The organism is Rhodococcus sp. NPDC003382 (assembly GCF_053589135.1).
This window is the reverse complement of sequence record NZ_JBSFRH010000041.1, coordinates 1-54,206: the sequence shown is the minus strand read 5'-3', so window position 1 is coordinate 54,206 and position 54,206 is coordinate 1. Positions and strand designations below refer to the sequence as shown.

Annotated in this window: 51 protein-coding genes and 1 pseudogene; 19 read left to right on the top strand and 33 right to left on the bottom strand. The window is 68.7% G+C overall.

Annotated elements, in window-relative coordinates; all coding sequences use genetic code 11:
- From ACWDUD_RS23510 to ACWDUD_RS23490, 5 genes are all read right to left on the bottom strand, one after another.
- Positions 1-1,191, bottom strand: a 1,191-nt coding sequence (locus tag ACWDUD_RS23510; protein WP_450110855.1) for an acyl-CoA dehydrogenase family protein, incomplete at its 3' end; no start/stop codon positions are given.
- Complete coding sequence (locus ACWDUD_RS23505; protein WP_450110854.1) at positions 1,188-2,384, bottom strand: acyl-CoA dehydrogenase family protein; 1,197 nt, start codon at positions 2,382-2,384, stop codon at positions 1,188-1,190. The genes ACWDUD_RS23510 and ACWDUD_RS23505, both read right to left, overlap by 4 nt.
- A complete protein-coding gene (locus ACWDUD_RS23500) occupies positions 2,381-3,190 on the bottom strand; it encodes an enoyl-CoA hydratase/isomerase family protein (RefSeq protein WP_450110853.1) in 810 nt (269 codons plus the stop codon). The genes ACWDUD_RS23505 and ACWDUD_RS23500 overlap by 4 nt, the downstream gene beginning before the upstream one ends.
- Entirely contained in the window at positions 3,187-4,140 is a 954-nt protein-coding gene (locus tag ACWDUD_RS23495) for an acyl-CoA dehydrogenase family protein (RefSeq protein ID WP_450110852.1), read from the bottom strand. Before ACWDUD_RS23495 ends, ACWDUD_RS23500 begins: the two co-directional genes overlap by 4 nt.
- The gene (locus tag ACWDUD_RS23490) at positions 4,137-5,309 is read right to left on the bottom strand and encodes an acyl-CoA dehydrogenase family protein (RefSeq protein ID WP_450110851.1); all 1,173 of its coding nucleotides are present in this window, start codon (positions 5,307-5,309) and stop codon (positions 4,137-4,139) included. Before ACWDUD_RS23490 ends, ACWDUD_RS23495 begins: the two co-directional genes overlap by 4 nt.
- A gap of 121 nt (positions 5,310-5,430) precedes the next feature.
- On the opposite strand from ACWDUD_RS23490, the gene ACWDUD_RS23485 reads away from it, so the two are divergent.
- Positions 5,431-6,225 carry a FadR/GntR family transcriptional regulator gene (locus tag ACWDUD_RS23485; RefSeq protein WP_450110850.1) on the top strand — a complete coding sequence of 265 codons (795 nt, stop codon included), beginning with the start codon at positions 5,431-5,433 and terminating at the stop codon, positions 6,223-6,225.
- A gap of 110 nt (positions 6,226-6,335) precedes the next feature.
- Here ACWDUD_RS23485 and ACWDUD_RS23480 read toward each other — a convergent pair whose 3' ends face one another.
- Positions 6,336-8,057 (bottom strand): 2-isopropylmalate synthase, encoded by a 1,722-nt coding sequence (locus tag ACWDUD_RS23480; protein ID WP_450110861.1) that lies wholly within the window; start codon positions 8,055-8,057, stop codon positions 6,336-6,338.
- Between the two features lie 279 nt (positions 8,058-8,336).
- On the opposite strand from ACWDUD_RS23480, the gene ACWDUD_RS23475 reads away from it, so the two are divergent.
- The 11 genes from ACWDUD_RS23475 (at position 8,337) to ACWDUD_RS23425 (ending at position 21,520) form a co-directional block, all read left to right on the top strand.
- On the top strand, positions 8,337-9,008 hold the full coding sequence (locus ACWDUD_RS23475; protein ID WP_450110849.1) for a FadR/GntR family transcriptional regulator: 672 nt from the start codon (positions 8,337-8,339) through the stop codon (positions 9,006-9,008).
- 334 nt (positions 9,009-9,342) lie between these two features.
- The gene (locus ACWDUD_RS23470) at positions 9,343-10,932 is read left to right on the top strand and encodes an SMP-30/gluconolactonase/LRE family protein (RefSeq protein WP_450110848.1); all 1,590 of its coding nucleotides are present in this window, start codon (positions 9,343-9,345) and stop codon (positions 10,930-10,932) included.
- 5 nt (positions 10,933-10,937) lie between these two features.
- Entirely contained in the window at positions 10,938-11,783 is an 846-nt protein-coding gene (locus ACWDUD_RS23465) for an SDR family NAD(P)-dependent oxidoreductase (RefSeq protein WP_450110847.1), read from the top strand.
- Between the two features lie 29 nt (positions 11,784-11,812).
- A complete protein-coding gene (locus ACWDUD_RS23460) occupies positions 11,813-13,192 on the top strand; it encodes an aromatic ring-hydroxylating oxygenase subunit alpha (RefSeq protein ID WP_450110846.1) in 1,380 nt (459 codons plus the stop codon).
- Between the two features lie 32 nt (positions 13,193-13,224).
- On the top strand, positions 13,225-15,051 hold the full coding sequence (locus ACWDUD_RS23455) for a flavin-containing monooxygenase (protein WP_450110845.1): 1,827 nt from the start codon (positions 13,225-13,227) through the stop codon (positions 15,049-15,051).
- A 39-nt stretch (positions 15,052-15,090) separates the two neighbouring features.
- Positions 15,091-16,041, top strand: a complete 951-nt coding sequence (locus ACWDUD_RS23450; protein ID WP_450110844.1) for an SDR family NAD(P)-dependent oxidoreductase — start codon at positions 15,091-15,093, stop codon at positions 16,039-16,041.
- Positions 16,031-17,737, top strand: coding sequence for a thiamine pyrophosphate-binding protein (locus ACWDUD_RS23445; RefSeq protein WP_450110843.1), 1,707 nt, complete (start codon positions 16,031-16,033; stop codon positions 17,735-17,737). Before ACWDUD_RS23450 ends, ACWDUD_RS23445 begins: the two co-directional genes overlap by 11 nt.
- An 81-nt stretch (positions 17,738-17,818) precedes the next feature.
- The gene (locus tag ACWDUD_RS23440) at positions 17,819-19,249 is read left to right on the top strand and encodes an aldehyde dehydrogenase family protein (RefSeq protein WP_450110842.1); all 1,431 of its coding nucleotides are present in this window, start codon (positions 17,819-17,821) and stop codon (positions 19,247-19,249) included.
- 45 nt (positions 19,250-19,294) lie between these two features.
- Entirely contained in the window at positions 19,295-20,122 is an 828-nt protein-coding gene (locus ACWDUD_RS23435; RefSeq protein WP_450110841.1) for a TauD/TfdA dioxygenase family protein, read from the top strand.
- Positions 20,119-20,862 (top strand): SDR family NAD(P)-dependent oxidoreductase, encoded by a 744-nt coding sequence (locus tag ACWDUD_RS23430; RefSeq protein WP_450110840.1) that lies wholly within the window; start codon positions 20,119-20,121, stop codon positions 20,860-20,862. Before ACWDUD_RS23435 ends, ACWDUD_RS23430 begins: the two co-directional genes overlap by 4 nt.
- The gene (locus tag ACWDUD_RS23425) at positions 20,846-21,520 is read left to right on the top strand and encodes a carboxymuconolactone decarboxylase family protein (protein WP_450110839.1); all 675 of its coding nucleotides are present in this window, start codon (positions 20,846-20,848) and stop codon (positions 21,518-21,520) included. Before ACWDUD_RS23430 ends, ACWDUD_RS23425 begins: the two co-directional genes overlap by 17 nt.
- A gap of 34 nt (positions 21,521-21,554) precedes the next feature.
- Here the strand turns inward: ACWDUD_RS23425 and dapA are convergent, their stop codons facing one another.
- Complete coding sequence (dapA, locus tag ACWDUD_RS23420; RefSeq protein WP_450110838.1) at positions 21,555-22,499, bottom strand: 4-hydroxy-tetrahydrodipicolinate synthase; 945 nt, start codon at positions 22,497-22,499, stop codon at positions 21,555-21,557.
- Between the two features lie 70 nt (positions 22,500-22,569).
- On the opposite strand from dapA, the gene ACWDUD_RS23415 reads away from it, so the two are divergent.
- Positions 22,570-23,466, top strand: coding sequence for a LysR family transcriptional regulator (locus ACWDUD_RS23415; protein WP_450110837.1), 897 nt, complete (start codon positions 22,570-22,572; stop codon positions 23,464-23,466).
- A 246-nt stretch (positions 23,467-23,712) separates the two neighbouring features.
- On the top strand, positions 23,713-24,162 hold the full coding sequence (locus ACWDUD_RS23410; protein ID WP_450110836.1) for an SRPBCC family protein: 450 nt from the start codon (positions 23,713-23,715) through the stop codon (positions 24,160-24,162).
- 15 nt (positions 24,163-24,177) lie between these two features.
- On the opposite strand, the gene rlmN is transcribed toward ACWDUD_RS23410, so the two are convergent.
- Positions 24,178-25,287: a 23S rRNA (adenine(2503)-C(2))-methyltransferase RlmN gene (rlmN, locus tag ACWDUD_RS23405; protein WP_197250265.1), complete on the bottom strand. Its 1,110-nt coding sequence runs from the start codon at positions 25,285-25,287 to the stop codon at positions 24,178-24,180.
- Between the two features lie 125 nt (positions 25,288-25,412).
- Here rlmN and ACWDUD_RS23400 point away from each other — a divergent pair, with 125 nt between their 5' ends.
- Positions 25,413-26,267 (top strand): HpcH/HpaI aldolase/citrate lyase family protein, encoded by an 855-nt coding sequence (locus tag ACWDUD_RS23400; RefSeq protein ID WP_450110835.1) that lies wholly within the window; start codon positions 25,413-25,415, stop codon positions 26,265-26,267.
- On the opposite strand, the gene ACWDUD_RS23395 is transcribed toward ACWDUD_RS23400, so the two are convergent.
- The 7 genes from ACWDUD_RS23395 to rpsB all read right to left on the bottom strand — a co-directional run bounded on the left by ACWDUD_RS23395 (position 26,227) and on the right by rpsB (position 31,671).
- Entirely contained in the window at positions 26,227-26,736 is a 510-nt protein-coding gene (locus ACWDUD_RS23395; protein ID WP_450110834.1) for a DUF1990 family protein, read from the bottom strand. The two genes, ACWDUD_RS23400 and ACWDUD_RS23395, sit on opposite strands and share 41 nt — an antisense overlap.
- The gene (locus tag ACWDUD_RS23390; protein ID WP_450110860.1) at positions 26,733-27,428 is read right to left on the bottom strand and encodes a class I SAM-dependent methyltransferase; all 696 of its coding nucleotides are present in this window, start codon (positions 27,426-27,428) and stop codon (positions 26,733-26,735) included. The genes ACWDUD_RS23395 and ACWDUD_RS23390 overlap by 4 nt, the downstream gene beginning before the upstream one ends.
- Before the next feature lie 41 nt (positions 27,429-27,469).
- The gene (locus tag ACWDUD_RS23385; protein ID WP_450110859.1) at positions 27,470-28,336 is read right to left on the bottom strand and encodes a phosphatidate cytidylyltransferase; all 867 of its coding nucleotides are present in this window, start codon (positions 28,334-28,336) and stop codon (positions 27,470-27,472) included.
- Positions 28,337-28,401: 65 nt separating this feature from the next.
- Positions 28,402-28,959 (bottom strand): ribosome recycling factor, encoded by a 558-nt coding sequence (frr, locus tag ACWDUD_RS23380; protein WP_197252861.1) that lies wholly within the window; start codon positions 28,957-28,959, stop codon positions 28,402-28,404.
- Between the two features lie 28 nt (positions 28,960-28,987).
- Positions 28,988-29,716, bottom strand: a complete 729-nt coding sequence (gene pyrH, locus ACWDUD_RS23375; RefSeq protein ID WP_197252862.1) for a UMP kinase — start codon at positions 29,714-29,716, stop codon at positions 28,988-28,990.
- Positions 29,717-29,893: 177 nt separating this feature from the next.
- Positions 29,894-30,718 carry a translation elongation factor Ts gene (gene tsf, locus ACWDUD_RS23370; RefSeq protein WP_420751495.1) on the bottom strand — a complete coding sequence of 275 codons (825 nt, stop codon included), beginning with the start codon at positions 30,716-30,718 and terminating at the stop codon, positions 29,894-29,896.
- 125 nt (positions 30,719-30,843) lie between these two features.
- Complete coding sequence (gene rpsB / locus ACWDUD_RS23365; protein ID WP_197252864.1) at positions 30,844-31,671, bottom strand: 30S ribosomal protein S2; 828 nt, start codon at positions 31,669-31,671, stop codon at positions 30,844-30,846.
- A 313-nt stretch (positions 31,672-31,984) separates the two neighbouring features.
- Here rpsB and ACWDUD_RS23360 point away from each other — a divergent pair, with 313 nt between their 5' ends.
- Positions 31,985-32,482 carry a M23 family metallopeptidase gene (locus ACWDUD_RS23360; protein ID WP_450110833.1) on the top strand — a complete coding sequence of 166 codons (498 nt, stop codon included), beginning with the start codon at positions 31,985-31,987 and terminating at the stop codon, positions 32,480-32,482.
- Between the two features lie 7 nt (positions 32,483-32,489).
- On the opposite strand, the gene ACWDUD_RS23355 is transcribed toward ACWDUD_RS23360, so the two are convergent.
- Together ACWDUD_RS23355 and ACWDUD_RS23350 are read right to left on the bottom strand one after the other, a co-directional pair.
- Positions 32,490-33,935: a nucleotide-binding protein gene (locus ACWDUD_RS23355; protein ID WP_450110858.1), complete on the bottom strand. Its 1,446-nt coding sequence runs from the start codon at positions 33,933-33,935 to the stop codon at positions 32,490-32,492.
- Positions 33,936-34,202: 267 nt separating this feature from the next.
- On the bottom strand, positions 34,203-35,126 hold the full coding sequence (locus tag ACWDUD_RS23350) for a tyrosine recombinase XerC (RefSeq protein ID WP_248673517.1): 924 nt from the start codon (positions 35,124-35,126) through the stop codon (positions 34,203-34,205).
- A gap of 119 nt (positions 35,127-35,245) precedes the next feature.
- On the opposite strand from ACWDUD_RS23350, the gene ACWDUD_RS23345 reads away from it, so the two are divergent.
- Positions 35,246-36,424, top strand: coding sequence for a multidrug effflux MFS transporter (locus tag ACWDUD_RS23345; RefSeq protein ID WP_450110857.1), 1,179 nt, complete (start codon positions 35,246-35,248; stop codon positions 36,422-36,424).
- A 4-nt stretch (positions 36,425-36,428) separates the two neighbouring features.
- On the opposite strand, the gene ACWDUD_RS23340 is transcribed toward ACWDUD_RS23345, so the two are convergent.
- From ACWDUD_RS23340 to ACWDUD_RS23325, 4 genes are read right to left on the bottom strand one after another with little or no spacing between them, the layout of a single operon-like run.
- A complete protein-coding gene (locus tag ACWDUD_RS23340; protein WP_450110832.1) occupies positions 36,429-37,211 on the bottom strand; it encodes a siderophore-interacting protein in 783 nt (260 codons plus the stop codon).
- 40 nt (positions 37,212-37,251) lie between these two features.
- Positions 37,252-38,406 carry a DNA-processing protein DprA gene (gene dprA, locus ACWDUD_RS23335; RefSeq protein WP_450110831.1) on the bottom strand — a complete coding sequence of 385 codons (1,155 nt, stop codon included), beginning with the start codon at positions 38,404-38,406 and terminating at the stop codon, positions 37,252-37,254.
- Complete coding sequence (locus tag ACWDUD_RS23330) at positions 38,403-39,911, bottom strand: YifB family Mg chelatase-like AAA ATPase (RefSeq protein ID WP_450110830.1); 1,509 nt, start codon at positions 39,909-39,911, stop codon at positions 38,403-38,405. The genes dprA and ACWDUD_RS23330 overlap by 4 nt, the downstream gene beginning before the upstream one ends.
- On the bottom strand, positions 39,911-40,267 hold the full coding sequence (locus tag ACWDUD_RS23325) for a YraN family protein (RefSeq protein ID WP_450110829.1): 357 nt from the start codon (positions 40,265-40,267) through the stop codon (positions 39,911-39,913). Before ACWDUD_RS23325 ends, ACWDUD_RS23330 begins: the two co-directional genes overlap by 1 nt.
- 202 nt (positions 40,268-40,469) lie before the next feature.
- On the opposite strand from ACWDUD_RS23325, the pseudogene ACWDUD_RS23320 reads away from it, so the two are divergent.
- Positions 40,470-40,703: pseudogene (locus ACWDUD_RS23320) on the top strand (nitroreductase/quinone reductase family protein); the annotation flags it as partial.
- Between the two features lie 92 nt (positions 40,704-40,795).
- Here the strand turns inward: ACWDUD_RS23320 and ACWDUD_RS23315 are convergent.
- The 6 genes from ACWDUD_RS23315 to ACWDUD_RS23290 form a co-directional block, all read right to left on the bottom strand.
- The gene (locus ACWDUD_RS23315) at positions 40,796-41,110 is read right to left on the bottom strand and encodes a DUF2469 domain-containing protein (protein WP_068160521.1); all 315 of its coding nucleotides are present in this window, start codon (positions 41,108-41,110) and stop codon (positions 40,796-40,798) included.
- Between the two features lie 37 nt (positions 41,111-41,147).
- Entirely contained in the window at positions 41,148-41,846 is a 699-nt protein-coding gene (locus ACWDUD_RS23310) for a ribonuclease HII (RefSeq protein WP_450110828.1), read from the bottom strand.
- A 2-nt stretch (positions 41,847-41,848) separates the two neighbouring features.
- Positions 41,849-42,586 (bottom strand): signal peptidase I, encoded by a 738-nt coding sequence (gene lepB / locus ACWDUD_RS23305; protein WP_450110856.1) that lies wholly within the window; start codon positions 42,584-42,586, stop codon positions 41,849-41,851.
- A gap of 199 nt (positions 42,587-42,785) precedes the next feature.
- A complete protein-coding gene (gene rplS / locus ACWDUD_RS23300; protein ID WP_197251248.1) occupies positions 42,786-43,127 on the bottom strand; it encodes a 50S ribosomal protein L19 in 342 nt (113 codons plus the stop codon).
- Between the two features lie 84 nt (positions 43,128-43,211).
- Positions 43,212-44,117, bottom strand: coding sequence for a hypothetical protein (locus ACWDUD_RS23295; protein ID WP_197251247.1), 906 nt, complete (start codon positions 44,115-44,117; stop codon positions 43,212-43,214).
- An 86-nt stretch (positions 44,118-44,203) separates the two neighbouring features.
- Positions 44,204-46,567, bottom strand: a complete 2,364-nt coding sequence (locus ACWDUD_RS23290) for a Tex family protein (RefSeq protein ID WP_450110827.1) — start codon at positions 46,565-46,567, stop codon at positions 44,204-44,206.
- Between the two features lie 109 nt (positions 46,568-46,676).
- Here ACWDUD_RS23290 and ACWDUD_RS23285 point away from each other — a divergent pair, with 109 nt between their 5' ends.
- On the top strand, positions 46,677-47,669 hold the full coding sequence (locus tag ACWDUD_RS23285) for a hypothetical protein (protein WP_450110826.1): 993 nt from the start codon (positions 46,677-46,679) through the stop codon (positions 47,667-47,669).
- A 93-nt stretch (positions 47,670-47,762) separates the two neighbouring features.
- Here the strand turns inward: ACWDUD_RS23285 and trmD are convergent, their stop codons facing one another.
- The 6 genes from trmD to ACWDUD_RS23255 all read right to left on the bottom strand — a co-directional run.
- Positions 47,763-48,476: a tRNA (guanosine(37)-N1)-methyltransferase TrmD gene (trmD, locus tag ACWDUD_RS23280; protein WP_450110825.1), complete on the bottom strand. Its 714-nt coding sequence runs from the start codon at positions 48,474-48,476 to the stop codon at positions 47,763-47,765.
- Positions 48,477-48,480: 4 nt separating this feature from the next.
- Positions 48,481-49,101 carry a ribosome maturation factor RimM gene (rimM, locus tag ACWDUD_RS23275; RefSeq protein WP_450110824.1) on the bottom strand — a complete coding sequence of 207 codons (621 nt, stop codon included), beginning with the start codon at positions 49,099-49,101 and terminating at the stop codon, positions 48,481-48,483.
- Positions 49,102-49,111: 10 nt separating this feature from the next.
- Complete coding sequence (locus ACWDUD_RS23270; RefSeq protein ID WP_068160502.1) at positions 49,112-49,354, bottom strand: RNA-binding protein; 243 nt, start codon at positions 49,352-49,354, stop codon at positions 49,112-49,114.
- Positions 49,354-49,809 (bottom strand): 30S ribosomal protein S16, encoded by a 456-nt coding sequence (rpsP, locus tag ACWDUD_RS23265; protein WP_197256133.1) that lies wholly within the window; start codon positions 49,807-49,809, stop codon positions 49,354-49,356. The genes ACWDUD_RS23270 and rpsP overlap by 1 nt, the downstream gene beginning before the upstream one ends.
- Positions 49,810-50,019: 210 nt before the next feature.
- Positions 50,020-51,606: a signal recognition particle protein gene (gene ffh / locus ACWDUD_RS23260; RefSeq protein WP_197256135.1), complete on the bottom strand. Its 1,587-nt coding sequence runs from the start codon at positions 51,604-51,606 to the stop codon at positions 50,020-50,022.
- A gap of 96 nt (positions 51,607-51,702) precedes the next feature.
- Positions 51,703-54,206, bottom strand: a 2,504-nt coding sequence (locus ACWDUD_RS23255) for a [protein-PII] uridylyltransferase (RefSeq protein ID WP_450110823.1), incomplete at its 5' end; no start/stop codon positions are given.

Genomic DNA, 54,206 nt, shown 5'->3' with positions numbered 1-54,206 from the left:
ACGAGGATGTCGATGCGTCCGAAGGTCGCGTAGGCGGCGTCGACGAGTCCTTCGATCTCGTCCCAGTGGCCCATGTGGCAGGCATAGGCGAGGGCAGGACCGCCACAACGGCACACCGGGCGCGTAGCGCCGCGCAAGCCGACGGCGGTGCTCGGTGGGCGATCCGAACAGCGACCGGTTCAGCGTCGCGCGTTTGAGGTACACGTGGATGCCGCTCTCCCACGTGTAGCCCATGCCGCCGTGCAGTTGCATGGCCTTGCCCGCGATGTCGACGGCCGCGGCGCACACGTGCGATTTCGCCATGGAAACCGCTACCCCTGCGTCCGGTGCGTCCTGCGCGACGTTCCGCACCGCGGCGTCGACGAGGCGCCGGGACACGCTGATCGAGACGAGCATGTCGGCACACGCGTGCTTGACGGCCTGGAACGAGCCGATCTTTCGTCCGAACTGCTCGCGTACCCCGACATACGCGACGGTGGTGTCGAGCATGGCTTCGGCGAGGCCGAGGCTGTCGCACGCGACCGCGACGCCAGCCCGGTCGGCCAAATGACGCAGGGCCGACGCACCGTCACGGAATGCGTGAACGGCGTCGGCGGCGACCACGGCCCCGTCCGCGACCACCCGGCCGAAGGAACGGGTGGCATCGAGCACCGGTTGGTCCGTGACCGCGACACCACCGGCGCCGGGATCCACGTCGACGAGGACGACGGTGCCGTCGGGTCTCGTCGCCGGCACGAGCAGCCGGTCGGCGCCGGGCGCGTCGAGCACGAACGAGGCCTCCCCGCGCAGCACCGGCCCCTCCACGCCGGAGTCGAGGCGGAACGGAGTCACCCCGAGAGTCCCGCCGCGGAGCACGACGACCGGGACGGTCGCACCTGCAACGGCCTCGCGCAGCAGCCGGTCCCGCGCCGGACCGGGGGCGACGAGTCCGAGGGCCGGCACCGCGAGGGCAGTGACGGCGGGAAGCGGTCCCCGGGCTGCGGCCCGTCCGTATTCGTGGAGGACGACGGCCGTCTCGGCGAATCCTGCTCCGGCACCGCCGAATTCCTCGCCTGCCTCGAGTCCGAGCCATCCCGAGTCGGCGACGCGACTCCAGGACGGCGCACTGTCCGGGTCCGCTGCGGCGAGCACGCTTCGTGCGACGGCTCCGAGTTCGTCGTGGAACTCGGTGAGATCGAGGGTGCCGGTCATGTCGCGCTCCTCGGTTCGTGCGGCAGGCCCAGTGCGCGTTCACCGATGATGGTGCGCTGGATCTCGCTGGTCCCGCCGGGGATCGTCCATTCCCACGAGCCGATGAAATCGAGAACCCACGGTCCCGATTCCCAACTGCTCGACAGCGGTTTGCGCAATTCGGTCTGGGCGGCGAGACCCGCGACCTCGGCACCGAAATCCGTTGTGCGCTGGAGCAGTTCGCTGTAGTACAGCTTGACGATGGACGCGTCCGCGGGACCGGGCCGATCGTCGGCGACGAAATCGGCGCACAGCGCGCGCAGTCCGGTGATCTCGGTTTCGAGTGCGGCCAGCCGGTCGGCGACGACCGGGTCGTCGAGCGGTACGGACCCGTCGGACCGGGGTCGTGCGCACAGTTCGACGAGCCGGCGGAATCCGCCGGTCCCGAGCCGTTCCGCGAGTTCGAGCATCGTCATGCCGCGCTCGGCACCGAGGGTTTCCTGCGCGACCTTCCATCCCTCGTTCTCCGGCCCGACGCGGTTGGCCTCGGGCACCACGACGCCGTCGAGGAAGATCTCGCAGAAGTGCGATTCGCCGGTGGCCTGCCGGATCGGCCGGACCTCGACCCCGGGGGTGCGCATGTCCATCAGGAAATAGGAGATGCCGCGGCGTTTCGGCGCGTCGGGGTCGGTGCGGGCCAGCAGCAGGCACCAGTCCGCGTGCAACGCGCCGCTGGCCCACAGTTTCTGCCCGTCGACGATGTAGGTGTCGCCGTCCCTACGGGCCGTCGTCGCGAGTGCTGCCATGTCGGATCCGGCACCGGGTTCGGAGAAGCCCTGGCACCAGATCTCGCCGTCGAGGATCGCGGGCAGGTGACGTCGGCGTTGTTCGTCGGTGCCGGCGGCGAGCAGCGTGGAGGCCGCGTGGTGGATGGAGACGAACGGCAGCACGAGCCGCGGAGCGTCGTGGGCGGCCAGTTCCTGGTAGAGGATCACCTGTTCGGCGACGGACATGCCGCCGCCCCATTCCTTCGGCCAGTGCGGCACGGCGTATCCGGCGTCGCGCAGTTCCCGGAACCATGTTTTCTGGAAGGCGACGAACTCGTCGTCGGAGGCACCGGTCTGCACCGCACGCCAATCGGCGGGGACGTGATCGCGGCACCACGCGCATACCTCGGTGCGGAACTCGTCGAGCGCGGGCGGTGCCGGGCTCATCTCGCGGGCTCCTTCCTCCTGCCGGTCTGCCGGTCGGTGTTCTCGCGCAACGCCAGGAGACGGTCCCGATGCTCCGGCGTCTGCATCGTGTGGACCTCGGCGGCGAAGCCGGCCTGCATCGGCCCCGCCAGCGCCTGGGACAGGTACATGTTGACGACCCGCTTGGTGCCCTGCAAGGCCTGCGACGGCTGCGCGGCGAGCCGGGCTGCGAGGCGCCGGGCCTCGGGAAGCAGGTCGTCGGGTGCGGTGACGCGGCTGGCGAGTCCGAGTTCGACGGCGGTGGCCGCGGGGATGCGGTCACCGGTGAACAGGTATTCGCGCGACCGCAGGATCGGGGTGAGCAGCGGCCAGAAGGCTGCGCCGCCGTCCCCGGCGACCAACCCGACCGCGACGTGCGGGTCGGCCAGGTATGCGCGCTCGGACATGAGCACGATGTCGCACAGCACGGCGATGCTGGCCCCGAGCCCGACCGCGGGACCGTTGACGGCGGCGATCACCGGCAGCGGGAATCGCAGCAGTTCCTCGATGATCTCGGCGCCCTCCCGGATGCTCTCGTCGCGCGCGACCGGGTCGTCGAGGAACGATGTGATCCAGTCGAGGTCGCCGCCGGCGCTGAACGCCCGGCCCGCACCGGTGAGCACGACGACGGCGGCGTCCCGGTCCGCCGCGAGCCGGCGCCACACGTTCGCCAGCGCCCAGTGCAGCTCCTTGTTCACGGCGTTGAGTTCGTCGGGGCGGTTGACGGTGACGATCCGGACGGGTCCGTCGGATTCGACGGTGAGCACGTCGGGGAGGTTGCCGTTCACAGTAGCGCCTCCTCGGCGGTCGGACTGAACAGGCCGGTCAGGCCGCGCCGGCCGACGGTGCGGGTCAGGGCGTCGAGTGTGCCGGACGGGCCCCACGGGATGCGCCGCAGGGGGATGCTGTAGCGGGAGATCCACGACACCGTCGTCTCGTCGCAGAAGCCACCGGCCCCGTGCAGTTGGTGGGCGATGCGGAACACGACCTGTGCTGCCTCGACGGCCGCGAGCCGCAACGCGAGCGCGTCGTCGAGTGCCTCGGCGTTGCCTGCCTGGACGCTCCACAGCGTGTACTTGGCGAGCACATCGAGCCCGCTGCGTTCGACCTCGGCCTCGGTGAGCTGGAACTGCACGCCCTGCAGACGTGCGAGCGGCGCACCGAACTGTTCCCGAAGCAGGACGTGGGACCGCGTGAGATCCATTGCCCGATCGAGCATTCCGAGCAGCGTCCAGCACGGCAGGGTCAGCGCGAGGGCGAGATCGCCGAGGCCGTCGTCGTCGATCGACTGCAGATCGAGTTGCGCCGCGAACGCGGACATGCGGGGCGGCGTGCTCGGCGGGCGCGCGATCGTACGGCTGCGCTGTCCGTCGAGTGCGACTGCGGCCCAACGCAGATCGAGGTTCGCGATGGGTGCCTTGGGATCGGAATCGGCGACGACGACGAGTCCGTCGACGTCGAGATCCGCCGGGCGGGACAGGCGTTCGGCGACCGGATAGGGCACCGCCCAGTAGCCGACGCTGCGGCACAGCGCGGCGGCCGCCTCGAGTTCGTCGGCGTCGCCACGCGGATCGAGATCCCACGCGCCGAGCTCGGCGAGGACGGGCGCGACGATGTCCTGCCGGAGCGCCGGGTCGTCCTCGACTCGCCGGACGAGTTCGTCACCGCCGGCCGCTTCGAGTGCCCGCAGCGCCTCCTTCCCGTAGTCCGTTGCTTCCGGGCTCAATTCGATGTTCATGATGCCGCCAGGAGGGCTCGGGCGAGAAGAATGCGCTGCATCTCGATGCTGCCCGACGCGACGGTCGCCGCCTGGGAGTACCGCCAGTGGTCCTCCACCGCCCGGCGGAACCACAGGGCCGTCGCATTGTCGAATTCTTCCGCGCTGTCGTCGGGGGGTGTTGCGTACACGGCGATCTCGGTGAGCACCTCGGCGCTGCCCTGATCGAGGGTGGTGACCGCGATCCGGTAGGCCGCGGCGTCGCCGGGGTGGACGGTGCCGGTCTCCTGCAGTGACACCACGCGATACGCGAGCAGCCGCGCGCGCCGGCAGTGGGTGAGCATGCGCGCCCAGCGAGCCTTCAGTTCGGCGGGAACGTCGTCCCAGCGGTCGCCGAGCACCGAGGGCGCGGCCTGCAGCAGCCGCTCACAGCGCGCATACCGGGCGATTCCGACCCGCTCGTAGGACAGGACCTCCTGCACGACGGACCAGCCGTTGTCGACCTCGCCGAGCACGTCGGCCTCGGTGACGCGCACGTCGTCGAAGAAGACCTCGTTGAGGTGGTGCGGTCCGAGCATGGACCGGATGGGCCGCACCTCGATTCCCGGTGCGGACATGGGAACGAGAAAGACCGTGAGCCCCTGCTGTTTCCGCTCCCCGGTCGACGTTCGGGCCAGCAGGAAACACCATTGCGCCATGGTCGCGTAGGACGTCCAGATCTTCTGGCCCGAAATCAGCCAGCCGTCGCCGTCTCGGCGGGCCGCGGTGCGTAGCGACGCGAGATCGGAGCCGGCCTCGGGTTCACTGAAGCCCTGACACCAGATCACCTCGCCGCGCGCGATGGGCGGCAGGTGTCTTTCCTGCTGGTGGGGGGTTCCGTGCCGCATGATGGTGGGCCCGACCCAGTTCACGCCCATGTACTGCGCGCCTCGCGGTTCGTGATGTGCCCACATCTCCTCGCGGACGACGGTCTGTTCCCAGATCGTGGCTCCACGGCCGCCGAACTCCTCCGGCCAGGCCGCGCACAGCAGTCCGCGTTCGGCGAGGAGCCGGCAGAATGCTTGCGCCGCTTCGAGATCGGCGGGATCGTCGGTGAACGCTCCGAGGAAGTGCTCGGGGACGTGATCCTGCACCAGCCTGCGAAGTTCGAGCCGCAGCTCCGGAGCTTCTCCACCCATCGTGAAGTCCATGAGCGGACACTACGTCAATCCTAATAAGGATAGCAATGCTTGAGGTTATAAGACTGTCAATAATTGGAAGTATGACTCGACCTACGGATAGACTGACGCGCATGGATGAAAGGCGCACTTCGTGACGACCCCGCGGCGCGGCCGAGTTCCCCAGCGGCGCATCGCGGAAACGGTCGCAGCCGAGCTTCGCGACCACATCCTCTCGGACGACAACTATCGCCTCCCCACCCAGGACCAGCTGGTCAAGGACTTCGGCGTCAGCTACCCCTCGATCCGGGAGGCACTGCGCATCCTCGAGACCGAGGGCCTGGTCACGGTGCGTCGCGGCAACGTCGGCGGCGCCGAGGTGCACCGGCCGGACGAGTTCTCCGCCGCCTACCACCTGGGCCTGGCACTCCAGGGCGCTCGCGTCACCCTCGGCGATCTCGCCGCCGGCCTGCAGAAACTCGAACCGATGTGCGCGGCCGAACTGGCCCGCCGCCCCGACCGCGCCGAGGTGATCGTTCCCACCCTCGAAGCCAACGTGAACGCGTGCGCCGAGGTGGTCGACGACGGCGTCGCGTTCACCCGGATCGCACGCGAATTCCACGATCTGGTGGTCTCGTTCACGCCGAACGTCACCATGCGGTACGTCGTCAGCAGCCTGGTGGCGCTGTGGTCCGCGCAGGAGATGGCCTGGGCCGAGGTGCTCACCCGCCGCGGCGAGTACCCGTCCGAGGAGGACGCCCGCGAGGCGGTCCGGATCCATCGCCGGATCGTCGACGAGATCGCGGCCGGTCGCGACAGTGAGGCCGAACGCATCGCCCGCGCCCACCTGGCCGCGACCCAGGCAATTCTTCTCGATCGCTTCGACGACGGCGTCGTGAACGCGTCGTCCGCGATGGCCCGGCAGGCGGGTCAGCGCCCCCGGATCTAGGGCGATCACCCGGACGGTGCTCAGGGCACCGTCGCCGACCTTCTTCCGACCCCGACGGGGGCCGACGGCGACAACGCCGTCGACCCACGCGTCATCCCTGAGGCCACGACCTACGCGGATGCCGGAACTGTCGGCTCATCGCGCTGTTGTGGTCGCCGGATTCCGTCGCGTGCAGCGCGAATGATCGCCTGAAGACTCGAGGTGAGCACGGAGCGGTGTCGTCCAGCGGCCCAACCCATGCCCTCGCGGCTGCGGAATTCGACCAGAGTGAAGGCGTCGGTGCCGTTCCCGGTACCGATGCTGCTCTGATGGAGGCCGAGCACTTCGATATGGATGTCGTGCCGGGCCAGCGCGGCGGTCAATGCTTCGACAGGGCCCATACCCTCGTGCACGCTGCGGCTTTCGGTGTCGCCGATACCCAACGTGATCGTAGTGACGGTGTCGGTCGCGTCGAAGCCGAGCAGCGCCGGGGCGCCGGGTACGTCCGTCTGCGTGAGGTACGCGGCTTCGAAGATTCCCCACAGCTCGACCGGAGTAATTTCGCCGCCGGTGGCGTCGGTGTGTTGTTGCACGTGGCGAGCGAACTCGATCTGGAGCCGGCGCGGCAGTTCGATGCCGTACTCACTTTCGAGCAGGTAGGCGATCCCCCCTTTGCCGGACTGTGAGTTGACCCGGATCACGGCGTCGTAGCTACGGCCGATGTCGGCGGGGTCGATCGGCAGATACGGCACCCGCCACTCGATCTCGGACTCGCGCCGCCCCTCGGCGGCGGCGCGAGCCTGATGCTCCGCGAAACCCTTCTTGATCGCGTCTTGGTGGGTACCGCTGAAGGCGGTGTGCACTAGGTCTCCGACGTACGGATGCCGCGGGTGGATCTCGATGCGATTGCAGTACTCGACGGTGCGGCGGATCTCGTCGATGTCGGAGAAGTCGATCATCGGGTCGATGCCCTGCGCGTGCAGGTTCAGAGCGAGGGTCGCGATGTCGACATTGCCGGTGCGCTCCCCGTTCCCGAACACGCAACCCTCGACCCGCTGAGCGCCTGCGAGTATGGCGAGTTCAGCGCAGGCGATGCCGGTGCCTCGATCGTTGTGGGGATGCACGGACAGGATCACCGCTTCGCGACGGGCGAGGTTCTTGTGCATGTATTCGATCTGGTCGGCATACACATTCGGGGTTGCGATCTCCACCGTCGCCGGAAGATTCACGACCACCGGCCGCTCGGAGGTCGCGTCCCACAGCTCGGTCATCGCATCGCACACTTCGAGCGCATAGTCGGGTTCGGTGAGGTTGAAGACCTCGGGCGAGAACTCGAAGCGCACATGCGGCAGGTCACCGGCCAATTCCAGCACGTCTCGCCCGCCGGCCAGGATCAGTTCCTTCAGCGCTGTACGGTCGCGGTCGAGGACGACGTCACGCCAGACCGGGGCGGTGGCGGTGTACATGTGGATGACGACCTCGTTGCCGATGCCGCGGATCGATTCCACCGTCCGCTCGATCAGGTCACGACGGGCGGGTGTGAAGACCACGATGGTGACGTCGGACGGGGCGACGTCGGTCGTGGCGACCAGGCGTACGAAGTCGAAATCCGTTTGCGAGGCGGACGGATAGCCGACTTCGATCTCCTTGTAGCCCATCGCAACCATCAACTCGAAGAAGCGGCGCTTGCGCTCGGGGTCCATCGGCTCGGCCAGCGCCTGGTTGCCGTCACGCAGATCCACCGGCACCCACAACGGCGCCGCGGTCAGCCGATTCATCGGCCACTGCCGCTGTCGCTGTGTCAGGGGCACCGCGACACGGGAGTAGACGTCGCAGTATCGGTGCGAGGGCATGCGGGAGTGCCGTTGCCTGTTCCAGCCGGGGGCATCGGCGGGGATCGGGCCGGCAGGAGTGGAGATACGGGAGAACGTGCTGGTGCTCATCCGGAAGAGGTCCTTCGTCGATCGTCGTGGACAGGGACCGGCGCATGTTCGACTCCACGACGGGGAGCCGGTCCGGCTAAGCCCCGCCGTGGCAGCGAAGGAGAAGGAATGCGAAGGAACGCATGTCCGGAACACTAACACAACTCCTCAGACAAGTAGAGGAGCCAAGGGCTCTGCGATGATGGGAGCATGACCCTTGTCCGTCGCGAACCTCTCGCCGATCAGGCCGCCGATGTGCTGCTCGAACGCATCCGCTCCGGAGAATGGCCCCTCGGCGCGAAGTTGCCCGGCGAGACGACGCTGGCCCCGCAACTCGGTGTCGGCCGCTCCACCGTCCGCGAAGCGATTCGGCAACTCGCCGGCCGCGGCATCCTCGCCACCCGGCAAGGCGCCGGCGTGTTCGTCGTCGCCCTCGACGCCCCCGAGGACTGGACACGGACCGTTGCTCGAGCCGACATCCTCGCCGTCATCGAGGCCCGCGTCGCGATCGAGGTCGAAGCCGCAGCCCTGGCTGCCGAACGCCGCACCGCCGTCGAACTCCGCACACTGAAGAAGGCACTACAGAAGCGCGAAACCCACCGCACCACAATCGAAGAGCACGTCGACACGGACATCGTCTTCCACCGCGGCATCGTCATCGCTTCCCACAATCCGATCCTTCTCGACCTGTTCGACAGCTTCACCCCCCGCAACCGCCAGGCCATGATCGAGATGCTCCGCACCCGCGGCACATTCGGGGACGACGCCGACCACGCCACCCACGAACGCGTCTACGACGCCATCGCACGCCGAGACCGGGCGACCGCCGCCGCGATCACGCGCGACCACTTGACCTCACTCACAACGAAACTCGTTCGGTAGCAGAGCACCGAAACCCCGTCGGTTTCCGAGCGTGCCCGATCAACTCGAAGTCACCGCGGCACGTGGGACATTTCGAGCTCGCCCCTCCCCCGGCGCGACCGAATTCGGCGACCCGCGCACCGCGACACTCGCGCACAGGTCTTGAGCCATCCTTATAAGGATAGCAATACTTGTAAAGCTCACCGTTTCATGTCTACACTCGCCTCGATGAAAGTGGCCTGCGTCACTCGATCCGGGATACGCAGCGCACCGTCGCGACAACACTCACACGAAATGCACCACCGAGTTCGGCACTTCAGAGAATCAGATTCTCGTCACGGGAGGGGACCCGATCTTGACAGCAGGGGCGCGCTACACCGGAACATCGACAAGGCTCGTCGACGGATGGGCACTGGAACGACTCACGCCGCCGAGCCGACTGTTCGGCGCGAACGGTCTCCGTAGCGGCCCGGACGGCCGTATCTACGTCGCACAGGTCGCAGGCAGCCAGATCAGCGCATTCGACCCCGTTACCGGCGCGCTCGAAACGATCAGCCCCAAGGGCAGCGACATCGTCGCCCCCGACGACGTCGCGTTCGACAGCCACGGCGACATGTACATCACCGAGTACTACGACGGGCGCGTCAGCATCCGCGGCGCCGACGGCAGCACCCGTCTGCTGCGCGACGACCTGCCCGGCGCCAACGGCATCACGATCCACCAGGACCGGCTGTTCGTGAACGAGTGCCGGGTCGGTGGCCGCCTCATGGAACTGAACCCGGCCGGCGGCGCCCCCAAGGTTCTCCTCGACGAACTCCCGATGCCCAACGGCATGGAGGTCGGTCCGGACGGCAAGCTCTACTACCCGCTGCTCGGCACGAACGACATCTGGCGCATCGATCCCGACGGTGGCGAGCCCGAACGCGTCGCCGGCGACCTCGGCGTCCCGGACGCGGTCAAGTTCGACTCCGACGGTTTCATCGTCTCCACCCAGGTTGCCTCCGGCCAGGTGCTGCGGATCAACCCGCGCAACGGCGACCGCACGGTCCTGGCCCAGCTGAATCCCGGACTCGACAACCTCACCTTCCTCGGCGACCGGCTGTTCGTGTCGAGCTTCACCGGCAAGGTGACCGAGATCCTCGCCGGCGGCGAGACCCGCGAAGCCCTGTCGGACGGCTTGACCTGGCCACTGGACCTGACCGTCGGACCCGACGGCACCGTCTATATCGCCGACGGCACCTTCCTGCTCGCGCTCGAGCCGGGCGGCGGAACCCGCACTCTCGGAATGCTGTTCAGCCCCGGCTGGCCCGGCTACATCCGCGGCGTGACCGCCGTCGGCAACGGCGAATTCATCGTCACCGGCGACGGCATCGTCTCCCGATACAACCCGGCTGCCGCCGAGAGCGAGGTCCTCGCCGACGGACTCGAAGCGCTCTACGGAGTGGCGGTGTCCCACAGTGGAACCGTCGTCGCCGCCGACCTCGGCGCCGGCAAGGTCTACGCCGTCGCGTCCGGTGAAGCCCGGGTGGTCGCCGACGGGCTGGCCGAGCCGATCGGCGTCGCGTTCGCGTCGAACGGCACGGCCCTGGTCTCCGAAGCCGGGGCCGGACGGATCCTCTCGATCACCGCCTCCGGTGTCGACACCCTGATCGACGGCCTCGAACGACCGGAGGGCATCGTCGTACACGACGGCACGCTGTTCATCGTCGACGTCGACGCGAAAACCCTGATCGGCGTCGATCTCGAAACCAAGGCTCAGCAAGTCATCGCGCGAAACCTCCCGGTCGGCGCGCCCGAGGGTGTGACACCGAAGCCGCTGCTCGGCCTGCCCCCGTTCTCCGGGCCGCAAGGTCCGTTCGCGGGTATCGCCGCCGGACCGGACGGCACCCTCTACGTGTCGGCCGACGCCGAAGGCAGCGTCCTGGCGATCCGCAAGGTCCGGTGAGTGCCGTGAGCAACGAATTCGTCGGACTCGACGGGCGCATCGTCGTCGTCTCCGGTGCCGCCGGTGGCGGCATCGGGACCTCGGTCACCCGGATGGTCGCGCAGGCCGGCGCCACCGTGATCGCGGTGAGCCGGTCCGAGGACAATCTCAACAAGCACATCGAACCGCTTGTCGCCGAAGGGCTCCGAGTGGTTCCCCTCGCAGCGGACGCATCGACCGACGAGGGCATCGCCTCGGTGATCGAGACCGCACGCAGCACCGAGGGCGACCTGTACGGGCTCGTCAACGTCGCCGGGGGCGCGGCACCCGCCACGTGGATGCCGGCGACCCGCGTCACCCGCGAGGACTGGCGTGCGCTGTTCACCCAGAACCTCGAAACGATGTTCTTCATGAGCCAGGCCGTCGCCGCAGAGATCAAGTCTCACGGCAGCCCCGGTTCGATCGTCTCGATCTCGTCGATCAGCGGCATGAACACCGCACCGTTCCACATCGGATACGGCACCGCGAAGGCCGCCCTGGTGGCCGCGACTCGCACGATGGCCGTGGAACTGGCCGTCGACGGCATCCGCGTCAACGCCATCGCTCCCGGCGTGACCGCGACACCGGCGTCCGGCACCTACGTCGACGAGGACCCCGAACGCGACCGGCGCGCCATCGCGATGGGCCGCCGCGGCAGACCCGAGGAACAGGCCGGGGCGATCCTGTTCCTGCTCTCGGACCTGTCGAGCTACATCACCGGGCAGACGCTCCTCGTCGACGGCGGCCTGAATCTCAAGTGGACGCACATGGGCGCCGACCACACGTCGCTCTTCCTCAAAGACGAAACGTTCCGCGCCGCCATCACCCGCTGACACGCACGTTGCACCAGGAGAAGGCTCACATGACCGACACAGTCGACAACATCCAGGAAACCTCCGAAGCAGCAGAACCACTCTCGACGCCCCTAACGATCGGTGTCGAGGCGTACCTGTCCGAGGACTACGCCCGCGCCGAAGGCGACCGACTGTGGGCGAAGGTGTGGCAGCAGGTGGGCCGCGTCGAGGAACTCGTCAAGGTCGGCGATTTCCTCACCTACGACATCCTCGACGACTCGATCATCGTCGTGCGTACCGGCGCCGAGACCCTCCGCGCCTACCACAACGTGTGCTCGCACCGCGGACGCAAGCTCGTCGACACCCCGGACGGCGCCCACGAGGCGCGCGGCTGCGCCAGGCAGTTCGTGTGCGGATTTCACGGCTGGCGTTACGACCTCGACGGCAACAACACGTTCGCGGCCGAGCGGGACGACTGGAAGGGCACGCTCACCGACGAGCGGTCGCGACTGGTCGACGTCAAGGTCGACACGTGGGGCGGCTGGATCTGGATCAACATGGATCCCGACTGTGAACCTCTGCGCGACTACCTGGAACCGGCGGCGTCGCTGCTCGATCCGTTCCAGCTTCACAACATGCGCTACCGCTGGCGCAAATGGCTCGTGTTCGACTGCAACTGGAAGGTCGCGCTCGAAGCCTTCATGGAGACATACCACGTGCCGTACACCCACCCGGAGTTCATGAACTTCGGCAATTTCCTCGGGTGGTCGCGGGCGCAGGGCAAGCACAGCAACATCGGCTACGACGCCCCCAAGGGCATGGACGAGCAGCAGGCGAAGCTGCGCGTGGGCAACGGCCCCGACGCCCGGAAGGCCACGATCGAGCTCCAGAACTTCACGTGGGAGAACGCGAACACCAACACCACCCGCACCCTCGTCGACGCCGCACAGCGGCTGCTCGACGAACTCCCCGAGGGCACTCCCCCGGACCAGGTGCTGCGGCACTGGCTCGATTCGGCACGCCGCGACGACGCGGCGCGCGGGGTGATCTGGCCGACGGTCGACCCCCAGATCGTCGCGAAGAGCGGAACCGCCTGGCAAGTCTTCCCGAACTTCCAGATCGGGCACGCGGTCAACAACATGCTCTGCTACAGCGCACGCCCCTACGGCTACGACCCGAACAAGTGCATCTTCGAAGCCGCTGTGTACGAACTGTTTCCGGCCGGCGAGGAACCGGAGACCGAGTGGGAGTACACCCCCGCCGACGATCCGGGGTGGCGCACGGTGCTGCCACAGGACTTCTCCAACATGGCCGCCGTCCAGCAGGGCATGAAGACCCGCGGCTTCTCGGGCCCGAAACCCAACCCTTATCGCGAGCGCAGCGTCGTCAACCTGCACCACAATCTCGCCACCTACATGGGCACCGGCGCACCCCGCGACCTCGCCTGACCACCGATTTCCCACCAACCGAGGACATTCACATGGAACCCTGCGCCCCTTCGCAGACGCCCGAGGTCGATCAGGAAGCACTGCACCGGAAGTATCTCCTCGAGCGCGACAAGCGCCTTCGCTCCGACGGCCAGCAGCAATATCTCGAGGCAGACGGCGAGTTCGAAGAGTTCTACACGGGAGACCCGCATCTCCCGGTCGAGCCCCGCGAGCCGATCGTCGGGGAGATCGAAGTGGTGATCCTCGGCGGCGGGTTCAGCGGCCTGATCGCCGCCCACCGGCTGAAGGAAGCCGGCGTCGAGGACTTCAGGATCATCGAACTCGGCGGCGACTTCGGTGGCGTCTGGTACTGGAACCGCTATCCGGGCATCCAGATCGATTCGGACGCTTACTGTTATCTTCCTCTGCTCGAGGAAACCGGCTACATGCCGAAGGAGAAGTTCTCCAAGGGCGACGAGTGCTTCGAGCACGCTCAGCGCATCGGAAACCACTTCGGGTTCTATGAGCACGCGATCTTCCACACCCTGATCCGGTCGCTGGAATGGGACGAGGAGATCAGGCGATGGCGGATCGGCACCAATCGCGGCGACGAGATCGCCGCCCGATTCATCGTGATGTGCCAGGGCCCGTACAACCGCCCGAAACTCCCCGGGATCCCCGGCATCAAGGACTTCAAGGGGCACACCTTCCACACCGCCCGCTGGGACTACGAGTACACCGGCGGCGACCTGCACGGTGGACTCGACAGGATCGGCGACAAGCGGATAGCCGTCATCGGCACGGGTTCCAGTGCAGTCCAAGCAATTCCGCACCTGGCCCGCGGAGCCAAGCACCTCACGGTCTTCCAGCGGACTCCGTCGTACATCTTCGAACGTGCCAACTACCCGACCGATCCGGAATGGGTGAAGAGCCTGAAGCCGGGCTGGCGGGCGGAGCGGCAGCGCAACTTCCACAACGCCGCGTTCGCGTTCTACAACCCGGGCGAGCCCGACCTCATCTGCGACGGCTGGACCGAGGTCGCACGCAATCTGGCCGCGAAGCTCAACGAGACCAGCGGATGGGCCGCCCTCGCCGACCCCGTCAAGTTTCTCGAACTCAAGGAGGTCGAGGACTACAAGGCGATGGAGCGGTTGCGTCAGCGAGTCGAATCGATCGTCGAGGACCCGGAAACGGCGGAGAAACTGAAGCCGTACTACCGCAACATGTGCAAACGGCCGGTCTTCAACGACGAATACCTGCCCACCTTCAACCGGCCGAACGTAACCCTGATCGACGTCTCCGAGACCAAGGGGGTCGAGCGGATCACCGAGAAGGGCATCATCGCGAACGGTGTCGAGCACGAATTCGACTGCATCGTCTTCGCCAGCGGATTCGAGATCACCACGGCCCTCGAGCGCCAGTTCGCCATCGCACCGTTCACCGGACGCCAGGGAACGTCGCTCTACGACCACTGGGGCAAGGGCTTCCGCACACTGCACGGGATCATGGCGCACGGCTTCCCGAACCACTTCGCAACCGGATTCGTCCAGGGCGGCGTCACCGCGGCCACGACGCTGATGTTCGAGCAGCAGGCCGACCACATCGCGTACATCATCAAACAGGCGCAGACCCGTGGTGTCACGCTCGTCGAGCCGACCGCGGAAGCCGAGGAGGGATGGGTCCAGACCATCCGTCAGTACTCGGTCGACAACAGCAAGTTCACGATGGAATGCACTCCCGGCTACTACAACAGCGAGGGCGAACCGAACGGACGGTCCTTCCTCGGCGATCCGTTCTGGGGCGGCTTCTACGAACTCACCGAACTGCTCGAGAACTGGCGTAGTACAGGTGAGCTGGAAGGCCTGGTGTTCGAGAAATGACCGGCCGACTCGACAGACCCGCCGTGAGAGGAGCGTGCGGTGCCTGATCTGCGATTCGACGGCCGCGTCGCGGTGGTCACCGGCGCCGGCCGGGGGCTGGGGCGTGCGTACGCACTGTTGCTCGCGTCGCTGGGCGCGAAGGTGGTCGTCAACGACACCGGTGCGGCGATCAGCGGTGAGCGCACCGACAACCGTCCCGCCGACGACGTCGTGCGCGAGATCGTCGCAGCCGGAGGCGAAGCCGTCGCCTCCACCGACACGGTCGCGACGGCCGAGGGCGGCAAGGCGATCGTCGATGCGGCCGTCGATCGGTACGGCCGCATCGACGTCCTGATTCACAACGCGGGCAACAACCGGTACGCGCCGCTCGCGGAGATGAGCTACGAGGACTTCGACGCCGTGCTCGACGTGCACCTGCGCGGTGCGTTCCACGTCGTACGCCCGGCGTTCCCGCTGATGTGCGAGGCCGGTTACGGGCGGATCGTGCTGACGTCGTCGATCGGCGGCCTGTACGGCAACCATCGGGTCGCCAACTACGCCGCTTCGAAGGCCGGCATCATCGGGATGTCCAACGTCGCCGCGATCGAAGGCGCCGAGCGCGGCGTCAAGTCCAACGTCATCGTGCCGGCGGCCCTCACGCGGCTGGCCGAGGGCCTGGACACCTCGCAGTATCCGCCGATGGATCCAGAGCTGGCGGCGCCCGCCGTCGGCTGGCTCGCCCACGAATCCTGCTCGATCACAGGAGAAATGCTCGTTTCGATCGCGGGCCGGATCGCCCGGGCATTCGTCGCCGAGACACCCGGCGTGTACCGGCCGTCGTGGACGATCGAGGAGGTCGGCGAGCAGATCGACACGATCCGCGACACGGGTGATCCGTGGATCCTGCCGACCCTGTCCGGTCACGTCGACCACATCGTCAGAAGCTTTGCGACCGCCTCCGGCGTCGATGCCGGCGCAGGCGTACGGAAGGGAAACACGTATGTCGGTTAAGGTCTACGAACGCATCCTGGACCTGTTCGAAGCCGAAGGTATCAACACCATCTTCGGGATCCCGGACCCGAATTTCGTCCACCTGTTCCACACCGCCGAGGAGCGCGGCTGGAACGTCGTGGCCCCACACCACGAGGAGTCCGCAGGCTTCATGGCCGAAGCCGTCTCCCGCATGACCGGCAAGGCCGCGGTGTGCATCGGCACGCTCGGCCCCGGCATCGCGAACCTGGCCGGCGCCATCATGTGCGCCAAGGTCGAGAACTCCCCCGTGATCTTCCTCGGCGGGCAGCGCGCCCGCATCACCGAACAACGGGTGCGCCGGGGACGCATCCAGTTCGTGCAGCAGGAAGCGCTGATCGAGAACTCCGTGAAGTACAGCGCCAGCATCGAATACGCCGACCAGACCGACGAAGTCATCCGCGAGGGGCTGCGCAAGGCGCTGTCGGGCACACCCGGTCCGGTGTACATCGAGTACCCGTCGCACATCATCCAGGAAGAGCTCGACGTTCCGCCTGTCCTGCCGCCCGAACGGTATCGGCTGGTGGGCCAGACCGCGGGCGCGGACCGCATCACCGAGGCAGCCGAGCTGATCAGAGCCGCGAAGCAGCCGGTGCTGCTCGTCGGGCACGGCGTGCACACCGCCCGCGCCGGTGAGTCCGTGCGCCGCCTCGCGGACCTGATGGCGTGCCCGGTGATCCAGACGTCCGGCGGCACGTCGTACATCGAGGGGCTCGAGGACCGCACCTTCCCGTACGGGTTCTCGCCGTCGGCGATCGAGGCCGTCGTCGAATCGGACCTGTGCCTGGCGATCGGAACCGAACTCGGTGAGCCGGTGCACTTCGGCCGCGGACGGCACTGGCTCGCGAACGAGGCGAACCGCAAGTGGCTCTATGTCGAGCAGGATCCGGCCGCGATCGGCGTGAACCGGCCCATCGACGTCCCTCTCGTCGGTGACCTGCGGGCGGTGGTCCCGCAGCTCGTCGACGCGCTGAAGGACACCCCGCGCACCGCGACGCCCGAGCTGGCCCGCTGGATCAGGGAGGACGCCGAGCGCCTCGCCGAGCTGGCCGAGACGGCGCCGTCCGGGCGGACCCCGGTGCATCCGGCGCGCCTGATCGTCGAGGCCACCAAGGACTTCCCGAAGGACGGCATCATGGTCCGCGACGGCGGCGCCACCACGATCTTCGGCTGGACGTACTCGCAGGCCAAACCGCACGACGTGATGTGGAACCAGAACTTCGGGCACCTGGGCACCGGCCTGCCGTACGCGGTCGGCGCGGGTGTCGCCGACGGCGGCAAGCGGCCGATGATGCTCATCACCGGCGACTCGTCGTTCCAGTTCCACATCGCAGAGCTGGAAACCGCAGCGCGACTGAACCTTCCGCTGGTGTGTGTCGTCGCGGTCGACTACGCGTGGGGCCTCGAGGTCGGCGTGTACAAGCGCACCTACGGGCACGGCTCGCTCGAGACCGGCGTGCACTGGAGCACCGAGACCCGCTTCGACAAGGTCGCCGAGGGTTTCGGCTGCTACGGCGAATACGTCGAGAAGGACGAGGACATCGCGCCCGCGATCAAACGGGCCTACGCCAGCGGCAAACCCGGTGTCATCCACGTGGTCGTCGATCCGAAGGCCAACTCCGAGGAGATGCCGAGCTACGACGAGTTCCGCACCTGGTACGCCGAAGGGCAACAGTGACAACTGTTCCGAACCACTGCACCCCGAACCCGCACACCCCGAACCACAGTGCCGAAACGACAACGGAAGGACCCGTCGGCCATGCGTGAGTACGACAAGTTCTACATCGGCGGGCAGTGGGTCGCGCCCGCCGGCACCTCCCGGATCGACGTCGTCGACCCCGCGACCGAGCAGGTCGCCGGATCGGTGCCGGCCGGCACCGCCGCCGACGTCGACAAGGCCGTCGCGGCCGCGCGGCGAGCATTCCCGTCCTGGTCGGCCACCGGTCGCGACGACCGGATCGCCGTGCTGAAGCGGATCCTCGAGGTCTTCACCCGCCGGGTTCCCGATCTGGCGGCCGCGCTCACGCAGGAGATGGGCGCCCCGGCCGCACTCGCCGAGGGCTTCCAGATGAATCTCGGTCTCGGCCACCTGACCACCGCGATCGAGGTCCTCGAGAACTTCACCTTCGAGGAGCAGCGCGGAGCCACCCGGATCGTGAAGGAACCGATCGGGGTCTGCGCCCTGATCACGCCGTGGAACTGGCCGCTCAACCAGATCGCGGTCAAGGTCTTCCCCGCGCTGGCGACCGGCTGCACGATGGTTCTCAAGCCGTCCGAGCAGTCGCCGTTCACGGGGCAGATCTTCGCGGAGATCATCGACGAGGCGGGCATACCGGAGGGCGTGTTCAATCTGGTGCAGGGCGACGGACCCGGTGTGGGACGGGCACTGTCGGGCCACCCCGACGTCGATCTGGTCTCCTTCACGGGATCGACCCGGGCAGGCATCGACATCGCGATCAACGCGGCGCCCGGCGTCACGCGCGTGACCCAGGAACTCGGCGGCAAGGGCCCGAACATCATCCTCGACGACGCCGACTTCGCCGAGAACGTCGGCAAGGGCGTGGGCACTATGATGCTCAACTCCGGTCAGACGTGCAGCGCCCCGTCGCGCATGCTCGTTCCCGCCGAGCGCATGGCCGAGGCCATCGAGGTCGCGCGGGCCGCTGCCGACCAGGTCACGGTCGGAGATCCGAACGGCGACTTCGTAATCGGTCCGGTCGTGTCGAAGGCGCAGTTCGACAAGATCCAGAACCTGATCCGCACGGGCATCGACGAGGGCGCCACGCTCGTCGCCGGAGGTCCGGGCCGGCCGGACGGGCTCGAGGTCGGCTTCTACGTCAAGCCGACGGTGTTCGCAGACGTGAAGAACGACATGACGATCGCCCGCGAGGAGATCTTCGGCCCCGTCCTGACGATCATCGGGTACGACAGCATCGACCACGCCGTCGAGATCGCCAACGACACCGAGTACGGGCTCTCCGCGTTCGTCGCCGGCGCCGACCCGGAACTGGCCCGCTCGGTCGCGCGGCGGCTGCGGGCGGGATCCGTTGCCATCAACGACGCCTTCGACTTCTACGCCCCGTTCGGCGGTTTCAAGAAGAGCGGCACCGGTCGCGAGTGGGGCGAATTCGGCTTCCACGACTACCTCGAAGTCAAGGCGATCCTCGGCTACGAGCCCCAGCAGGCCTGATACCGCCGGGCACGGCAACCCGGCGGCCCACGAGTGAGGACATCCATGCCCACCCTTGCCACGAAGAAACTCGCCGACACCATCGGCGTGGAGGTACTCGACGTCGACGTCGAGCGTCTGCTCACCGACGAGACCGTACCCGGTGCACTGCTCGACCTGCTCGAGCAGCACAGTGTGCTGCTGTTCCGGCAGTTGCACATCGACGACGACGCGCAGGTGAGGTTCTGCCGGCGCCTCGGCGAGCTCGCGTTGTTCCCGAAGTACCGGATCCCCGAGATCATGGAGATCAGCTTCGAACCCGACAACCCGAACAGGGAGTACTTCGCGAGCAACGACTACTGGCACATCGACGGGGCTCTCGACGAGATTCCGGCCAAGGCGTCGGTGCTCTCCGCCCGGGTCACCGCAGCGGAGGGCGGCGAAACCGAGTTCGCGAGCACCTACGCGGCCTACGACGCGCTGACCGACGAGGAGAAGGAGCGCTTCGCGACGCTGCGCGTGGTGCACACGTTCGAAGCCATCCAGCGTCTGACCTACCCGGATCCGACTCCGGAACAGATCCAGGAGTGGGCCTCGCGCGCGGTGCGGGAACTGCCCTTGGTGTGGGAGCACGATTCGGGGCGTCGTTCGCTGGTGTTCGGTGCGACCGCCTCGCACATCGTCGGCCTCGACGTCGACGAAGGGCGCAAGCTGCTCGCCGATCTCGAATCACGTGCCACTGCAGACGATCTGGTGTATCGGCACGAGTGGTCCGAAGGGGACATGGTCATCTGGGACAACACCGGGCTCGTGCATCGGGCGTGCCCGTTCGATCGGGGGAAGCCTCGGCGGATGCACCGATCGACGCTGCTGGGTACGGAGGCGATCAGTTGAGCGGGCGGACAGCGATCGTCACGGGCGGCGGATCCGGCATCGGCGAAGCGATCGCGCGACGCCTCGCCGCCGACGGCGACACCGTCGCGATCTTCGATCTCGATGCCGCCTCGGCCGACGCAGTGGCGGCCGGCATCGAGGACGACGGAGGCAAAGCGTCGGGGCTGCGCGTCGACGTCACCGACCGCGGAGCGATCGAGGCGGGGGTCGACGAGGTCCGCGCCCGCCTCGGCCGGCCTACGATCCTGGTCAACAACGCCGGGCTCAGCCTGGATTCGCCGTTCCTCGACATCACCCCGGAACTGTGGGCGCGTTCGATCGCGATCAACCTGACCGGCACGTTCGACTGCTGCCAGGTCGTGCTGCCGGACATGATCGCGGAGGGCTGGGGGCGCATCGTCAACATCTCGTCGTCGAGCGTGCACAGCGGCTCCCCGGGTCTGGCCGGGTACGTGTCCGCGAAGTCCGGAGTGGTGGGACTGACCAAGGTTCTGGCGCTCGAATTCGGCAGGCACGGCATCACCGTCAACACGATCCCACCCGGGTTCATCGATACCCCGATGCTGCGCCGAACCGTCGAGAAGGGGTTCGTCGACCTGGACGCCCAGACCGCGAGAACCCCGGTCGGGCGGATCGGCCGGCCGGCCGATGTCGCTGCGGCCTGCGCGTTCCTCGTCGGCGAGGAGGCCGGATACATCACGGGCCAGGTGTTCGGAGTCAACGGTGGCCGCAACACCTGACGAACCGGTGTGCCTTTCCGGCGGTCCTGACCGCCACAAAGACACACCGGCCGGAACCCCGCGCATTCCCCCTGCCGCTGCAGCGGACTGGGCTCCCGAATTCGCGCAGTACGTCCGGGCGTTCCGCTCGTCCGTCGCGAGCGCCCCGACCGAGGAGGGACGTGCCTCCGGCTCGAATCTGCTCGGCACGCTCGCCCGCCATCCCGGCCTGGCCACCGCGTTCCTCGGCTTCAACAATCACCTGTTGCGCGGGACATCCCTCTCACCCCGGTGGCGTGAGCTGCTCGTGCTGCGGGTCGCGCACCGTCGCAGCTCGGACTACGAGTGGGCTCAGCACGTGCTGCTGGCCCGCAAGGCCGGGATCACCGAGGCCGAAATCTCCCTGGTTGCGGACGATAGCGGTGCGGAGCCCCTCATCCCGCTGGAACGGTCGATGCTCGCAGCGGTCGACGAACTGCTCGACGACGGCGCGATCGGCAGCCGGACGTGGGCGATCCTGTCCGCAGAGCTCGACGAACATCAGCTGATGGATCTCGTCTTCACCGTCGGCGCCTACTCGACGCTGGCAATGGCGTTGCGCTCGTTCGGGATCGAGCCCGAGGACGAACTGCTCCCCCACCTGCCGTCCGCAACCGACGGCGGGGGCGTGCCCCGCTGATCCGCCGTGTTCATCCTGGTACCGCGCCGCCGACCTACCTGCTCCCCTGCCCTGTTTTCCGAGCGAATGTATCGCTCAGTCGATTGAAGGAGACGAACGGTACATTCGCTCGGAAACGGTGGATCGCTGCGGTGTCCTCGAACGGCAGCAGCGGCAGTCGGACGCACGGCGTGGAAATCCTTCCCTGCGCGTGGAGCACCGCCTTGATGACGGTCGGGTTGGGGCCGGACATGAGCGCCGATACGGGACCGACGAGCCGGTTGCCCAGGTCCCGCGCCTGCTCGACCCGCCCGGCGCGCCACAGCCGGAACAGGTCGGCGAATTCGGCCGCGTAGACGTTGGCGCTCGCCGCGATCGCTCCCGCTGCCCCCATCGCGAACAACGGTGAAACCAGGGTGTCTTCACCGGCGAGAACCGAGAACGAATCCGGACCCTCGGCGAGCAGGCGCGCGGTATCGGTGTCGACCGCACCGACGGCCTGTTTGATGCCGACGATCCGCGGATGTTCCGCCAGCTGCACGATCGACTCGCAGCCGAGTTGCTGCCCGGTGCGATAGGGCACGTTGTACAGGACGATCGGCACCGGGCTGCGGTCGGCGACGTGCTCGAAGTGCGCGACGACTCCGGCCTCGGTCGGGCGCGTGTAGTACGGCACCACCACCAGCGCGGCTGTGACATCGGGCTGCTCCCCCAGCTCGTCGAGGGCGCGCACGGTGCCGGCCGTGTCGTTGGTTCCGGCGCCGACGAGCAGCGGTACCCGCCGCTCGCGGCACACCGCGGCGCAGATCCGCACCACCTCGCGGCGTTCCTGCGGACTCAGCGACGCCGCCTCGGCCGTGGTGCCCAGTGCGACGAGACCGGCGGCGCCGTCGTCGAGCACGATGTGCGCGAGGCGCTCCAGATCCGCGAGGGCGATCTCGCCGGTGTCGGTGAACGGGGTGACGAGCGGGACGAGGATTCCCGTGGGGTGGTAGGTCATGTGCCCAGCCTCGGCCCACAAAGGCTGTAGGTCCAGTTACTCTTCATGACGCAATACGTAAGCTGAACTGATGCTCGATATCCGCAAACTCCGTCTGCTGCGCGAACTCGCCCACCGCGGCACCATCGCGGCGGTCGCGGAAGCGCTGTCCTACACCCCGTCGGCGGTGTCGCAGCAACTGTCCGCCCTCGAACGCGAAGCCGGCCGTCCGCTGCTGATCCGCACCGGTCGTCGCGTGCGCCTGACCGCGGCGGGAACGGTTCTCGTCGAGCACACCGAGGTGATCCTGGCCGACCTGGAACGGGCGTCGGCCGCACTCGCGGCGAGCGAGACCGGGCTGACCGGATCGGTTCGCCTCGGCGCGTTCCCGACCGCGCTGCGGACGATCGTGCTCCCCGCTCTGATCGAGCTGCGGCGCACCGAGCCGGGACTGGAACCGACGCTCACCGAGGTCGACCCCGCCGATGTGCCGGATCTGCTCCGCGGAGATCACCTGGACATCGCGCTCGTCCACGAATACGACAACGTGCCGTCCACGATGGGCGCGGGGATCGAACTCGAACCGCTGCTCGACGAAGCCGTGTACCTCGCGTCACAGACCGCTCCGGAGGTGCCCGCGGACGCCGCGATCGCCAGCCACGCCACGAGCCGCTGGATCGTCGGCAACCCCGGCACGCTCTGCCACACCATGGCGGTGCGCAGCTGCCGGAACCACGGTTTCGAACCTCGGGTGGCCCATCGCATCGACGACTTCGCCGGTGTGCTGCAACTGGTTGCGGCCGGCGCCGGGGTCGCGCTCGTTCCGCAACTCGCCGTGACCGACGTGCCCGAGGGCGTGACTCTCACCGCTCTACCGATCGGCCGGCGGACCCGTATCGCGTACCGCGCCGGTAGCCGGTCACAGCCGATCCTCGCCGCGGTCGCATCCGAATTGCACCGCGCTGCACAGCCTTTCCAAGAGGAATAGAAGAGTCGGAAACGTCTCGGATCCGCATATTGCTGGAATGAAACAACTTTCGAGTTACAGATCCGGTATCGACAACTGCGCCAACGGATCAGAACGTTCCCGGCATTCCGCTCGAACCCGACGCCATCACTACTCGAATTCTCTTTGCACCTTTGCGATTTCGACAGCTAACCATCGGGGACACCTGGGGTACAACGGCGTAGGATTTTGCGCGAATCAACTGTCATCACTCGGGAAGTGATCATCATGCCGACTACCGAAGAATCCGTCGTCATCTCCCGCCCCGTCTCGGAAGTGTGGGACTTCCTCATGAATCCGCACAATTGGCCTTCCTGGGACTCGTCGAACCTCGAATGCGAGCAAATCACCGACGGTGGGGTCGGCGTGGGTACCCGCTGGCGCGGGGCCAACCGCATCCTGGGCAAGCGATTCGACTGGGAGAACGAGTTCACCGAGTACGAACCGCACAAGCGGGCCGTCACGAAGTCCGTGGGCGGCAAGCTGAACTTCGCCACGATATCGAAATTCGAGGAAACCGACGGCGGCACCCGATTCACCTATCGCACGGAGTCCGAAAGCGGACTCGGAGGGATCTTCGGCAAGCTGGCCGACCCCCTCGTGAACACCGCCTACTCGCGCATGGTGCGGGCGAACCTGGACAACCTGGCCGATCTGCTCACCGCACAGTCCGAGTGAGCCGGGCGGATCGAGTCAGCCCTCCGCCGCGAGCTGACCGCAGGCCGCCGCGATCTCCTGACCGCGGGTGTCGCGCACGGTGCACGAGACGCCCTGCGCCTGCACGCGCCGCACGAACTCGCGCTCGACGTCCTTGGGGCTGGCATCCCACTTGCTGCCCGGAGTCGGGTTGAGCGGGATCAGGTTCACGTGCACGAGCGGGCCGAGTGCCTTGTGCAGCTTCTTGCCGAGCATGTCGGCGCGCCACGGCTGGTCGTTGACGTCCCGGATCAGGGCGTACTCGATCGACACCCGGCGACCGGTCTTGTCCGCGTAGTACCGCGCCGCGTCGAGCACCTCGGAGACCGACCAGCGGTTGTTGACCGGCACGAGCGTGTCGCGCAGTTCGTCGTCGGGGGTGTGCAGCGAGACGGCGAGCGTGACGTGCAGGCCCTCGTCGGCGAGTCGGCGGATCGCCGGGGCCAGACCGACCGTCGACACGGTCACCGACCGCTGCGACAGCCCGAGGCCCTCCGGCGCCGGGGAGGTGATGCGGCGAACCGCGGCGACGACCCGCTTGTAGTTCGCGAGCGGCTCCCCCATTCCCATGAACACCACGTTCGACAGCCGGCCCGGTCCCCCGGCGACGTCGCCGTCGCGCAGGGCCGCCGCCGCGGCCCGGACCTGATCGACGATCTCCGCCGTGGACAGGTTGCGGTTCAGGCCACCCTGCCCGGTCGCGCAGAACGGGCACGCCATGCCGCAGCCGGCCTGGCTGGAGATGCACAACGTCGCCCGGTCCGGGTAGCGCATGAGCACGCTCTCGAGCAGCGTGCCGTCGCCCGCCCGCCACAGCGTCTTGCGTGTTTCCCCGCCGTCGCACGCGATGTGCTTGACGGCGGTCAGCAGCGGCGGGAACAACGCCTCACCGACCTTCTCCCGCATCGCGGCGGGCAGATCGGTCATCTTCTCCGGATCCGCCTCGAGCCGCCCGTAGTACTGGCGGGCGAGCTGGTCTGCGCGGAATGCGGGCAGCCCGAGTTCGCGCACCGCCTCACGCCGCTGCTCGGAGTCGAGGTCGGCGAGGTGACGCGGGGGCATACCGCGCTTGGGCGCGTCGAAAACCAGGGGCAGGGAAGAAGCCATAATCACCGATTATCCCATGATGCGGGCGGTGCCCCGGTGTGCGATCGGTAACGGCGACTGTGCCCGGTCGGCTCCGGTGCCCCAAACCGCGAGACTGGCGCCCGAAACCGCGAGACCATCTAAGAATGTCCACCCGGATCCGCCCCGAACTCGCCCGCTCGTGGCTGCTCGTGCCCGGGAACGCACCGGACCGTTTCGACCCGGCCGCGATCTCCCCCGCCGATGCGGTCGTGCTCGACCTCGAGGACGCCGTGCCGGCCGCCGACAAACCCGGCGCACGTGCCGGAGTCGTCGACTGGTTCCGCGGCGGCGGCGAAGCCTGGGTACGGATCAACGACGCCACCACCCCCTACTGGGCCGAGGACCTGGACGCGGTGGCCGGGCTTCCCGGCCTGGAAGGCGTAATGCTCGCGAAGACCGAGAGCGGTCAACAGGTCGACGCGACCGCCGACCGACTGCCGGAGAACACCCTGATCCTCGTGCTGATCGAGTCCGCGATGGGGCTCGAGGCGGCACCGGAGATCGCGCGGGCCGACGGAACGTTCCGGCTCGTGTTCGGCAGCGGCGACTACCGCCGCGACACCGGTGTCGGCGACTCGCCGCTCGCCCTCACGTATCCGCGGTCGCGGCTGGTCATCGCGAGCCGGGCCGCGCGCCTGGCGGGACCGATCGACGGCCCGTCCCTCACCGACGACCCCGCCACGCTCACCCAGGAGGCGGAGCTGACCCGGTCGATGGGGATGACCGGGAAGCTGTGCATGACACCGGAGCGGGCCGCCTACGCGAATGCGGCGCTGAGTCCGAGCCCGGACGACGTGACCTGGGCGCACGAGGTGATCGACCGGCTCGGCGAGGACGGCAGCCGGGTCCAGGACGGCAGCGACCTGCCGAGGCTGGCGAAGGCGAAGAAGATCACGAGGCTGGCGCGCGCCTTCGGCATCAAGAACAATCGTCGAGGGAACGGAGGTAACGGTCGGTGATGCGCCGTTGAGCCCGCCGGGCGACGGGAGCGCCCGCACGCGCCCACCACATCGCCGGCCGGGAGAACGCCTTGATCGTCAGGAGGACTGTGTCGTCGTCCCGCCACTCCACCCCGAAGTACTCCTCGCCCCGGACCGGATGGCCGGGAAGGGTGCCGTAGGCGAAACCCCGACGACGCGGTTCGTTCACGACGTACACGACCTCGCACGGTGCGGTGATGCCGACGGGACCCCATCCGACCCGCACGCTCATCCGCGCGCCGGGCACCGCGGTGGCCGAGTCCGCCCGGAACCCCGCACCGGCGCGACGCTGCAACTGCCATCCGAGCAGCCGGTCGGCTGCTCGGTGGAACGCCTCTTCGCCCGAACCGATGACGCGGGAGCGCACCGCGTGGTCGTAACCGTCCGGGAGAGTTCCCGCGGTCGCCCCGATCTCCGGATAGGTCGGCCGGTCGCCACGCGCCGTCACAGTTCCAGGCCCCGTGGTTTGCGACGGATGTGCAGCCGGTAGCGGACGGTCAGGCCGGTGCCCGGTGTTTCGCGGGCCGCCCGCTGCGCGATGCGTGGCGAGAATTCGATACCGAGGACGCGTTCGAGGCTCGCCCGGTCGGGAAATGCCCACTCGGTGTCGATGCGTCGCAGGTCGAAGCCCTGAGCCGCAAAGAAAGCCTCGACCGCGGGGGGATCGTAGTGCGGCAGGTCCTCGCGCATCCACCGTCCGTAGGGGTGCGCGGTCGCATCGAGGTCCACGACGGCCAGGGCCCCACCGGGACGGAGCACACGCAGGGCCTCGGTGATGCCGGCTCCGCAGCCGGGCCCGAAGAAGTACGCGGTGCGTGCGTGCACGAGGTCGACGCTGCTGTCCGGGAGCGGCAGTCGCTCCGCGTCGCCGCGCAGCACGGTGATCGTCTCGTCGGCGGCCGTGCGCCGGCGGGCGAGTTCGACGAGCGGCGGATGCGGTTCGACACCGGCGACCGTGCGCGCCTCCTGCGCGAACATCGGCAGGTGGAACCCGCTGCCGCATCCGACGTCGACGACGTCGGCTCCGGCCCAGTCGACGGCCTCCCGCAGCGCCGCGTACACGGCGCCACGGGTGTCCTGCGCGCGGTTCTCCTCCTCGTAGACCGCGGGCCAGTGCCAGATGTTGGGGCTGGCGATCACCCCGCTCTCCCGCACCGCGCGCCCGGCCCGTTGCACGGTCACTACACGAAGGCCGCGAGGACCAGCCAGGTGACGAAGGCGGACGGCAGGATCGAGTCCAGCCGGTCCATGATTCCGCCGTGGCCGGGAAGGAGGGTGCCCATGTCCTTGATGCCGAGATCGCGTTTGACCTGCGACTCGATGAGGTCGCCGGCGGTCGCGCACAGCACGAGCAGCAGTCCGAGCAGGACGCCGACCCACCACGCGGCGTCCAGCATCAACGTCACGGTGAGCACACCCGCGACGACGCACGCGATCAGCGAGCCGGCGAAGCCCTCCCAGGACTTCTTCGGGCTGATCGCCGGGGCCATCGGGTGCTTGCCGAACAGCACGCCGGCGGCGTAGCCACCGATGTCGGAGGACACGCACACGATCATGAGGCAGAACACTCGTTGCGCGCCCTGGTCCTGGAGCACCATCAGCGTCGCGAACGACGCGAGCAGGGGCAGCCACGCTGCCGTGAAGACGGTGACCGCGGTGTCGCGCAGATAGTTCTGCGGCTGCGCGGAGAGACCCCGCTGGAAAAGCCGCCAGAGCATGGAGACGACGACGGTGCCGGCGAACGCCGCCAGCACGCCCGTGGTGCCGTAGGGCCAGCCGAGCCAGATCATCGCCTGCCCGCCGACCAGCAGCGGGATCGGCGGGACGCGGACGTCGGCCTCGCGCAGTCGCTTGGTGACCTCCCACGTGGCGATCCCGATCGCGCACGCGACGACCGCGAGCCACGCGGTCGGCGCGAAGAGCAGGATGCCGATGACAAGGGCACCGAGGGCGGCGCCCACGCCGATCGCGGCCGGCAGATTTCGGCCGGCCTTGGATGCCTTCTTCGGTGCGGCCGCTTGTTCCGCAGCCGGAGCAGCGGGTGTGATTCCGTTGTCGTCACCGGAATCGAGTGGAAGCTGCGGGCCGGACGGCCCGTCGGCTCGACCCACTGTCAGACCTCCATCAATTCGGCTTCCTTGTGCTTGACCAGCTCGTCGATCTGCGCCACGTACTTGGCGGTGGTCTTGTCGAGGTCCTTCTCCGCGCGGTTCACCTCGTCCTCGCCGGCTTCGCCGTCCTTCTGGATGCGGTTGAGCTCGTCCATGGCCTTGCGGCGGACGTTGCGCACCGAGACCTTCGCGTCCTCACCCTTGGCCTTGGCCTGCTTGACCAGTTCGCGGCGGCGTTCCTCGGTCAGCTGCGGAACCGAGATGCGGATGATGTTGCCGTCGTTGGTGGGGTTCACGCCGAGGTCCGAGTTGCGGATCGCGGTCTCGATCGCGCCCAGCTGCGATGCCTCGTAGGGCTTGACGATCACCATGCGCGCCTCGGGCACGTTGATGCTGGCGATCTGGGTGATCGGCGTGGGCGCACCGTAGTAGTCGACGACGATGCGGTTGAACATGCCGGGGTTGGCCCGACCGGTGCGGATGCCACCGAGGTCGTCCTTGGCCACCGTGACGGCCTTCTCCATCTTCTCCTCGGCCTCGAAGAGGGCTTCATCGATCACGGCAGTTCCTCCATGTTCCGTTGTCCAATCATGACCGTACGAGTGTTCCGATCTTCTCACCGGCGACGGCGCGGGCGATATTGCCCTTGGTCAGCAGGTTGAAGACCATGATCGGCATGTCGTTGTCCATGCACAGGCTGAAGGCGGTCGCGTCGGCGACCTTGAGGCCCTTCTCGATGACCTCGCGGTGGGTGATCTCGGTGAACAGCGTCGCGTCGGTGTCGACGCGCGGGTCGGCGGAGTAGACACCGTCGACGGCCTTGGCCATGAGCACGACCTCGGCGCCGATCTCGAGGGCGCGCTGCGCCGCGGTGGTGTCGGTGGAGAAGTAGGGCATGCCCATGCCGGCGCCGAAGATCACGACGCGGCCCTTCTCGAGGTGGCGGCGGGCACGCAGCGGCAGGTACGGCTCGGCGACCTGTCCCATGGTGATCGCCGTCTGAACGCGGGTGTCGATGCCTTCCTTCTCCAGGAAGTCCTGCAGTGCAAGGGAATTCATGACCGTGCCGAGCATGCCCATGTAGTCGGAGCGGGCGCGCTCGAGGCCACGCTGCTGCAGTTCCGCACCGCGGAAGAAGTTGCCGCCACCAATCACGACCGCAACCTCGACACCGCTGCGGACGACCTCTGCGATCTGCTGCGCGACCGTCGTCACGACGTCCGGATCGAGTCCGACCTTCCCGCCGCCGAACATCTCGCCACCGAGTTTGAGGAGCACCCGGCGGAAACCGGGCCGTTCGTGGGCGTGGTCGGACATGGCTCTCCTCTGGTTGAGACGGATCGCGGATCGCGCAGGATCGGCCCTTTCATCCTGCCTCATCACCACCGTGGGGCCGAGACCGGGGCGTGAGGGGTCACGACCGTGTCGTGCCGGGCCGTGACGCGCCTCGACCCCGCGCGGCACGAGGCCGGCGGGGTCGAGGAACAGGTGGGTCTAGCTGGCGCCGACCTCGAAGCGAACGAAGCTGGACACCGTGGCGCCGGCCTCGTCGAGGATCGCCTTGACGGTCTTCTTCGAGTCCGTCACGGACGGCTGCTCGAGGAGCACGACGTCCTTGAAGAAGCCGTTGACGCGGCCTTCGACGATCTTCGGCAGAGCAGCCTCCGGCTTGCCCTCGGCCTTGGCGGTCTCCTCGGCGATGCGACGCTCGTTGGCGACGATCTCCTCGGGAACCTCGTCACGAGTCGTGTACTTCGCCTTGAGGGCCGCGACCTGCATTGCAGCGGCGCGAGCAGCCTCGGCGGCAGCGTCGCCCTCGCCCGAGTAGGCGACGAGAACGCCGACGGCCGGCGGCAGGTCGGTGGCGCGCTTGTGCAGGTAGACGGCAACCGGGCCGTCGAGGACGGCAACGCGACGCAGCTCGAGCTTCTCGCCGATCTTGGCCGAAAGCTCCTCGACCAGCGTGGCGACGGTCTTGCCGTCGACCTCGAGGGCCTTGAGGGTCTCGAGGTCCGCCGGGCGGGCCTCGGCGGCCGCGGTGACGATCTTGTCCGCGAGACCCTGGAACTCGTCGTTCTTCGCGACGAAGTCGGTCTCCGAGTTGAGCTCGATCAGAACGCCGTCCTTGGCGACGACCAGGCCCTCGGCCGTGGAGCGCTCGGCGCGCTTGCCCACGTCCTTGGCGCCCTTGATGCGCAGCTGCTCGACGGCCTTGTCGAAGTCGCCGTCGTTGTCGGCGAGAGCGTTCTTGCAGTCCAGCATTCCGGAGCCGGTGAGCTCACGGAGACGCTTGACGTCGGCGGCGGTGTAGTTCGCCATGGGAAGCGAGCCTCCTGTGTGTGAAGGAAAAGTTCATCGGGTGCGGGCGACGCCGCGCGGGCGGCCCGCAGTGCAACGGCCCCGACCAGAAGCTCGCGATCGAGCGGTCGGGGCCGTGCAACGGATCAGGCCTCGGGGGCTGCGTCCGAGGCGGGTGCCTCGGTCTCGGCGGCCGGGGTGGCCTGCGCGAGCAGCTCCTGCTCCCACTCGGCGAGCGGCTCACCGGCGCCGGCCTCGGGCTTGGCATCCTTGTCGGCGCTCTGGCCGGCACGGGCCTGCACGCCCTCGGCGACGGCGGACGCGACGACCTTGGTCAGCAGCGCCGCGGAACGGATCGCGTCGTCGTTGCCCGGGATCGGGTAGTCGACGAGGTCCGGGTCGCAGTTGGTGTCGAGGATCGCGATGACCGGGATGTTCAGCTTGCGAGCCTCACCGACGGCGATGTGCTCCTTGTTGGTGTCGACGACCCAGATGGCCGACGGAACCTTGGCCATGTCCCGGATGCCGCCGAGCGTGCGCTCCAGCTTGGTCTTCTCACGCGTGAGCATGAGGATTTCCTTCTTGGTGCGACCCTCGAAGCCACCGGTCTGCTCCATCGACTCCAGCTCCTTCAGGCGCTGCAGGCGCTTGTGGACGGTGGAGAAGTTGGTGAGCATGCCGCCGAGCCAGCGCTGGTTCACGTAGGGCATCCCGACACGGGTCGCCTCTTCCGCGATGGACTCCTGGGCCTGCTTCTTGGTGCCGACGAACAGGACCGTGCCGCCGTGGGCGACGGTCTCCTTGACGAACTCGTACGCCTTGTCGATGTAGGTCAGCGTCTGCTGCAGGTCGATGATGTAGATGCCGTTGCGGTCGGTGAAGATGAACCGCTTCATCTTCGGGTTCCAGCGACGGGTCTGGTGGCCGAAGTGTGCGCCGCTGTCGAGCAGCTGCTTCATGGTAACGACAGCCATAGCTGTGTTCTGCCTTTCGTTTCGGTTGCTGCGGGCACGCTGCCCGCCCTGGCGTCCGCATGCCCACCGAACCCTTGCGGGACCAGCCGATGGCCATGTTCCGATGTGCCCGACAACTTGCAGCACGATCGGCGCGCGGACGCGCGAAGTCGATCTGCGTACGCAGACCGCCCGACAAGTGTACGGCTTCTGCCCGCCGCACCGTAAACCGCCCGGTGAGCGCCGTGCGGTGGGGCTGTGGACCGAGCCCGAGTTGTCCACAATCGCGGGAAGCGGTCTGTTGCGCTCTCCCCCGGCGTATCACTGTCGACGGATGAGAATCGTCACGGCGCTCGCCGTCTCGTCCGTCCTCTGGTTCACGGCAGCACCGGGGTGCGTCCCGGCCGCGCACGGTGCGTCGCCGGACTACGACTGGCCGCTGCAGCCGCGCCCCTCGGTGACCCGGCCGTTCGATCCGCCCGAACACGACTGGCTTCCGGGACATCGCGGCGTCGACCTGTCGGGATCGATCGGGCAGGTGGTCCGGTCCGCCGCGGCCGGCACGGTCGTGTTCGCCGGGGTCGTCGGCGGAAAGCCGGTGGTGTCGATCGACCACGAGGGCGGTCTGCGCACCACCTACGAACCGGTCACCGCGAGCGTGACGCCGGGCCGGCGCATCGCGCGCGGCGAACCGATCGGCACCCTCGAACCCGGGCACGAAGGTTGCCCCGTCGCGGCGTGCCTGCACTGGGGTCTGCGCCGCGACCGCTCCGACTACCTCGACCCGTTACCGCTGGTCCGGCCCACCGTCATCCGACTCGAACCGGTGTGACACCCGCTCACCACCGCACGGCGTGCCGGCCCGACACGGGCGGAAAGTCGTCGGCGACCATCGCCGCGAGTTCCACGAACGCCCGTCGCGTCGCCGGGCGCAGCAGCTCGAGGTCGAGTTCGGCGCCCTCGGCGAGGTGCTCGTCGAACGGCACCACCTGCACCGCCCGGCAACGCGCCAGGAAATGCGCGGTCAGGGCATCCATGTCGATGTTCGACGCGCCCGGCCGGGCCGCGCTGATCACGACGACGGTGCGGGCTACGAGTTCCTCGAACCCGTGGTGTTCGAGCCAGTCCAGGGTCGCCGCGGCGCTACGGGCACCGTCGATCGCGGGCGAGCTGACCAGCACCAGCGCGTTCGCCAGGTCGAGCACCCCGCGCATCGCCGAGTGCATGATGCCGGTGCCGCAGTCCGTGAGGATGATGTTGTAGTAGACCTGCAGGATTTCGACGACCTGCCGATAGTCCGACTCACTGAACGCCTCCGACACGGCCGGGTCGCGTTCGCCGGCCAGCACCTCGAGCCGGCTCGCCGCCTGCGACGTGTGGGCCCGCACATCCGAATAGCGCTCGATGTTCGGTGCGGCCGCGAGCAGATCCCGGACGGTCGAGTGCGTCTGCTGCGGCACCCGCTGGGCCAACGTTCCGAAATCGGGATTGGCGTCGACGGCGATCACGCAGTCCCCGCGTAGCGAGGCGAACGTCGATCCGAGCCCGACGGTCGTCGTCGTCTTTCCGACGCCGCCCTTGAGCGAGAGCACCGCGATGCGGTAGTCGCCGCCGATGGGTTGACGGATCCGGTCGATCATCTCCTGCCGGTGGGATTCGCCGGTGGACTCGCCGGGGTTGAGGATGCCTCCGGTCAGCCGGTGCACACTGCGCCGCCAGCCACCCGACGGGGACCGGCGGGAGCGTTTGACGAGCACGCCCGATTCCAAGTCGAGGCTCGACGGCTGGTGATCGGGCATCGGCGGCGGTGGCGTGGGTTCGGCAGCCGGTGCGGGCGGGAGTTCCGGGGCCTGCGGCTGTCGCGCGACCTCGGATTCGGGCTGGAGCGTCGGGGTCGGGTCCGCCGGCGCCGCGGGCTGCGGCCGGTGTTCGGTCGGCGGTGGCGTCACCCTCGGCTCCGCCGGAACCGACATGCGAGGTTCGACCGGCGGCGCGGAGGACGGTACCTGCCGGGCCGGTGGTTGCGGGACCGGCGGCTGCTCGACCTGCGGCACCTGCTCGACGGCCGGGTGTGCGACCGGCGGCTGCTCGACGGCCGACGCCGGCAGCGGCATGTGCCAGGACATCTGCGGATTCGGGTGCGGATTCGGGTAGGGCGCGGGCTCCGGGATCGGACCCGGCACCGGCTCTGCGGGGACGGGTGCGGGCGAGGGCGCCGGAACCGGCGAGGACGGCGACAGCGGTGCGCCGAACGGAACGGACGCGATCGGCGTCGACGGGACCATCGGTGAGTCTGCGGTGCCCGGAGCTGCCGGGACCTGGGGTTCCGGCTGCACGGTCGGTGGCGACTGGACCTCCTGCGGAGCCTGGTCGTCGTGCGAAGACCGGCCCGAGCGCAGGAACCCGCGCCGGGCGGGTGTGGCTACCGGTTCCGGCGGCTCCCCCTGAAGCCAGGCCGGCAGAGCATGCGTCGACTCGTCGCTTTTCACTGATTCCCCCCGGATCGAATACGCGGGGACGCTACCAAATCCGTCCGACGCCGTCGGAGCGGATCAGGCGCGGGGATGCGCCTGTTCGTGGGCGGCTCGCAGCCGCGCGACCGACACGTGTGTGTAGAGCTGTGTCGTCGCCAGGCTCGAATGGCCGAGGACCTCCTGGACGACCCGCAGATCGGCGCCGCCCTCGAGCAGATGGGTTGCCGCGCTGTGCCGCAGCCCGTGCGGTGCCAGATCCGGGGCCCCCGGTACCGCGGCCACGGCGTCGTGGACCACGGTGCGCACCTGACGCTGGTCGATCCGTCCCCCCCGTTTGCCCAGCAGGAACGCCGGGCCGGACGACGGGCGCACGAGTTCCGGCCGCCCGTGCCGCAGCCACTCGTCGATCGCGGCTGCGGCGGGAACCCCGTAGGGCACGACCCGTTCCTTGTTGCCCTTGCCGAGCACCCGCAACACGTTCCGTTCCGCGTCGACGTCGTCGACGTCGAGTCCGCACAGTTCCCCTACCCGGATCCCCGTCGCGTACAGCAGTTCCACGATCAGGCGGTCGCGGATTGCCACCGGGTCCCGTTCGACGGCACCGGATTCCGCGGCGTCCATGAGTTCGAGGGCCTGATCGGTCCGCAGCACCGCGGGCAGGGTGCGATGCGCGCGCGGAGAGACGAGCCGCGCCGCCGGGTCGTGATCGAGGCGGGACGTCCGCACGAGCCACGCCGTGAAGGTGCGGGCGGTCGAGGTGCGCCGGGCGAGGGTCGTGCGGGCGGCACCGGCGGCGACCTGTGCGGCGAGCCAGGCTCGCAGCACGTCGAGGCTCAGGTCGGTGATGCGCGCACCGGGATGCGTGGCTTCGAGGTGTTCGAGCAGGGAGCGGACGTCGGTGGTGTAGGCGCGGACCGTGTGTGCGGAGCGACCGCCCTGCAGCGCGAGGTGTTCGGCGAATTCCTCGAGGTGCACGGCGAGCGGGGCCGGGAGGTCGGTCATGACGCCACGGTGGTCGGCGGAGTCGGCGCGCGCAAGTTCCCGCGCCGTGGAACGGGGGCCGCGGCGGGCGGACGACCGACCACTAGGGTTAGTTCGTGAGTAAAACAATTCCTCTGCCGATGCTGTTCGCACTGGCGCTGCTGTCGGCGATCGCGCCGCTCGCCACGGATATGTATCTGCCCGGCCTGCCGATCATGTCGGAGAGCCTGGGCACCACGACCGTCGGAGTTCAGCTCACCCTGACGACGTTCATGGCCGGGCTCGGCGCGGGACAGTTGATCGTCGGACCGCTGTCCGACAGCTGGGGACGCCGGCGGCTGTTGCTCGCCGGCACCGTGGTGCTCGCACTGAGCAGCGTGCTGTGCGCGACGGCTCCGACGATCGAGGTGCTGGTGGGGGCCCGATTGATCCAGGGATTCAGCGGTGGCATCGGCATCGTGCTCGCGCGTGCGGTCATCGCCGACCGCGCGAGGGGCAACTCCGCGGCGAGACTGTTCGGCATCATGATGATCATCGGTGGTGTGGCACCGATCGTCGCGCCGCTGCTCGGTGGCGCCTTGCTCGGCCCGATCGGGTGGCGCGGCATCTTCTGGGTGCTGGCGGCCGTGGCCGTGGTGATGACGCTCGGTGTGCTCGTGTTCGTCCCCGAATCGCTGCCGCCGGAAAAGCGTCACGGCGGAGGATTGAGCGCACTCGCCCGGAACTTCGGCTATGTCGTCCGCAACCGCCGGTTCGTCGGCTACGCCGCCACGTTCGCGTTGGGTTTCGGCGCGATGTTCGCCTACATCTCGGCGTCGGCGTTCGTCACCCAGGATCTGCTGGGACTGTCGCCGGGCCAGTTCTCGATGGTCTTCGCGGCCAACTCGATCGGACTGGTCGGCGCCAACGTCGTCAACACGCGCCTGATCGGGCGAATCGAGGTCCGCGCACTGCTGCGGTTCGGCGTGACCGTGCACTTCGCAGCCGGGATCGCGCTGCTGCTCGCGGCGATGTTCGCGGGTACCGAACGCTGGGTGATCCTGCCGCTGCTGTGGGTGTGTGTCACGAGCCTCGGTTTCGTCATGGGCAACGCGACAGCGCTGGGACAGGGCCAGGTTCCCTCGGCCGCCGGCACCGGTTCGGCGCTCATGGGCGCATGCCAGTTCGGCCTCGCGGCCGTCGTGTCCCCGCTGGTGGGGTTGGGCGGCGAGGACACCGCGGTGCCGATGGCCCTGGCGATCGTGGTGTGCGGGGGGCTCGCGCTCACCGCGCTGCTGACGCTGACACGCGAGCCCCACGACCGCACCGTCGAGGAGTGAAACCTCAGACTGCTTCGCTCGCAGCCAGTTCACGCTTCCATTCGCGGAACGTCTCCTCGGTCCGGCCGCGCTTCCAGTAGCCGGAGATCGACGCGCGGGCCGCGGGCACGCCGCGTTCCTTGCGGATGTACGGGCGCAGATGGTGCATCACGGTCTCGGCCTCGCCGTGCACGAATGCGTGCACCTCACCGGGCAGCCACTGTGCACCGGTCACCGCGGCGACCAGCGGCGCGTTCGCTCCCGCACGGTCCTCGCCGACGGATCCCGCGTCGATCCCGCGGTGCAGCCAGGTGATCTCGACACCGGCCGGAGCGGTCAACGGGATCTCGTCGTCGGCACCGGCGACCTCGATGAACACCCGTCCGGTCGCGTCGGGCGCGAGGGATTCGAGTGCGGCCGCGATCGCGGGGATCGCGGTTTCGTCGCCGGCGAGCAGGTGCCAGTCCGCGTCCGGGTCGGGACGGTAGGCGCCGCCCGGTCCCCGGACGACGACGGTGTCACCCGGTTGCGCCGACACGGCCCAGGGTCCGGCGACGCCCTGATCTCCGTGGACGACGAAGTCGATCGCGATCTCGCGACGCTCGGTGTCGACGGACCGCACCGTGTAGGTGCGCACGACGGGACCGTCCGGGGATTCGAGTTCGATCTTCACGTAGGAGTCGGTGAAGACGCTCGGTTCGAACTGCGCGAATCCCGGACCGCCGAAGTACACGCGGGTCAGATGGTCGGAAAGTCGTTCGGTCCGCACCACGGTCAGTTCCGTCGATTTCGGTGCCTTTCGGGCCACCTGCCACCTCCATTAATCAGGGTTACCTAACTCGACGACCCTACATGCCGACGGTCTCGTCCGGTGCTGCTCCGCGACGCGACCAGCCCGTGTCGTCGCGCGAGACCAATCCGGCCATCTCGAGCATCGGCAACGCCGCACGGACCCGGTCGACGTCCAGACCGGCCGACTCGGACAGTTCCGCGACACTGCTCGGTCCGACCGCGGGAAACGCCTCGTACACCAGTTCCATGTCACCGGAAAGGCCGTCCAGCGCACGGTGCCACGACGCGTCCCCGTCGTCGGCGACACCGATCGGACCGGCCGCCTCGACCACCTCGCGGGCATTCCCCACCAGCGTCGCCTCCCCCTCCCGGATCATCCGATGGCAACCCTGCGAGGCCGCCGACGTGACCGGGCCCGGCACCGCCAGCACCGGGCGCCCGAGCCGCCGCGCCCACGACGCGGTGTTCCGGGCTCCGCTGCGCCAACCGGCTTCGACGACCACGACCGCGCTGCTCGCCCCCGCGACCAACCGGTTGCGCGCCAGGAACCGGTATCGGGCCGGTGTGGTGCCGGGCGGATACTCGCTGATCACCGCCCCCTGCTCGGCGATCCGGCGCAGCATCACCGTGTGCGCGGACGGATACGCCCGGTCCACGCCACACGCGAGCACCGCGACGGTCGTGCCGCCGACGCCGAGCGCCGCGCGATGCGCCGCGGCATCGACACCGAACGCCGCGCCCGACACCACAGTCCAGCCGTCGACCGCGAGATCACCGGCGATCTCGGCGGTGACGTGTTCTCCGTAACCGCTCGCCGCGCGCGTGCCGACGACCGCGACCGCGCGTTCGAACAGTTCGTCGAGCGGCCGATTGCCCAGCACCCACAACGCCAACGGGACGGTGTCGGAATCGGCGCCGCCGGTGAGGGCGTCGAACGACAGGAATTGCCACGCAGGCCATTCCGCGTCGTCCGGTGTGACGAGCCGTCCGCCGAGCCGGGCCACCATCTCGAGATCTGCGGCGGCGGTGTCCAGGTGCGCCCGCGCCCGGGTGCGACGGGAGATCCCCGCCCCGCGCGTGCCGTCGCGCACCGCGTCGGCGATCGTTTCGGGTCCGTGCTGCGCGATCGCATCCGCGAGGCGTCGCGACGCTCCCTGCGCCACCGTCGACAGATAGGCCCACGCGAGGCGGCGCGGGTCCTGCGCGCTCATGCGACTCCCCTGTCCCGGAAGTCGAGTGCCGCCGCGACCTCCGTCTCCCCCGGTCTGTCGAGTCCGGCGAGATCCCCGACCGTCCAGGCAACTCTGATTGCCCGGTCTGCCCCGCGCGCGGTGATCGCACCCTTCCGCAGCGCCCATTCGACGGGTTTGAGCGCGGCCGGTGACAAGCGGAATTTCTGTCGCAGCGCCGGTCCGGGAACCTCAGCGTTGGTGGACCAGCCGAACTCCGACCATCTCTCGGCGGCGGCCGCTCGAGCCCGCGCGACGCGGGCGCGGACCTCCTCGGTGCTCTCCCCCGTATCGCCCATCAACGCGCTCGTCGCGACGGATTCCATCCGCACCCGTAGATCGACGCGATCGAGCAGCGGCCCGGACAGCTTGCCCAGATAGCGGCGACGCGCGGTCGGGGCGCACACGCAATCGGCATCGCGCGGCGGTGCACACGGGCACGGATTCGCGGCGAGGATCAGCTGGAATCTCGCCGGATAACGGGCGACTCCGTCGCGACGCGCGATCCGCACCTCCCCGTCCTCGAGTGGGGTGCGGAGCGCTTCGAGTGTCTTGAGTCCCATCTCGGCGACCTCGTCGAGGAACAGCACGCCGCGGTGTGCCCGGCTCACCGCGCCGGGTTTCGCCATGCCGGTGCCGCCACCGATGAGAGAGCTGACCGATGCGGTGTGGTGCGGAGCGATGAACGGCGGATCCAGGACCAGGGGCCGATCCGGGCTGAGCGTGCCGGCGACCGAGTGGATCGCGGTGACCTCGAGGGCATGCTCCTCCGACAGAATCGGCAAGATGCCCGGAAGGCGTTGAGCCAACATGGTTTTCCCGATGCCCGGTGGCCCGGTGAGCATGAGGTGATGTGCTCCCGCGGCGGCGACCTCGATGGCGCGCCGCGCCTCGAGTTGCCCGACCACCTCGCTCAGATCCGCCCGTACCGGGCGTTCCGGCACCGGGTTCGCGTCGGGACGATGCAGCGGCCCGTCCCCGCGCAGCCACAGCACGACCTCGGTGAGGGTGTCGGCGCCGAACACGTCGATGCCGTTCACCAGTCCCGCCTCGGCCATCGTCGCCGTGGGTACGACGATGCGCGCCCATCCGGCGCGGGCGGCCGCCAGGACCGCGGGCAACACCCCGCGGACCGGACGGATCCGTCCGTCCAGGGCCAGTTCCCCGATCAGGATCGTCCTCGTCAGTGCTTCCAGCGGAAGCGCTTTCGCCGCGTTGAGCACGGCACAGGCTAGTGCGACGTCGTACACGCTGCCGACCTTCGGTAGCGTCGCGGGCGACAGTGCCAGCACCACTTTCGAATCCGGCCACTCCCCACCGGAATTCGTCACGGCCGCGCGCACCCGATCGCGCGATTCCTGTAGGGCCGCATCCGGCAGTCCGACCATCTTGACGCCGGGCAGACCCCGGCCGATGTCGGCTTCGATTTCCACGACCTGGCCGTCGACACCGGTGACGGCGACCGAGAATGCTCGTCCCAGTGCCATCACAGCACCTGCTTCAGGTGCGTGATCTTCGCCTCCCCGGGTTCACTGACCAAAACGGTGACGACGTCGACGCGGATGCGGCGCCACCGCGTCTCCTGCTCGGCCAGCCACAGGCCGGCGAGGCGCCGCATCCGGTCGGCCTTCTCCGGTGTCACCGCCTCGGCGGGGCTGCCGTAGCCGAGGCCCGTGCGCGTCTTGACCTCGACGAACACGAGCACCGCCCCGTCCCGGGCGATGAGGTCCAGTTCGCCGTAACGGCAGCGCCAATTGCGTTCGAGCACCACCATTCCGGCGGATTCGAGAAATTCGGCGGCCAGATCCTCCCCGCGCGCCCCCAACTGTTGATTGCGTCCCATCCGTGCTCCTCCCCTACGTGACCTCCACTGTGCGGAAGCAGGGGGCGACGCAGAACCCGGGAAACCGAATTCGGCGGAATCTGTGGATGAATCACCCGCCTGTGGACAACCCTGTCCCCGGAGCACCGTGGGCGCGGAATCTGTCGGATGCGGCGTGTATGGACGCCCGGAGATTTCCGGGCGGACGACCTACGATCGGCACATGAGCGGTCTCCCCCGGTCGATGCAGAACTTCCGGCGGCGTTGCGACGACTGGATGCACAAGCATGTTGCGAATCCGGTCGCCGTGCGCCTTCCTCAGCAGACGCTTCTCGAAACCGTCGGTCGACGCAGCGGCGCGGTGCGGCGAACGCCTGTCGGCGGCTGCATCGTCGGCGACGAGTTCTGGATGGTGTCGAACCACGGGACCAGCTCCGACTACGTACGCAATCTGCTCGCCCGGCCCGACGATCGACGCGGTGAGTGCGAATCGCTCACGCTACAGCGTGGGCGGATTCCGAATCGCGTCGTGGATCGGAACGAGCGCCGTCAGCCCAGCTTGTCGGGCAGCCGCAGTTCCGGCTTGTCCAGCTCCTCGATGTTGACGTCCTTGAACGTGATGACTCGGACGTGCTTGACGAAGCGAGCGGGGCGGTACATGTCCCACACCCACGCATCCGACATGCGCACTTCGAAATAGACTTCGCCACCGACGTTCTGCGGGATCAGCTCGACGGCGTTCGCCAGGTAGAAGCGACGCTCGGTCTCCACCACGTAGGCGAACTGACCGACGATGTCCCGGTACTCCCGGTAAAGCGAGAGTTCCATCTCGGTTTCGTACTTCTCGAGATCCTCGGCACTCATCGGTCTCGGTGTCCTCCCGTTCTGGTGTGTCCTGCCATCATCCCGCATCCGCCTCGTCGGAATCGAATCCCCGGGCATTCTCCCGCGCGCCGACGACCGCCCGGACGTTCGCCCAGGACCGACGATGTTCGCGGCTCGGCCCCAGTTCGCGCAACGCAGCCATGTGGAAGGCGGTGCCGTAGCCCTTGTGGACGGCGAATCCGTAGCCGGGCAGTTCGTCGTCGAGTTCGACCATCATCCGGTCACGGGTGACCTTCGCGAGGACACTCGCCGCAGCGATGCAGGCCGCGGCGCCGTCCCCACCGATCACCGGCAGCGACGCCGCCGGGAGGCCCGGCACCCGGAAACCGTCGGTGAGGACGTACCCGAGCGGGGTCGCCAGTCCCGCGACCGCGCGGCGCATACCCTCGATGTTCGCGACGTGCACGCCGATGGCGTCGACCTCCGCCGCGGGAACCACGACGACGCTGGACGCCACCGCACGACGCTGGATGATCGGGAACAGTTCCTCGCGCGCCTTCTCGGTGAGCTTCTTCGAGTCGTCGAGCCGCGCGAGCGACGGGTGCGGTTTCGGTCCGAGGACGCAGGCCGCGATGACCAGCGGGCCGGCGCACGCGCCGCGACCGGCCTCGTCGACGCCGGCGACGGGTCCGAGACCGCAGCGGGTCAGCGTCGATTCCATCGTCCACAGGCCCGAGGACCGGCGGACGACGGGGCGAGGTGGCCAACCGTTCACGATTACTGGATCTCCGGTGAGTCGATCATGCCCCAGCGACCGGGCGGCAGCACGATCATGCGGGCCTTGCCGATCACATTGTCCAACGGAATGGTGCCCTGGTTCTCGTCTCCGACGTGCCAGCGCGAATCCGCCGAGTTGCTGCGGTTGTCGCCCATGACCCACACGTGGCCTTCGGGAACGGTGACCGGGCCGAAGCAGCGGCCGGACTTCATCTCGGTCTCGCAGGTGAGCACGCCCGGGGTGAACGGGAAGTCCATCTTGACGTACGGCTCGTCGAGCGGCTTGCCGTCGACGAGGACCCGACCCTGGTCGTCGCAGCATTCGACGGTCTGTCCGCCGACGGCGATGACACGCTTGACGAGGTCGTTCTCGTCCGGCGGGACGAGGCCGACCAGCGAACCGACCTCCTGGACACCGCGGATCACGACGTTGTCGGAGCGCGTCGACTTGTATCCGGTGGACCACGAATCCGGGCCCTTGAAGACGATGACGTCGCCGGGCCGCGGGTCCCCGAACCGGTAGCTGATCTTCTCGACGACGATGCGGTCGCCGGTACACCCCTCGCAGCCGTGCAGTGTCGGTTCCATCGACTCCGAGGGAATCAGGTAGACCCGCGCGATGAATGTCTGGAGAAGGAAACTCAGGACGAGTGCGACGACGATCAGCAGTGGCAGTTCTCGCCAGAACGACTTCTGCTTCTTGGTTTCCCCCGAATCCTTCCGCTCTCGGGAACCGATGCTCTGTCGATCTCCGGATCCCCGCTGGGCGAGGCGGTCCTGCGACTCCGGCGCGGCCGGATCCTGCGGTGTTTCTGCCACCGGATCAGACTAGCGTCTGGGCTTCACTCGACTGCGCGGACACCACACACGCCACGAAGCCCGGTCCGGGAATGTCCGGACCGGGCTTCGTGTGAACCGTGGGATCAGGCGTGAGCGCTCAGCGCTTTTCCTTGATCTTGGCGGCCTTGCCGCGCAGGTCGCGCAGGTAGTACAGCTTGGCGCGACGCACGTCACCGCGGGTGACGACCTCGATCTTGGCGAGGTTGGGGCTGTGGACCGGGAAGGTCCGCTCGACGCCGACGCCGAACGACACCTTGCGAACGGTGAAGGTCTCGCGGACACCGCCGCCCTGACGCCGGATCACGACGCCCTTGAAGACCTGCACGCGCTCCTTCGAGCCCTCGATAACCTTGACGTGCACGTTCAGCGTGTCACCGGGACGGAACTCCGGGATGTCGTCGCGCAGGGACTTGGCGTCCAGAAAGTCCAGGGTGTTCATCGGTTGTTCATCCTCTTGTTCGCTCGAGCAGAGGAACCGAGCGGCGGCCGCCTTCGGGCGGGGCTCGACTGGTTCGTACCCAGGTCAGGTAGGCGTGCCCGATCCGGGCAACCCGTCAATTGTGCCAGATGCAACGCCGGTCGATGAAATCGGTGGGGGCGCTGCGTGCACGGTGCGGTCGAGTTCGGCTTCCGCGGCGACCCGCGAATGCTCCACACTGTCCCGCACGGTGTCGAGCGTGGGCTGCCCGGCGACGAGGTCCTGCACGAAGATCTTCGCCCGGATCATCGGCCGGCGGTAGCGGCGTTCACGGGCGATCGAGCGGCGCATCTTGCGAGCCCTGCCCTGATACCGCCACCGCGCCCACGGAGCTCCCGGCCGCGACAGGCGGATCGCGCCGACGAGCAGCAACGGCAGGAAGAACAGCCCGATCAGCCCCGTCCAGATCTTGCCCTTGAGCAGCACGATCGCCGCGAGCGCCAGGTTGATCAGCGCCGATGCGATGATGCCCGCGCGGACACCCCACGAGGTGCTTTCGTTGAAATCGGTGACGTCGGCCAGCTCCAACGGCTGCACGCCGAGCAACACCAGACCGGTCACGGCCAATGCGACGAACACTGCGTCGACCGAGACCCGTCCCTCCTCCTCCCAGTAGACGTCGTTCAGGTAGAAGATCAGCGCGAACTCGTCGAGGGTCAGGGCGGTGCCGATCCCGAAGAACGTCGCCAGCGCGGCACCGGTGACCTGGCTCCCGTTCTCGTAGACGGCGATGAGCGCACCGCCGGAGATCACCATGGTGACCACACCGAAAACGACGTGGTGCACGTGCTGACCACCCGGCGTGACGTTCCCGGGCCACCAGCGCACCTGGGCGCGGATCAGTCGCACGCTGAGCCGGATGAACAGGAACGCAGCGAGGAACCCCAGGAGGAAGAAGAGCAGGGGCAGCCGCCCTCTGTCGATGATCTCGTGCCGGAGCCAATCGCTCATGGCGCCACCACCGTCGACCGCATGGCTCCAAGCATGTCAGGCCGGGGCCGCGCCGGTGACCCGACACGAACCCCGGCCCGCCACTTTTACTTCCCGAATCCGGCGCGGCGCAGTGCGTCGGCCATCGACCCGGAAGCGGGCGCCGAGTCGGACCGGCGATCCCGCGATCCCTGCCGTCCCCCGCTCTGCCGGCCGCCGGCCGGGTTCCCACCGCCCTGCCGCGGGTTGCGGCGCTGCTGACCGCCGGGGCGGGCTCCGCCGCGCGCGGACGGGGCCGCACCGCCGTTGCCGTCGCCGGCGGGGATCTCGTCGTCGAGGCGCAACGTGAGGCTGATGCGCTGACGCGGCACGTCCACGTCGAGCACCTTGACCTTGACGACCTCACCGGACTTGACGACGTCGTGCGGGTCCTTGACGAAGCTGCGCGACATCGCCGACACGTGCACCAGGCCGTCCTGGTGGACGCCGACGTCGACGAAGGCACCGAACGCGGCGACGTTGGTGACCACGCCCTCGAGCACCATGCCCGGCTTCAGATCGGCGACCTTCTCGATGCCGGCCGCGAAGGTCGCGGTCTTGAACTCCGGCCGCGGGTCGCGGCCGGGCTTCTCGAGTTCGGCGATGATGTCGGTGACGGTCGGCAGACCGAATCGGTCGTCGACGAACTCGGCGGGCCGCACCGCGCGCAGCGCAGTGGTGTTGCCGATCAGTTCCCGCACGGTGCTGCCGGTGCGGTCGACGATGCGCCGCACCACCGGGTAGGCCTCGGGGTGCACCGCGGAACTGTCGAGCGGGTCGTCGCCGTTGGGGATGCGCAGGAAGCCCGCGCACTGCTCGAACGCCTTCGGGCCGAGCCGCGCCACGTCCTTGAGCGCAGTGCGGGTGCGGAACGGGCCGTTCTGGTCGCGGTGCGCGACGATGCTCTCGGCGAGGGACCCCGAGATGCCCGACACACGCGCGAGCAGCGGCACCGAGGCGGTGTTCACGTCCACACCGACGGCGTTCACCGCGTCCTCGACGACCGCGCCGAGCGAACGCGCCAGCAGGGTCTCGGACACGTCGTGCTGGTACTGGCCGACGCCGATCGACTTCGGGTCGATCTTGACGAGTTCGGCGAGCGGGTCCTGCAGCCGCCGGGCGATGGACACCGCACCCCGGATGGACACGTCCAGGTCGGGCAGTTCCTGCGAGGCGTAGGCGGACGCCGAGTACACGGAGGCGCCGGCCTCGGACACGACGATCTTCGTCAGGTTCGTCGCACCGGACTTCGCGATCAGCTCGGTGGCGAGGGCGTCCGTCTCGCGGGACGCGGTCCCGTTGCCGATCGCGACGAGTTCGACGCCGTGCTTCGCGACCAGACCCGCGAGCGTCGCGAGCGCCTGATCCCACTTGTTGTGCGGCTGGTGCGGGTAGATCGTCGCATGGTCGACGACCTTGCCGGTGGCGTCGACGACCGCGACCTTCGTGCCGGTCCGGAAACCGGGGTCCAGGCCCATCGTCGGCCGGGTACCCGCAGGTGCGGCGAGCAGCAGGTCGCGCAGGTTCGCGGCGAACACGTCGACGGCGTCCTGCTCGGCGGACTGCCGCAGCCGCATCCTCGTGTCGAGACCGAGGGAGACGAGCAGTTTGGTGCGCCACGCCCAGCGCACGGTGTCGAGCAGCCACTTGTCGGCGGCGCGGCCCTGGTCGGCGATGCCGAACCGGGCGGCGATGCGGCCCTCGAAGTAGGTGCGCTCCCCCGGCTGCGGCTCGTCGCTGTCCGGTTCGAGGGTGAGACTCAGCACCTCTTCCTTCTCGCCGCGCAACACCGCGAGGATGCGATGCGACGGCAGATCCGTGAACGGCTCGGAGAATTCGAAGTAGTCGGCGAACTTCGCGCCCTCGGTCTCCTTGCCCGGGCGCACGGCCGAGACCAGCCGGCCACGCGACCACATCGCCTCGCGCAGTTCCCCCACCAGGTCGGCGTCCTCGGCGAACCGTTCGACGAGGATGGCGCGGGCACCGTCGAGTTGTTCGGCCGTGTACTGCGCGGGATCGGTCGTCGGATCCCCGATGAGCGCGTCGGCGACCGGTTCGTGCCCCGCTTCCCGCGCGATCTGCGCCTTGGTGCGCCGCTTGGGTTTGAACGGCAGGTAGATGTCCTCGAGCCGCGCCTTGGTGTCGGCGAGCATGATCTGTCCGCGCAGGTGGTCGTCGAGCTTGCCCTGGCCCTCGATCGATTCGAGGATCGCTGCGCGCCGCTCGTCGAGTTCGCGCAGATAGCGCAACCGTTCGTCGAGCTGCCGAAGCTGGGCGTCGTCGAGGGCTCCGGTCACTTCCTTGCGGTACCGGGCGATGAACGGCACCGTGGCTCCGCCGTCGAGCAGGTCGACCGCTGCGGCCACCTGATTCTCCCGGACGTCGAGTTCCTCGGCGAGGCGCTGGTTAACGGTCTTGAGAGCAGTCGTCACGACGTCGAACCCTACCGCTATCCTCATCGCGTCATCCTCGCGCGACGCGCGAGGAAAACTGGATACCGGGGACGTCGGCGTCACCGCACAATGGGAGTAGGAGCACCTGATGTCCGGGCCTCGGGGCAGACGCCGATCGATCGTCTCGTTGCTGTTCGCGGCAGCGACCGCGGTGGCCTGCGGCTCGGTGTCCTCCGATTCCGAGGTTCTCATGGTCGGGGTCACCGCCCCGAATCCGACCGTGGAGATCCTTCCGGTGCCCGCTCCCGAGGTGCCCTACACGATGAAGGTGCAGGCCCTGACCGACCGGGTGGTCGCTGCCGCTGCCCTGGCCGACGCCCAGCGAGGCGCGCGGGTCACGGTCGCGCTGCTCGATCGCGAAACCGGGTCGCGTACGGTGGCCGGCGCGGACGAGCCGATCGAGACGGCGTCGGTGGTCAAGCTGTTCATCGCCGACGACCTGCTGTTCCGGGCGGGCACCGGCGAGATCGCGCTCGGCGAGGGGGAATACGACGAGATCGCGGCCATGCTCTCGCGTTCGGACGATTCCGCGGCGAGCGATCTGTGGTCACGCTACGGCGGTAGCGAGATCGTCGATCGGGTCGTCCACCGGCACGGCCTGACCGACACCAGCGCCCCGTACGACGGGAACTGGTGGAACACCGTCACCACCGCGTCCGATCTGCTCACCTGGTACGACGCCGTGCTGGGCGGCACCTCCGGACTGGACGAGCGCGGCACCGCGACGATCGTGGGCCATCTGCTCGACTTCGAACCAGCCGGTTCCGACGGATACGACCAGCGTTTCGGACTGCCCGACGGGCTGCCCGAGGCGACGGAGCTGGGCGTCAAGCAGGGCTGGATGTGCTGCGTGGACGGCAACTGGATCCACCTGTCGACCGGATTCTTCGGCGACGACCACCGTTACGTGGTCGCGGTGCTGTCCCGCGAGAAGGTGCACTACGACGATCCCGACCTGGCGGAGTGGACACCGTTGCCGGACACTGCGCTGGTCGATGTCACCGACGATGCGAGCGCGGCGCACGCGCGTGACACGGTGACCCTGGTGGTCCAGGAGGCGTTCGGGCAGCCGGCGCACTGATGCGCGCGATCCGGCCCTCGTCCGAGACCCCCTCGTCCGAGACCCCCTCGTCCGAGGCCCGTAGTTCCGAGACCCGCTGAGCGGGAAGCGGATTCACTCGCCCGGCGTGTCCGCCAGGAGGTCGGGGCGGCGTTCGCGGGTGCGAATCAGGGACTGTTCGCGGCGCCACTGCGCGACCTTGGCGTGGTCGCCGGACAGCAGCACGGGCGGCACGTCTAGACCGCGCCAGCTCGCCGGGCGCGTGTAGCTCGGTCCCTCGAGCAGGCCGTCGGAGAACGAATCCTCTTGGTGCGACTGCTGATTGCCGAGCACACCGGGCAGCAGCCGAACGACCGCCTCGACCATGACGAGGACCGCGACCTCCCCGCCGATGAGCACGTAGTCGCCGATGCTGACCTCTTCGACGCGCACGCGCCGCGCGGCGTCGTCGAACACCCGCTGGTCGATGCCCTCGTAGCGGCCGCACGCGAACACGATCCGCTTCTCACCGGACCAGCGGTGCGCGGTTTCCTGGGTGAACGGCACTCCGGCCGGGGTGGGGACGACGAGCAGCACGTCGGGGTCGGGTTCACCGTCCGGTCCGGCGAGGACGTCGTCGAGCGCCGGTCCCCACACGGTCGGCTTCATCACCATGCCGGGCCCTCCCCCGTACGGGGAGTCGTCGACGGCCTTGTGCACGTCGTGGGTCCAGTCGCGCAGGTTGTGGACGCCGACGGAGATCAGGCCCTTGTCGATGGCTTTGCCGAGCAGCGCCGCGCGCAACGGCTCGAGGTACTCGGGGAAGATGGTGACGACATCGAGTTGCACGGAACTACTTGTCTCCCTTGTCTTTTCCACGAGCCTGGCCTTTTCCACGAGCCTGGCCTTTTTCACGAGCCGGGGGCTCGCCGAAGTCGGGGTCGAGCAGCCCCTCGGGCGGGTCGATCTCGATGATGCCGGTGGCGATCGAGACGGTCGGCACGATCGCCGTCACGAACGGGATCAACAGCTCGCCCCGATCCGAACCGGCCGGCCGGATCGCGAGCAGTTCGCCCGCGGCGGTGTGCAGCACCTCGCGGACGGTACCGACCTCGGTGCCGCCGTCGGGCCGTCCCTCGACGATCCGGACGGTGAGACCTTCGAGTTCGTGATCGTAGAACTCGTCGGGATCGTCGCTCGGCGGCAGCTCGGAGCTGTCGACGACGAACAGCGTGCCACGGAGGGCATCGGCGGCAGTGCGGTCGGCGACCTGACGCAGACGCAGCAGAAGCCGCCCGGAGTGTTCCCGGGCGGCTTCCACCGTGTACGTGTGCAGGGTCTGCTCGCGGGGCTTGCGGCCACGCAGCTCGGCGCCGACGGCGAAACGCTCCTCGGGTTCGTCGGTGCGAACCTCGACGACCACTTCACCCTTGATGCCGTGCGACTTGACCACACGGCCCACGACGAGCTCCACTGCCGCTCGCCTACTGGTCGGTGTCGACGACGTCGACGCGGATCCCGCGACCACCGATGCCGGTGACGAGGGTCCGCAGTGCGGTCGCGGTGCGCCCACCGCGACCGATCACCTTGCCGAGATCGTCGGGGTGCACGTGCACCTCGACGGTGCGCCCCCGACGGCCGGTAATCAGCTCGACCCGCACGTCGTCGGGGTTGGCGACGATCCCACGAACGAGATGCTCGACGGCATCGGCGACAACGGCACTCATTACTCGGCAGCCTCGGTGGACTCGGCGTCGGCGGCCTCGGCGGGAGCCTCGGCAGCCTCGTCCTTGGCGGCCTTCTTCTTCTTGGGCGTGATGGCCTCGGCAGCGGGCTCGTTCTCGGCCTGCGCGAGCGCGGCCTGGAACAGTTCGAGCTTGGTCGGCTTCGCCTCCGCCTTCTTCAGGGTGCCCTCGGCGCCCGGCAGGCCCTTGAACTTCTGCCAGTCACCGGTGATCTTGAGGAGGTTCAGGACGGGCTCGGTCGGCTGCGCGCCGACACCCAGCCAGTACTGCGCGCGCTCGGAGTCGACCTCGATCAGCGAGGGCTCTTCCTTCGGGTGGTACTTGCCGATCGTCTCGATGGCCCGGCCGTTGCGGCGGGTACGCGAGTCCGCGACCACGATGCGGTACTGGGGGTTGCGGATCTTGCCGAGGCGGGTGAGCTTGATCTTGACAGCCACTGCTGTTTTCCCTTCGAGCGCGCGAACGCGCATGTCACGTGCAATTCGGACGACGCGCCCTTCTGGCACGCCCGGTTTTGCCTCTAACCTGTGACCGCCGCGCGGTACGGAACCGGATGCGACGACAGCGAACCATTCTGCCAGATCCCACCCCGCCCGGACGAATCCGGCATCGGGGTGGGCTCCGGCAGCGTCGGTTCTTCGGTGGATCTAGTTCTTCGGCAGCTTCAGTTTCGACAGGTCGAAGCCCTCGAGGCCCGGGGGCAGTTCGTCGAGACCCTTCGGCATGTTGGACAGATCCGGGAAGCCGGCCGGCATGCCGCCGCCCGCACCCGGGAACCCGGCCGGGAGCCCGCCGGGGAATCCGCCCTTGATCTTCGGCGGGGTCGGTCCGCGACCGCCCTTCTTGCCCTTCTTGCCCTTCTTGTTGCTGCGCTGGTTCTTGCGGGCGCCGGGCATGCCCATGCGACCGGCCATCGCCGCCATCATCTTGCGGGCTTCGAAGAAGCGGTCGACGAGCTGGTTGACGTCGGAGACCTTCACGCCCGAACCGTTCGCGATGCGCAGCCGCCGGGACGCGTTGATGATCTTCGGATCGGCGCGTTCCTCCGGGGTCATGCCGCGGATGATCGCCTGGATGCGGTCGAGCTGCTTCTCGTCGACGTTGGCGAGCGCGTCCTTCATCTGGCCGGCGCCGGGCAGCATGCCCAGCAGGTTCGCGATCGGGCCCATCTTGCGGACGGCCATCATCTGCTCGAGGAAGTCCTCGAGGGTGAGTTCCCCGGAGCCGATCTTGGAGGCGGTCTTCTCGGCCTGTTCGGCGTCGAAGACCTGCTCGGCCTGCTCGATGAGGGTGAGCACGTCGCCCATGCCGAGGATTCGGCTGGCCATGCGCTCGGGATGGAAGACGTCGAAGTCCTCGAGCTTCTCGCCGGTGGACGCGAACAGGATCGGCTGCCCGGTCAGCTCGCGCACGCTCAGCGCCGCACCACCGCGGGCGTCACCGTCGAGCTTGGTGAGCACGACGCCGGTGAAGCCGACACCGGCGCGGAACGCCTCGGCGGTGCTCACCGCGTCCTGGCCGATCATCGCGTCGAGCACGAACAGGGTCTCGTCCGGCTGCACGGCATCGCGGATGTTCGCGGCCTGCGCCATCAGCTCCTCGTCGATGCCGAGGCGGCCGGCGGTGTCGACGATGACCACGTCGTACTGCTTGTTGCGGGCTTCCTCGATGCCGGACTTCGCGACGGCGACCGGGTCGGCGGCCGACACACCGAGCTCGTTCTCGCCGCCACCGATCGAGGTCCCCGGGTGCGGCGCGAACACGGTCACTCCGGCGCGCTCACCGACGATCTGGAGCTGGCTGACGGCACCGGGGCGCTGCAGGTCGCACGCGACCAGCATCGGGGTGTGGCCCTGGCCCTTGAGCCAGGCGGCGAGCTTGCCGGCGAGCGTGGTCTTACCGGCACCCTGCAGACCGGCGAGCATGATCACCGTCGGCGGGTTCTTCGCGAGCCGCAGGCGGCGGGTCTCGCCGCCGAGGATCCCGACGAGTTCCTCGTTGACGATCTTGACGACCTGCTGGGCCGGGTTCAGCGCGCCGTGCACCTCGGCACCCTTGGCGCGCTGCTTGATCTTCGCGATGAACGCGCGCACCACGGGCAGCGCGACGTCGGCCTCGAGCAGGGCGAGACGGATCTCGCGGCACGTGGCGTCGATGTCGGCATCGGAGAGGCGCCCCTTGCCGCGCAGGTCCTTCAGGACCCCGGTCAACCTGTCGGAAAGGGATTCGAACACCGAATGCGCTCCTGGGTTCTGGCGAAAGACGGACAGTGCTGCGATCCAGGGTAGCCGCTCGCCGCGATCGTGACGTCACGGCGGGCGGCTACCCGGTCAGGCGGTCGTCTCGGGTTTCTTCGGTTCGACGCCCGGCACCACCGCGAGCACGGCCTGCTCGAGCTGCTCCCGGGTGGCCCGGGTGTCGGTTCCGGTGAGGTCGATGCAGAACGCGTCGACGACCGCGGTGCCCAGGGTCGTGACCCGCGCCCACCGCACGTCGGCCCCGACCGACTCGAACGCTTCGGCGAGCCGGCAGAGCAGCCCGAGACGGTCCTCGGCGCGCAGCTCGAGGATGACCTGCCCGGGATCGGGAGCGTCGAACCAGATCACGCGGGGCGGTGCCTGCGCATACACGACCGGCACGGCCCGTTCGGGCTGTTCCGGCAGTTGCGCTTCCCGCGCGGCCTGTTCCTTCGCGTCCAGCGCCGCCGGCAGATCCAGGTCGCCGCCGCGTGCGCGGATCAGCTCCTGCCGCAGCAACCCGGCCTCGGGCGGTGTCCCGAACCGGGGTGCCACCACGAAGCTGTTCACGGCGCTGCCGGCGTGGCTGCCGAGCGAAGCGGACAGCACCCGCAGGCCGTGCAGCGCCAGCACACCGGCCGCGTCGGCGAGCAGTCCCGGTTCGTCCGGCGCCACCACCGACACCGTGTACGAGTGCGGGCCCTCGCCCTGCTGCAGTGCCACGTGCACACCGCCGTCGGCGGCGAGTTGCGCGAGTTCCGGGTCGATCGGATCGGGGGTGGGCAGCTCCTCCCCCGCCATCACCATGCGGCAGCGCCGGACCAGTTCCCGGATCAGCGAGGCCTTCCAGTCACCCCACACCCCCGGACCGGTGGCCAGCGAATCGGCCTCGGCGAGGGCGTGCAGCAGTTCCAGCAGCACCGGGTCGCCGTCGATGGCGTCGACGACGGACTGCACTGTCGCCGGATCGTCGAGGTCGCGGCGCGTCGCGGTGTGTGGCAGCAACAGGTGGTGCCGCACCATCGCGGTGAGCAGCGCGAGATCCGAGGGCCACAGTCCCATCCGGCGCCCGATCTGCGTCGCCAGCTCGGCGCCGACGACGCTGTGGTCGCCGCCGCGGCCCTTGCCGATGTCGTGCAGCAGGGCGCCGAGCACCAGCAGGTCGGGTCGCGCGACCCGGGTCGTGAGCCCGCCCGCGTACACCGCCGTTTCCACCAGATGCCGGTCCACGGTCCAGGTGTGCACCGCGTCGCGCGGGGGCAGATCTCGCACCGCACCCCATTCCGGCAGGAGCCGGCCCCACAGTCCGGTGCGGTCGAGGGACTCGATGACGTCGACGGCACGCCGGCCGGAACCGAGCAGAACCAGCAGGTCGTTGAACGCCGACCGCGGCCACGGTTCACGCAGCTCGGGAGCGTTGTCGGCGAGCCGGTTCAGGGTCGAGGCGGAGATCGGCAGCCCGGCCTGCGCGGCCGCGGCCGCGACCCGCGTGATCAGACCCGGATCCTTCCGCGGATGCGCGTCGCGGGCGAGCGCGACCTCCCCCGCGTGTTCGACGACACCCTCGTCGAGGGGGCGCCGCACCGGGAGCCGGCGCAGCCTCGACAGTCCGCGCCGCGGCAGCGCGTTGCCCGCGGTGCGGATCCCGACCTCGACGGAGTAGCTGACGGTGCGCGCGGACTCGGTGAGCATCCGGGCCAGATCGAAGCGGTCGCCGATGCGCAGCGCGGCACCGATCTCGTCGGCGTCCTGGGCGCGGAGCTGGTCGCGGGCGCGTCCCGCGACGCGATGCAGCTCGGTGCGCACGTCGAGCAACCGGCGGTGCGCGGCGGCGAGTCCGCCGCCGGGCACGTCCGGCCCCAACCCCGGCATGCCGTCGGTGAGCTGCGCAACGGACAGGGCATTGAGCAACTGCACGTCCCGCAACCCTCCTCGGCCGCTCTTGAGGTCCGGTTCGGCGCGGTGCGCGATCTGCCCGCTGCGCTGCCAGCGTGTCTCGGTGAGTTCGATGAGTTCGTCGAAACGCGCTCGGATCCCGGTCCGCCACTGCCTGCGCACCCCGCCGATCAGCAGGTTGCTCAGCTCGATGTCCCCGGCGATGTGCCGGGCCTCGAGCATGCCCAGGGCGGCGGTCACGTCGGACGCCGCGACCTGCAACGCCTGCGGGACGGTGCGGACACTGTGGTCGAGTTTGATGTGGGCGTCCCACAACGGGTACCAGAGCCGGTCGGCGATGTCGGACACCACGGCCGGTTCCATGTCGTCGTGCAACAGGATGAGGTCGAGGTCGGAGTACGGCAGCATTTCGCGGCGGCCCAGCCCGCCGACGGCGACGATCGCGAAACCGCAGTCGGGGACGATCCCGACCTCGGAGCCTTTCGTCGTGAGCCAGAATTCGTGCAGGTCCACCAGCGCGTGCCGCAGCGCAGCCGAATCGAGGCGGCGGTTGCGGACACCACCGGCGAGCAGTTGGTCGCGGGCGATGGCCAGGTCGGCGGCGGCACCGCCCGCGGTGGCGAGGGACGCGTCCGGCCCGGAGGACACGGGCGGCCCCGATCCCGCTGCACGAGCAGCGGGATCGGGGCCGCGCGTTCCGG

Excerpts from the sequence above, each read along its gene's own strand:
- ACWDUD_RS23270 (WP_068160502.1), bottom strand. The coding sequence starts at position 49,354 with ATGAGTGCCGTTGTCGCCGATGCCGTCGAGCATCTCGTTCGTGGGATC.
- ACWDUD_RS23445 (WP_450110843.1), top strand. The coding sequence starts at position 16,031 with ATGTCGGTTAAGGTCTACGAACGCATCCTGGACCTGTTCGAAGCCGAA.
- ACWDUD_RS23495 (WP_450110852.1), bottom strand. The coding sequence starts at position 4,140 with ATGAACATCGAATTGAGCCCGGAAGCAACGGACTACGGGAAGGAGGCG.
- rplS (WP_197251248.1), bottom strand. The coding sequence starts at position 43,127 with ATGAACACCCTGGACTTTCTGGACGCCAAGTCCCTGCGCGACGACATC.
- ACWDUD_RS23400 (WP_450110835.1), top strand. The coding sequence starts at position 25,413 with ATGTCCACCCGGATCCGCCCCGAACTCGCCCGCTCGTGGCTGCTCGTG.
- ACWDUD_RS23355 (WP_450110858.1), bottom strand. The coding sequence starts at position 33,935 with ATGGTCCCGTCGACGCCGATCGCGTCCGTTCCGTTCGGCGCACCGCTG.
- ACWDUD_RS23435 (WP_450110841.1), top strand. The coding sequence starts at position 19,295 with ATGCCCACCCTTGCCACGAAGAAACTCGCCGACACCATCGGCGTGGAG.
- ACWDUD_RS23440 (WP_450110842.1), top strand. The coding sequence starts at position 17,819 with ATGCGTGAGTACGACAAGTTCTACATCGGCGGGCAGTGGGTCGCGCCC.
- ACWDUD_RS23330 (WP_450110830.1), bottom strand. The coding sequence starts at position 39,911 with ATGGCACTGGGACGAGCATTCTCGGTCGCCGTCACCGGTGTCGACGGC.
- ACWDUD_RS23455 (WP_450110845.1), top strand. The coding sequence starts at position 13,225 with ATGGAACCCTGCGCCCCTTCGCAGACGCCCGAGGTCGATCAGGAAGCA.
- dprA (WP_450110831.1), bottom strand. The coding sequence starts at position 38,406 with ATGAGCGCGCAGGACCCGCGCCGCCTCGCGTGGGCCTATCTGTCGACG.
- dapA (WP_450110838.1), bottom strand. The coding sequence starts at position 22,499 with ATGACCTACCACCCCACGGGAATCCTCGTCCCGCTCGTCACCCCGTTC.
- rlmN (WP_197250265.1), bottom strand. The coding sequence starts at position 25,287 with ATGGCTTCTTCCCTGCCCCTGGTTTTCGACGCGCCCAAGCGCGGTATG.
- ACWDUD_RS23475 (WP_450110849.1), top strand. The coding sequence starts at position 8,337 with ATGACCCTTGTCCGTCGCGAACCTCTCGCCGATCAGGCCGCCGATGTG.
- ACWDUD_RS23295 (WP_197251247.1), bottom strand. The coding sequence starts at position 44,117 with ATGAGCGATTGGCTCCGGCACGAGATCATCGACAGAGGGCGGCTGCCC.
- ACWDUD_RS23480 (WP_450110861.1), bottom strand. The coding sequence starts at position 8,057 with ATGCCCTCGCACCGATACTGCGACGTCTACTCCCGTGTCGCGGTGCCC.
- ACWDUD_RS23350 (WP_248673517.1), bottom strand. The coding sequence starts at position 35,126 with ATGACCGACCTCCCGGCCCCGCTCGCCGTGCACCTCGAGGAATTCGCC.
- ACWDUD_RS23345 (WP_450110857.1), top strand. The coding sequence starts at position 35,246 with ATGCTGTTCGCACTGGCGCTGCTGTCGGCGATCGCGCCGCTCGCCACG.
- ACWDUD_RS23325 (WP_450110829.1), bottom strand. The coding sequence starts at position 40,267 with ATGGGACGCAATCAACAGTTGGGGGCGCGCGGGGAGGATCTGGCCGCC.
- ACWDUD_RS23285 (WP_450110826.1), top strand. The coding sequence starts at position 46,677 with ATGTCCGGGCCTCGGGGCAGACGCCGATCGATCGTCTCGTTGCTGTTC.
- rpsB (WP_197252864.1), bottom strand. The coding sequence starts at position 31,671 with ATGGCTGTCGTTACCATGAAGCAGCTGCTCGACAGCGGCGCACACTTC.
- ACWDUD_RS23360 (WP_450110833.1), top strand. The coding sequence starts at position 31,985 with ATGAGAATCGTCACGGCGCTCGCCGTCTCGTCCGTCCTCTGGTTCACG.
- tsf (WP_420751495.1), bottom strand. The coding sequence starts at position 30,718 with ATGGCGAACTACACCGCCGCCGACGTCAAGCGTCTCCGTGAGCTCACC.
- ACWDUD_RS23490 (WP_450110851.1), bottom strand. The coding sequence starts at position 5,309 with ATGGACTTCACGATGGGTGGAGAAGCTCCGGAGCTGCGGCTCGAACTT.
- ACWDUD_RS23505 (WP_450110854.1), bottom strand. The coding sequence starts at position 2,384 with ATGAGCCCGGCACCGCCCGCGCTCGACGAGTTCCGCACCGAGGTATGC.
- ACWDUD_RS23315 (WP_068160521.1), bottom strand. The coding sequence starts at position 41,110 with ATGAGTGCCGAGGATCTCGAGAAGTACGAAACCGAGATGGAACTCTCG.
- ACWDUD_RS23460 (WP_450110846.1), top strand. The coding sequence starts at position 11,813 with ATGACCGACACAGTCGACAACATCCAGGAAACCTCCGAAGCAGCAGAA.
- pyrH (WP_197252862.1), bottom strand. The coding sequence starts at position 29,716 with ATGTCCGACCACGCCCACGAACGGCCCGGTTTCCGCCGGGTGCTCCTC.
- ACWDUD_RS23415 (WP_450110837.1), top strand. The coding sequence starts at position 22,570 with ATGCTCGATATCCGCAAACTCCGTCTGCTGCGCGAACTCGCCCACCGC.
- ACWDUD_RS23410 (WP_450110836.1), top strand. The coding sequence starts at position 23,713 with ATGCCGACTACCGAAGAATCCGTCGTCATCTCCCGCCCCGTCTCGGAA.